The sequence below is a fragment of the Pararobbsia silviterrae genome, assembly GCF_003628125.1.
Taxonomy (GTDB): Bacteria; Pseudomonadota; Gammaproteobacteria; order Burkholderiales; family Burkholderiaceae; genus Pararobbsia; species Pararobbsia silviterrae.
The window spans coordinates 58,034-115,704 of sequence record NZ_RBZU01000007.1 but is presented as its reverse complement, the minus strand read 5'-3'; the positions used below and the strand labels follow the sequence as shown (position 1 = coordinate 115,704).

Genomic DNA, 57,671 nt, shown 5'->3' with positions numbered 1-57,671 from the left:
GTCCTGCACGCCCGTGTTCGAGAGATAGCTCAGACCCAGCGAGGCGAGCTTGGTCGTCAACACATAGTCGCCGTGGGCGCGCACCTGGCGCACATAGCCCGCATCGCAGAGTTCGGTCAGCAGCCGATGCGCCGCGCTACGCGGCATGCCGAGCTCGTCGGCGATCGCAATCAGCGGGAGGCCTTCGAAGTGCGTCGCGAGATGCTCGAGCACGTTCAAGGTTCGGGTCGTAGGGCCTGCCATGTATCGGACCGTTGTTTGTGTAAGTGAATGAAGCCGTTCGATCAGCGTGGATGGTACTTGGCGCACTGCATCCAGTCTATGGAAATAATTTCCAAAAAGCAAAAGACTGGAATATGATTCCAAAAAACACGGCAATCGACCGACGATGCGAACCCGACCGGAGACGGGGTCATGCGCATCGCGAGCGGGGGACAGGCTCCGCGGCCACGGACGCACGGCACGCAGAAGGCCGTGCGCACGCTCAGCGGTTCGGATTCGAGCAAGACATGGCGCGGCGGGATTTCTCGCCGCCCGGATATCAACAACGGAGACAGAGCATGCGTATTTCGACGAGCCCGACCGCACTTGCGGCCCCCTCGCGCTGGACGACCACGACGAGGTCGGCCGCGGCGATCACGAGTCTGATGCTGGCCGCGGCGCTGCCCGCGACAGCGCGCGCCGACGACACCGTCAAGATCGGCATGGTGCTCGCGAAGCAGGGCGCTGTCGCGATCCACTCCGAATACCTCATGCAGGGCGCAAACCTCGCGCTCGAAGAGCAGGGCGGCAAGGTCCTCGGCCGGCCCGTTCAATTGATCTGGCTCGACGAGCCGAGCCCGCAGGGCGCTCAGCAGAATATGCAGAAGCTCATCGACGAGGAGAAGGTCGTCGCCGTCGTCGGCGGCGGCACGAGCGCGAATGCGCTCGCGGAGAGCGCCCTCGCGAATCGCGCGAAGATCCCGTTCATCGCGCCGAACGCGGCCGCCGACGAACTCACGGGCAAGTCCTGCAATCGCTATACGTTCCGGGCGCATCTGCCGGTGAAGCCGCAGGTCCGCGCGATGTCGCAGCAACTGCTGACGCTCGGCAAGCACTGGTATTTCCTGACCGCGTCGTATGCATTCGGGCAGGACGTCAGCGATCAATTCCAGAAGCAATTGATCGCCTCGGGCGGCACGGTCGCGGGCGCGGACGCCTCGCCGCTGAACACGCCCGACTACACCTCGTACATCCTCAAGATTCGCCAGGCCAAGCCCGACGTCGTCGTGAGCGGCTTGTCGGGCAGCGACGTCTCGACGTTCCTCAAGCAATGGAACGAGATGGGCATGAAGGGGCAGATTCCGATCGCGCAGATCGGCTCGGCCGACAGCGACATCTGGGGCGTCGGACCAGAGGCCGCAACGGGCTACTACTCGAAGGACTGGTACTTCAACAATCCCGCGAACGCGGCGGAAGACAAGGCGTTCGCGGCCGAGTACGCGAAGAAATTCAAGCGGCCCGCGCCGGATCGCGCATGGCTCGGCTGGTTCGTCATGCGTTCGCTGCTGCAGTCGATCGACGCGGCCAAATCCGTCGATTCCGCCGCGATCGTCAAGTCGCTCGAAGGCTGGCGCGATGCGAACCGTCCGATGCCGGCCTACTACCGCGCGTGGGATCACCAGATGCTCGTGCCGATCCTCGTCGCGAAGGTCAAGCCGAAGATTCCGGATGCTTACGACTTCCTCGATATCGAGAAGACGATTCCCGACAACGCGTCCGGTCTCGATGCGCTCTATGGCAGCGAAGCCGACGTCGGCTGCCATATAGGTCCGCTTTGATGCGCGTCTCTTTCTGCGTCCAAGGAGCTCGGCATGTTTGAACTCTTGCTGTCTCAAGTCGCGAACGGCCTCGTGCTCGGCTTTCTGTACGTGCTGATCGCGATCGGTCTGTCGGTCATCTTCGGCATGCTCGGGATCGTGAACTTCGCCCACGGCGCGTTCTTCGCGCTCGGCGCGTATTTCGCGGTCACGCTGCAGCAGCAATACGGCTGGCCGGCCGTCGTGTTCGCGCCGGTCCTCGCGGGGCTCGTCGGCATGATCGTCGAGCTCACGCTGATCCGCCGGCTCTACGGCAAGGAGCCGCTGATCGGACTCATCGTGACCTTCGGGCTCGCGCTGTTCATCGAAGCCGTGATCCGGCAGTTCTGGGGCGCGGGCGGTCAACCGTTCAACGCGCCGCCGTTCCTGTCGGGCTTCGTCGTGCTCGGTCCCGTGCTGTTGACGACGTATCGGCTCGCCGTGCTCGGTGCGACGGTCGTATTGCTCGTGCTGCTCTGGGCCGGCCTGATCTACACGCCGTTCGGCCGCATCCTTCGCGCCGGGAGCCGCGACCCCGAGATGGTCGGCATGCTCGGCATCAATCTGCCGCGCGTGTTGACCGGCGTGTTCGGCCTCGGTTGCTGCATCGCCGGCATCGCGGGATTGCTCGCGGCGCCGCTCTGGTCGGTCACGCCCTCGATGGCGTCCGACGCGATCATGCCGGCCTTCGTGATCGTGACGATCGGCGGGCTCGGTTCGTATGCGGGCGCGGTCGTCGCGGGCTTGCTCGTGGGCATCGTCACATCGCTGACCGTCCAGTTCAAACCCGAGGCATCGGGCGCCGCGATGTACGTGCTGATGGCGGTCATTTTGCTCGTGCGGCCGCGCGGCCTGTTCGGTGAACGTTGGGAGCGTTTCGAATGAATTCCAATCCTTGCTCATCCGTGCTGCGTCATCCGCTGCTCTGGGTCGCGCTCGTTTTCGCGGCGCTGTCGTTCGGCGCGGTCCAGTTCGGCATTCCGCTGAGCCGCATCACCGAGATCGCGATCTATACGCTCTACGGCGCGGGCGTGAGCCTGCTCGTCGGATACACGGGCCTCGTGCCGTTCGGCGCATCGGTGTTCTTCGGCTGCGCGAGCTATGCGGTCGGCATCGGCATGCGCAGCATCTTCACGAACGAAATCGAGGCGCTCGTCTTCGCTATCGTGTTCTCGCTCGCGCTCGGCGGCATCGTCGGGCTCGTGATCCTGCGCCGCCGCGGCCTGTATTTCTCGCTGCTGACGCTCGCGTGTTCGCAGATCGCCTATGAGGTCGCGTTCAAATGGACCGACTTCACGGGCGGCGAGAACGGCATGCAGGATGTCGCGCGTCCGTGGCTCACGTCGATGACGGCATTTCACGCGTTCAGCATCGTGACGATCGTACTTGCGATGGGCTTTCTCTGGCGGCTCGCGCATTCGCCGTTCGGGCGCGTGCTGCAGGCGCTGCGCGACAACGAGCAGCGCGTGTCGAGCCTCGGCTACAACACGTATCGCGTCAAACTCGTCGCGTTCGCGATTTCGGCGGCCGTCGTCGGGTATGCGGGCGGTTTGCTCGCGCTGCTCGTGCAGGGCGTCTATGCGAACAATCTGAGCTGGCAGCATGCGGGCGACGCGTTGCTGATGGTCGTGCTCGGCGGCGTCCATCAATTTCTCGGCCCGCTCTGGGGCGCGATCAGCTTCGTGCTGCTGCAGGACAAGCTCAGCGCGATCACCGAAAACTGGTGGCTGATCTTCGCGCCGATCATCGTGATCGTCGCGCTGCTGTCGCCCGAAGGCATCCAGGGCTTTTTCCAGCGCCTGCGCCGCCGTACGCGCTGGACGCTCGTGCGCGACGAGATCCCGCCGCGCCCCGCGGTCATCGAACCGTTCGAAAGCACGAAGATCGTGCGCGACCCGAACAAGCCGATCCTGTCGGTGCGCAATCTCGGCAAACGCTTCGGCTCGATCGTGACGGCCAACGGCATCGATCTCGATGTGATGCCGTATCAGTTGCACAGCTTTATCGGTCCGAACGGCGCGGGCAAGACGACGTTCTTCAATATGCTCAGCGGCTTGCTGCGGCCCGATACGGGCGAGATCGTGTTCGAGGGCCGCAACGTCAATCGGCTGCTCATGTTTGAACGCGTGCGTCTGGGCCTTGCGCGCTCGTTCCAGATTCTGAGCGTGTTCAAGGAACTGACCGCGTTCGAGAACGTGCGCGTCGCCGTTCAGGCGCGCAGTCCGCAGCGTCATGCGATCTGGCGCGACGCGTACCGGATCGACGCGATCAACGCACGGACCTGGACCTTGCTGCAGGCCGTCGGCCTCGATCACCGCGCCGCCGAAAAATGCGCGAATCTCTCGCACGGCGAACAGCGTCTGCTCGAAATCGCGGTGTCGCTCGCGACCGATGCGAAGCTCCTGTTGCTCGACGAGCCGCTTGCCGGCCTTGCCGAAGCCGATCGCGAGATCGTCGGCAAGCTGATCCGGCGTCTGGCTTCGACGCATGCCGTGCTGCTGATCGAACACGATATCGACCGCGTGATCGCGTTGTCGGATCGACTGACCGTCCTGCATCAGGGACGGCTGATCGCCGACGGCAAGCCGCGCGACGTCGCGAATCATCCGGACGTGATCAGCGCCTATCTCGGCAAATCGAAGGACGAAGCGCCCGCATCGGCCTCCGTCATCGCGATGCCGACGGCCGCGCATCACGCGCGCAGCGGCGAGGTCATCGTCAAGATCGAGCAACTGTGCGCCGGCTATCAGGGCAGCCAGGTGCTCGACCGGCTCGACATGGAGATCCGCGCGGGCGAAGTCGTCGCGCTGCTTGGCCGCAATGGCGTCGGCAAGAGTACGACGCTGCGCGCGATGATGGGTGTCGCGCAAATCGGCGCGGGGCGCATCGTATTCGACGGCAAGGAGATCACGCATGCGAAGCCGCACGAGATCAACCGGCTCGGTCTGTCGATGGTGCCCGAAGGGCGGCGCCTGTTCCCGAACCTGACCGTGCTCGAAAACCTCGTGCTCGCGCAGCGCGAGGGCGGCGCGAGTCTCGATGAGATCTACGGCCTGTTCCCGAAACTCAAGATCCTGCAGAAGTCGAAGGCCGACGCGCTCTCGGGCGGCGAACGCCAGATGGTCGCGATCGCGCGCGCCTTGATGGTGCCGAGCCGCGTGATCCTGCTCGACGAACCGTTCGAAGGTCTCGCGCCCGCGGTCGTCAAGGACATCATGGAAGCCGTCGTCCAGTTGCGCAGCCGCGCGAGCCTCGTGATCGTCGAGCACCACGCCGAGAGCGTGCTGCCGATGGCCGATCGCGCGTACGTGATGGTCAACGGACAAATGGCGTTCGCGGGATCCGCCCAGACCCTCGCCGGCGATGCCGCCTTGCAGGCGCGCCTGCTCGGCGTGACCGGCGAACAGGAACGCACGCAGTACGTCGCGTAGATCGATTCGATCGCGCGCGCCTTTCCCTATCTTTTACGGAACACATCATGAGCTATGCCACCTTGAGCGGCGCAACACGGGTCATCGCCATCATCGGCGACCCGATCGCCCAAGTGAAATCTCCGGCCAACGTCACGCGCATGCTCAACGAGCGCGGTCACGACACCGTCGTGATTCCGATCCAGGTCACGACGCAGGACGTCGATGCGTTCATCGGCGGGCTTTCGCTCGCGAAGAACTGCGACAGCATCATCGTCACGATTCCGCACAAGTTCGCGACCTACGCGCACTGCAAGACCGCGACCGATCGCGCCGAGTTTCTCGGCTCGGTCAATATCCTGCGCCGCAATGAAGACGGCAGCTGGCACGGCGAGATGTTCGACGGCATGGGCATGCTCGGCGGCATCGCCTCGCAGGGCGGCGATCCGAAGGGCAAGCGCACGCTGCTCGTCGGCGCGGGTGGGGCAGGCACCGCGATCGCGCTCGCGCTGCTCGAAGCCGGCGCGACCGAACTCGCGATTCACGATGCCGACACGACGCGCCGCGATGCGTTGATCGCGCGACTCAAGGATCGCTTCGGCGCGCGCGTCAAAGCGGGCAGCGCCGATCCGACGGGGTTCGAGATGGTCGTCAACGCGACGCCTATGGGCATGCGTCCCGAGGATCCGTATCCCGTCGAAGTCGACAAGCTCTCGCCCGATGCATTCGCGGCGTGCGTGATTACGTCGCCGCTCGTGTCGCCGTGGATCGAGGCCGCGCGCGCGAAGGGATGCCGTGCGAGCGTCGGCGTCGACATGTTCGGCGCGGAACTGCGTCTGATGGTCGATTTCCTCATCGGGGAGGCCTGATCATGTCCGGCCGAGCGGGACCGGTTCAAGCCGCCCGAACGTGCGATCTGCTCGTGGTCGGAGCGGGCGCGGGCGGGCTCTCGGCGGCCGTGACGGCCGCCTCGCTCGGGCTCGATGTCATCGTTGTCGAGAAAGAAGCGGTGTTCGGCGGCACGGCCGCGTGGTCGGGCGGCTGGATGTGGATTCCGCGCAATCCGCTTGCGGTGGCCGCCGGCATCCGTGAAGACGACGACGGTCCGCGTACGTACCTGCATCACGAACTCGGGGCGTTCTACGACGATGCGCGCATCGACGCGTTTCTCGAACACGGCCCGGAGATGGTCGAGTTCTATCGCACGCACACAGCGCTGCAGTTCATCGACGGCAACGGGATTCCCGATTTTCATGGCCGCTCGCCGGGCGCCGTGCTCGGCGGCCGCTCGGTCTGCGCCGCGCCGTTCGACGGACGCGAGCTCGGCGCGCAGATCCACAAGCTGCGGCCACCGCTCGATCTCGTGTCGCTTTGGGGCATGGGCATCGCATCGGGTGCCGATTTGCGCCACTTCCTCAAGGCGACGCGTTCGTGGGCATCGTTCCGGCACGTCGTGCGACGCGTCACGACGCATCTCAAAGATCTGCTGCTCTATCGCCGCGGCATGCATCTCGTGAACGGCAACGCATTGGTCGCGCGTCTCGCGAAATCGGCGTTCGATCGAAATGTGACGATCGAGGTTTCACACTCGGTCAAGCGCTTGATCGAGCGTGACGGCGCGATATGCGGCGCGCGTGTCGCGACGCCGTCGGGCGAGATCGAGATTCACGCGCGACGCGGCGTGGTGCTCGCATGCGGAGGCTTTCCGCACGATATCGCGCGCAAGCGCCAGTTGTTCGCGCATGCCCCGACGGGGCGCGAACACTGGTCGGCCGCGCCGCCGAGCAATACGGGCGACGGCATCCGGCTTGGCGAAGCGGCCGGCGGCGCCGTCGAATCGCCGATCGCGGCGGCCGGCGCGTGGGCGCCCGTGTCGCTCGTCGAGCGCAGCGACGGCAGCACGGGCGTCTATCCGCATTTGATCGAGCGCGGCAAGCCCGGCGTGATCGCCGTCACGCGCGAAGGCAAGCGCTTCGTCGACGAAGCCGATTCGTATTACGACTTCATGCAGGCGCTGTTCGATGCGGTGCCCGCCGGCGAGCCCGTCTTCGCATGGCTCGTCTGCGACCATCGCTTCATTCGCCGATACGGCCTCGGCGCGGTCAAGCCGACGCCGGTTCCGTTCGGCCGCTGGCTACGCTCGGGTTATCTCAAGCGCGGCAAGTCGATTGCCGATCTCGCCGCGCAATGCGGGCTCGATGCCGCGGCGCTCGATCGGACCGTGACGTCGTATAACGCGTTCGCGCGCGACGGAAAGGATCCCGAGTTCGGCCGCGGCGGCACGCCTTACAACCGCGTGCAGGGCGATGCCGAGCATCCGTTGAATCCGTGTGTTGCGCCGATCGAGCACGGTCCGTTCTATGCCGTCAAGGTCGTGCCGGGCAGCCTCGGCACGTTCGCCGGTCTGCGCACCGATGCGAATGCGCGCGTGCTCGACGCGACGGGTGCGCCCGTGCGCGGTCTCTATGCGTGCGGCAACGATATGTCGAGCGTGATGGGCGGACGCTATCCGAGCGGCGGCATCACGCTCGGCCCCGCGATGACTTTCGGTTATATCGCCGCGCATGACGCGGCGGGCCGATCCCTTGTTCACGAGACGTCCGGTGCGGACGTCCAAACGGTTGTGCAATAACAGGAGAGAACGATGTTTTATGAGCTTGCCGTGCTGACGATTCGCTTCGGGACCGCGCAGAAGGCGTCGGCCGCGGTCGATGCGTTCGCGCGCGACGCCGCCGCGCGCGGCACCCTCCACGGTGTCTGGTTCTCGGACATCGGGGATCTGAATCAGCTCGCCGTGCTGCGCGGCTTCGAAACCGCCGACGACATGTTGGCCGAACGCAAGCGCACCTTGCTTGCCGCCGATCCGTTCGGGTGCGGCGAATACCTCGTCGATCTCGAGATGCACAGCTACGAAGGCTTTGCGTGGCTGCCCGCGCCTGTTGCCGGCGAATACGGCGGTGTCTACGAGATCCGGACCTACAAGTTCAAGACCGGCGGACTCGGGCCGACCCTCCAGGCATGGGAACGCGATCTGCCCGCGCGCGACAAGGTCTCGCGTTGCGTGGCCGCGATGTTCGCCTACGACGGCACGCCGCGCTTCACGCAGATCTGGCCGTACGCGGATCTCAACGAACGCGCGGCGGCGCGTGCGGACTCGGTCAAGCAGGGCATCTGGCCGCCGAAGGGCGGACCCGACTGGCTCACGACGACGATGCATTCGCAGGTGTTCGTGCCGATGGCGGTCTCGCCGCTCAAGTAACGCGGCGCGTATTGCTGTGTATCGCTGTGTATCGCTGTGTATCGCCGTTCGACAGGCGCGCCTGCCAGGCGTGCCGCGTACCTAACCGGAGACTGTTCCATGACGCAAGCCGTATCGAGGCCGGCCTTTTCCCTCGCTCACTTGACGGCGCTCTCGCAAACGCCGCCCGAACTGGTCTCGGTCGCCGCCCAGGCCGGATACGACGACGTCAGCTTTCGCTTGTTGCCGGCCGCGCCGGGCGGCATCGCGTATTCGCTGATGACCGACGCCGCGATGCTCGACGACACGCTGGCGCGCCTGCGCGACACGGGCGTACGTGTCTTTGACCTCGAAATCGTGCGGATCAACGATACATTTGATCCTCGCGCGTATCTGAGTTTCTTCGAGGTGGGCGCGAAGCTCGGCGCGCGCGCGGTGCTCGTCGGATGCGACGACCGCGATCCCGTGCGACGCGCCGACGCCTACGCGACGCTATGCGAGCTCGCGAAGCCGTTCGGGCTGAGCGCCGATATCGAGTTCATGCCGTGGACCGCGGTCAAGAATTTGCGCAGCGCCGTGCAGCTCGTCGAACTCGCGGGCAAGCCGTCGAACGCGGGCGTGCTGGTCGATGCGCTGCATTTCGGACGATCCGATACGACGCTCGACGAAGTCCGCGCCTTGCCGCGCGAATGGCTGCACTACGCGCAGATCTGCGACGCGCCCGCGGGAATCCCCGCGACCGATGCGGAGCTGATTCACACGGCGCGTTGCGAACGCCTGCTGCCGGGCGAGGGCGGGATCGATCTCGAAGGACTCTGGAGCGCGTTGCCCGCGGATCTGCCCGTGAGCATCGAGATTCCGAACGATGTGCGCGCGCCCGCCTTGGGGCCGCTCGCGTGGGCCAAGCAGGCGCTGGCCGCCGCGCGCGATGTGATCGGCGTCAAGGCCTAACCGCTTTAGCGCGCTTGCGCGCGGTAGAACGCGACGGTCTGCGACAGACCGTCGTCGAGCGACGTATGCGGCAGATTCGGCAGCAGCGTCGAGAGACGATCGTCGTGCGGGAACGCGGTCGCGATCGGCAGCGGTGCGCCCGCGGCATCGAGACGCGCATCGGGCACGATCGACACGATGCGATCGATGACGGTCTGCACGGACATGATCTCGCCGGCCAGTGTGAACGCATGCGCGCCTTCGAACGCGTGCAGCAACGCAGCCTCATAAGTTGCGGCGACGTCGTCGACATAGATGAGACCCGTCGATCCCGTAAAGGGGATCGTATAGGCCTCGCCATGCGCGGCCGCTTTGCAGGCAACGCTCGGGCCCGCGCTTGCGCCGCTTTCGCGTCCCGCGCCATAGATCACGAGCGGGCGTAAGCCGAAGCTCGCGATGCCGTGATCGTTCCAGTACGCGCGCGCCGAGCCCTCGCAGGCGAGCTTGAACGTACCGTAGTGCGTTTCGGGCGACGGCGTCGCGCCGCTGCCGGGGCCGAAGATGCCGGCGCTGCCCGCGTAGAGGACCGAACGCAGGCCCTCGGCGCGCGCCGCTTCGAAGATGTTCAATGTCCCGATCAGATTGATCTGCGCGCCGAGTATCGGGTTCTGCATGCACGTCTGCGTGAGCACGCCCGCAAGATGGATGACGGCTTCGCAGCCGCGCATCGCGTCGCGCACCGTCGCGGTATCGGCGATGTCGCCCGTGCGCCAATCGACGCGATCCGCATGCGCGGGCACGACCGCGCGCATCAGGCGATCGTCGTTGCGCACGTCGAACGCGCGCACGTCCATGCCGCGTTCGAGCAGTCGCTTCGCGACCCATGTTCCTAGAAACCCGCTCCCTCCCGTGACCAGCACTCGCATTGCCGCCGTCTCCTGTCGTTGCGATCCGTGTGTGCCGGATCATTCAGTGTTCTGGAATAGTATTCCATTTTTGCATCATCTTCCACTGATTGAGCGAGGCGTATGCGCATCGCGCATGCCGGCTTCGACGTAGCGCAGGACCTCGGTCGCCGCATGCGACAACTGACGGCGCGGCGCGACGCAGAGATGGAGCCGCAACGGTTCGACGTGGGCATCCTTGAGCTTGCGAAAGCCGAGCTTGCCGCTGGCGACGTCCGACGCCACGTCGAGCCAGCACAAGACGGCCACGCCCACGTCGTGATCGACGAGCGAACGCATCATGTGCGTGTTATTGCAGGCCATGAAGCGCTGGATATCGATTTCGCTGCGGCGAAACAGCGCCGCGACATGCTCGTGGATCACGAGCGGCGCGGCAGGGACGATGAGGCGCTCGTCGAGCGACTGGCTCAGGCGCACCTCCTTGCGCGCCTCGAACGCGTGCCCCGGGCGAAACGCGATGCCGAGCGGCGCGTCGATCGAGCGCCGCACTTCGAGGTCTTTCATCGAGCGCGGGTTGAGCATGAGCCCGAAGTCGACATCGCCCGACGCCGTGCTCTGCGCAACCGCCTCGTTATCGAGCACGCGCACGCCGACGGTCAGGCCGGGCCGTTCCTTCGCGAGTGTCGCGATGACCGGCGCGACGAAACTCTGTGTCAGCGCATCGATGATCGCGATGTCGACATGACCGCGCCTGAGCCCCTGGAGTTCATCGATCTGCGTGAGCGCGCGACGATAGTCGCGCTGCCATTCGCGTACGAGCGCAACGAACACTTCGCCGGCCGCCGTCGGACGCAGGCCCCCCGACATGCGTTCGAACAAGGGCGCGCCAAGCGCCTCTTCGGCCTGAAGGATCTGCCGGTCGATCGCCGACGCCGAGACGTGCAGCGCGTCGGCGGCCTTGCGGATGCTGCCGTGTTCGATGATCGCGTTGAAATAACCGGTAAAGCGCGAGAAGGCAATCATGGATTTTGACTTTTTTGCAACGGGTGAATGAGAAATCGATTGTTTATTGGAACGGTCCGATCTGAAAAAATCAAGCCGTACATAAAACATCCGTCGCTCCGACGCCCCGCAACGCTTCACGACGCACGCGAGTCCCTGATGAACACACACCTGTTGCCGCCGCCGAATTGCACATTCAGCCAGGAAGACTGGCAGCGTCTCGCGACGCATTGGTATCCGGTCGCCGAGAGCAGCAAGGTGACGGATGCGCCGGTCTCGGCGACGCTGCTCGATGAACCGCTCGTCATTTATCGCGCCGACGGCGAACTCGTTGTCGCGCGCGATATCTGTCCGCATCGCGGCGTACCCTTGAGCATCGGCACGCATGACGGACAAGGCGTCGTGTGCCGGTATCACGGTCTGCGTTTCGGTGCGCAAGGCCGGTGCAATCGGATCCCGGCGAGCCCGGATTCGGCGATTCCCGCGAAGCTGCATCTCCGGACGTATCCGTCGATCGAGCGATATGGCCTGATCTGGACGTGTATCGGCGTGCCGCAAGGCGAATCGAGCGAACCCGTGATCCCGAAGATGCCGCACTGGGACGACGCGGGATTCCAGCAAATCGTGGTGCCGCAGTTCGACATCGGCGGCTTCGCGGGACGCCAGATCGAGGGGTTCCTCGACGTCGCGCATTTCGGCTGGGTGCATACCGAGACCTTCGGCGATCCCGCGAATACGGAAGTCCCGGCCTATACGACGGTCGAGACGGCCGAGGGCTTCCATGCCGATTACCGGAGCGACGTCGGCAACTATCCGATCGGGGCGACGCAGCGCGGCCAGCCGGGATTCGAATGGCTGCGGCATTTCGAAGTGCATCTGCCGTTCACGGCGACGCTGACCGTGCATTTCCCCGACGACGGCCGCCTCGTCATCATGAATGCGGCGTCGCCGGTGTCGTCGCGCAAAACGCGGCTGTTTGCGCCGATCGCGAAGAACTTCGATACCGATCTGCCCGTCGAGGCCGTGCACGATTTCAATCTGCGCGTGTTTGAAGAGGATCGTCTGCTCGTCGAAACGCAACGGCCCGAGTATTTGCCGCTCGATCCGGCACTCGAAGCGCACATTCCGGCCGATCGGAGCTCGATTGCGTATCGCAAGGGGTTGCGCAAGATGGGATTCGGCGCGTTGCTCGCCGCTTGAGAAGGAGATCGCGATGGGAACGATCGAAGTCACGGTATCGGAGATTGGCGCGGCCGGCGCGCGCGACGCGCGCATTCGGCTCGTGGCCGCCGACGGTGCGCCGTTACCCGCGTTCGACGCGGGCGCGCATATCGACGTCGTGTTGCCGCACGGCCTGATGCGTCAGTATTCCTTGGTCAACGGCCCGTCGGACCGGGATGCCTATGAGATCTGCGTGCGGCGCGCGGCCGATTCGCGCGGCGCGTCGACGTGGATTCACGACACGCTGCGCGTCGGGCAGGCGCTCGGGATCTCGGCGCCGCGTTGCGCGTTCGCGCTCGACGAGGCCGCGCGTTACGTGCTGATCGCGGGCGGTATCGGCGTCACGCCGCTGATCTCGATGGCGCGCGCATTGTCCGCACAAGGTAAGCCGTTCGATTTTCACTTCTACGGCCGTAGCGAAGACGATGTGCCGTATCTCGACGTGCTTCGCGAAGGCTTCGCGTCAGGGCGCGTGTTCATTCATCTCGGCGCGCAGGGTCAACGTCTGCGCGATGCGTTGCCCGACGCGCTTGCCGTGCCCGACGCGGACGCGCTCGTCTATGTCTGCGGACCGGGCGGGTTCATGGACCACCTCAAAGCGCAATCGATCGCCGCGGGCTGGCAGCCTTCGCAGATCCGCAGCGAGGCGTTCGCCGCGAGCGCGCATACGGGGCCGACGGATGCCGACGGCACGTTCGAGGTCGAGCTCAAGTCGAGCGGGAAAATATTCATCGTGCCCGCGGACCGGACCATCGCCGCCGTGCTCGGCGACGCGCAGATCGAGATGTCCTTGTCATGCGAGCAGGGCATTTGCGGGTCATGCCTGACCGGTGTCGTATCGGGACGCGTCGACCATCGCGACGAAGTGCAGTCCGTCGAGGAGAAGGACGCGCATTCGCATATCGCGATCTGCTGTTCGCGCGCGTTGTCGCCGCGGATCGTGCTCGATCTTTAAGGCGTGGTGTGATTATTTAGGCAATTTTTAAGCGATTTTCCAAGGCAAAAATCACGAGGCTTACAACATTCGTCAAGCCGAAGGGAACGCTTTTTTTCGAATAAACAGGGCTTAGGCGCGGCTCAGGCGGACGGCATCGTCGCACGCTTATGAGCACCTTAAGTTCGGCTTCGCCGGCGAAAAATATAGCGCTCAAGGCCTTGTCGACCGCGTCGATAAAGTCAATGCCGAATCCCGGCATGATTTTCAATCGATGGAGGTTCATGATGGCCGTACAGGCACTCAGCAATCAATCTGCGAATGCGGGCCTCGCCGCGAACGCAGCGTCGGCGTCGCAGACGCAATCGAGCGCAAGCGCGAACGCCCCGAAACAATCGAGTACATCGTCGTCCTCGTCATCCGCGTCGGCGAGTGCGCCGGCCGCTTCGACGAACGTGTCGATCAGCAGCGCGGCGCGGGCCGCGCTCGCCGAAGCCACGGAGACCCCGGCGCAGACCGCCAAAGAAGCCGCGAGCGGCGATCCGCAAGCGAAACGCTTGCTCGCAAAAGAAGAGCAGGCCGCAAAGGCGAACGGCTGAGGATCTCGGTCGACGAGGCCCGATGCATGATGATTCATGCGTCGGCGCCTGAGTTCGAACGTGTGTCGACGTGCAGGAAAGAGGCCGGACTCGCGGGTCCGGCCTCGTATTCCTATCGGACGGCCCGCCAGATCGCTTCGAGATCGAGGCTTGCCGCGACCGCATCGGCAAGCATATCGATCGAGGCCAGACGTCGCGCCTCATGATCGACGCGCATCGCATCGTCGAGGCCTGCCCACTTGAGCAGGGCCGCACACGCATCGGGGGAGTCGAAAAGACCGTGCAGGTAGGTCGCGAGGATCTGTCCGTCCTCCGAGATCGCTCCGTCATGACGGAGCCCATCTTCGCCGTGCAGACTCAACAGGGGACGCGCAAGCGCAGGACCCTCCGTCACACCCATATGGATTTCGTAGCCGCGCACCGCGGCACGTGCACCCGTCGTCATGCACCCGGTCGTATTGACGAGTTGCTTGTGCGGCGCCAGACGGGTCACGTAGTCGAGCAGGCCGAATCCGGGCGTACACGCGACCGGGCTCTCGATGCCGAGCGGGTCATGTAATTCGCGCCCGAGCATCTGCAGGCCGCCGCAGATGCCGATGAGTTTGCCGCCGTATCGCAGATGACGCTTGAGATGCGTCTCCCATCCTTGCTCGCGCAGCCACGCGAGATCGCGTTGAACGCTCTTGCTGCCCGGCAGGATCACGAGATCCGCGGCGGGAAGCGGCTCACCCGCGCGCACGAAATGAAAATCGACCTGCGGATGCGCACGCAAAGGATCAAAGTCCGTGTGATTGCTGATCCGCGGTAGCGCGGGCACGACGACCTTGAGCACGTGCGCATCGCCTTGCGTTCGTTCGACGTGCGCCGGATGCGGCAGCATGTCTTCGGCATCGAGCCAGAGGCCCGGTATCATCGGCACGACACCGAACACGGGTTTGCCTGTCTGCGCCTCGATCCAGTCGATTCCCGGCCGCAAGAGTCCGACGTCGCCGCGAAACTTGTTGATGACGATCCCCTTGACGAGGGCGCGCTCGTCGTCGGGCAAACACGCGAGCGTGCCGAGGATCTGCGCGAAAACGCCGCCTCGATCGATATCCGCGACGAGGATGACGGGGCATTGAACGGCGGTCGCGAATCCCATGTTCGCGATATCGCCTTCGCGCAAATTGATTTCGGCGGGGCTGCCCGCGCCTTCGACGACCACGAGATCGCACTTCGCGCGCAGACGTTCATACGATTCGAGCACCGCCTGCATGACGACGGGTTTGTAGTGGTGATATGCGCGCGCCTCGAAATTGCCGCGCGAATGACCGTGGACGATGACCTGCGCGCCGAGGTCGCTGTTCGGTTTGAGCAGCACGGGGTTCATATCGACTTCGGTCGCGATGCCGGCGGCGAGCGCCTGCCAGGCTTGCGCGCGACCGATCTCGCCGCCGTCGGCGGTGACCGCGCTGTTGAGCGACATGTTTTGCGGCTTGAACGGCGCGACGCGCTTGCCGTCACGCGCGGCGAGCCGGCACAGCGCGCCCACGAGCGTGCTTTTTCCGGCGTCCGAGCTCGTGCCCTGGATCATCAATGTGCTGGCGGCCATGCGCGTGTCCTGAAGGGCGAGATGGCGAGACCGAATCGATGTCTCGCGCGGCGGGCCGTATTATGTCACCCGCGATCGCGCCGAAGCGTCGATCGTCGGAAAGGACCAGGACTGTGCACGGAACGATGGAAAACAAATGGCGCGAGCGCCCGCGTGAGATAGGTACGGGGGCGACAAGGACGGCGATACGCCGGTGTTTCGAATGTTGAGCGGGCTCTCGATGGCGCTGATGGGGGCGTTATGCGTTGCAGGCGTGCTTGTCGACGCTGTGCTCGGCGAACCGTCGCGCGCGCATCCGCTCGTGATGTTCGGACAATGGGCCGCGTGGATCGAACGACGCGTGAATCCGGCGCACGGCGCCCATCGCGATGTCGCCGCGCGTGTGCCGGGCAATATGCATTCGTCTGTGATACGGATCGCGGGTGCGACGAGTTGGCTCGGTGCCGTCGTGCCTCCGGTGGCCGCACTGATCGCGCTGATCGATCACGTTCCTTTTGCGCTCGCGTGCGCGCTGCATGTCGCGGCGCTTTGGTTTGCGCTCGGTGCGCGCAGCCTCGTCGATCACATCGCCCCGATCGAGCACGCCTTGCATGCGAACGATCTGTCGCACGCGCGCGCGCTGACGTCGCGCGTCGTGACGCGCGATCTGTCGCAGGCGGATGCATCGGCGGTCGCGGGCGCCGCGATCGAATCGGCGCTCGAAAACGGCAACGACGCGATATTCGGCGCGCTGTTCTGGTTTGCCGTCGCGGGCGGACCGGGTGCGCTCGCATTCCGTCTCGTCAACACGCTCGATGCGATGTGGGGATATCGGACCCCTCGGTTTCAGTATTTCGGCTGGGCGGCCGCGCGTCTCGACGATCTCGCGAACTATGCGCCGGCGAGATTGACCGCGTTGTCGTACGCGCTATGCGGAAATCTGCGCGCGGCGCTCGCATGCTGGCGTACGCAGGCGCATGCGTGGGACAGCCCGAACGCGGGGCCCGTCATGGCGAGCGGCGCGGGCAGCCTCGGCGTCTCCTGCGGCGGACCCGCCCTTTACCATGGCGCGCTCGAAGCGCGGCCGACGCTCGGTTGCGGGCCGGCGCCGCGCGCGGCAGACGTCGGACGCGCGCTTGCGCTCGTCAAGCGCGCGATGACGCTCTGGCTTGCGGCGTTGTCGTTGATCGCCGTGGCTGCCATTCTTTTCGGACGTTGAACACCCATGGTCGATCCTGATCGCACGACGCCGATTCCGCACGGCGGCAATCTGACCGAAGCCGCGGCCCGCTATGGGATTCCGCGCGCGACGTGGCTCGATCTCTCGACCGGCATCAATCCCGTCGGTTATCCCGTTCCATCGATCGACGCGCAGGCCTGGCTGCGCTTGCCCGACGACGATGACGATCTCGAAGCGGTCGCCGCACACCACTATGGCGCACCGCGCGCGCTGGCGGTCGCGGGCACGCAGGCCGCGATCCGCATGCTGCCGTCCGTGTTGCCGCGCGGACGCGTCGGGATCGCCTTGCTGACCTACGGCGAATACGCGCCGGCATTCGGATACGCGGGTTATCCGGTGTCGCGCTTCGTGACCCCGCAATTCGGCGATCTCGCGCATGAGGCGGCGTTCGTGCTGAACCCTGGGCAACCACTTCCCGACGATCTCCTGCATCTGGTGCTCGTGAACCCGAACAACCCGGGAGCCGAGCGATGGTCGACGCAGATCATCATGGATTGGGCCGCGCAATTAGCCGCACGCGGCGGCACGCTGATCGTCGACGAGGCTTTTGTCGAGGCGATGCCGACGCTGAGTGTCGCGCAGTATGTTGGAAATGATGCACTGATCGTGTTGCGTTCGGTCGGCAAATTCTACGGACTCGCGGGCGCGCGTGTCGGCTTCGTGCTCGCCGGCGCGCGCGTCGATCGTGCGCTGCGCACGATGCGCGGACCGTGGAGCGTGTCGGGGCCGTCGCGCATCGTTACGCGTGCGGCGCTGTGCGATGCGGCATGGCAATGCGATGCGCGTGCGCGTCTCGAACATGAGGGTGCGCGTTTAGCGGCGCTGCTCGGCACGTCCTTCATGTCGGTATCGCACACGCCGCTTTTTGCTTGGGTTCGAGAAGACACCGCGCGTGATTGGCAACACGGGCTTGCGCGCCGGGGCATCTGGATTCGCCGATTCGAGCAGGTCGACGGATTGCGCTTCGGTCTGCCGCGCGACGAAGCGCAATGGATGCGATTGGAGGGCGCGCTTAGCGCGGTCCGTCAAGAGATTGAGGCAGGGCGGGGCGCATCGAGCGCGTCGTGACGGCACGTCCCGCGTGAATCGATCTGCGAACGCAAAGGCAATGAATTTGCAAGCTGCTTTAAAAGCGGATTGAACCTCGTTTTAAGAATATCTCGTAAGACATTCGCTGCGCCGCGCCCTAAAGAAATTAAAGAAATGCGCATGACGCGTCGATAAAACCAAATGTGTCGATCCATCGGTCATTTTGTTTTGCGCGCTCTGCAAAAATCCCTTAAGCGTCGCTTCGGCTTGCCTTGCATACGCAAGCAAGACGTGATGTAGGGGGATATTAAATAGGCACGGCGAACGTGAAGGGGCCTATCGCATGCGATGTCGATCGAATGCCGTACTCAATGTGACCTCATGATGAATAACAAACATAAAATCGCTATTCCCGCGCGCTCCGCATGCTCATTGGCGCTGACCGCCGCGATTGCGATGTTGCTGCATCCCGCCAAATCCGCTTACGCGGATACGACGATCACCGGCACGCAGTCGGCGACGCAGACCTGGTCGTCGGGCGACTTCACGGTCAACTCGGGCGCATCGGTGAATCCGACTTCCGGTACTGGCGTGACGACCAGCGTCGGGGCGACGCTCGGCACCTTCACGAACAGCGGAACGACGACGGGTCAGACGATCGCCGTCCAAATCGCGGGCACGTCATCGAGCCAGACGACCGCGACCGCGCTCGTCAACACGGCCGGCGCGACGATTCGTTCGTTCGGGCAGACGGGGATCAGCGTCTATGAAGCGTCGCTCGGATCGTTGACGAACTCGGGGACGATTTCGGCGCTTCGTCGAGCGATCGACAATGAAACGACGATCACGGAACTCGTCAACAACGCCGGCGGCGTGATCTACGCAAGCAGCGATCGCGGGCAGGCCATCGCGAACAACGGCACGATCGATACGCTCAAGAACGCGGGGTCGCTGATCGTCGACAGCACGACGTCGAATATCGACGGCCCAGGGGGCTCCGCGGCATCCGCGAATGCGATTGGGATCGTGAACTATCAGTCGATCGGTACGCTCGTGAACAGCGGATCGATTACCGTGACCGGGGGGAGGTCCGCGACGGGCATCTACAACTCGGGGACCATCGGCTCGCTGACCAATTCCGGACATATCTTCGTGAGCGGAGCCGGGTCTGCCGGCATCGACAATGCGGGCGGGTTGATCGCGACGCTCGTCAACACCGGCACGATTGCCGCATCGGGGGCGTCAACGAACGGGATATTCAATCTTGGCTCGATCGCGTCGTTGACGAATAACGGCACGGTCAGCGCGAGCGGATCGGGATCGCGCGGCCTCTATGTCGGTGCGACGGGCACGATCACCGATCTCGAGAACACCGGAACGATTTCCGGCGGCGCGCAAGGCATTCTGACGAAGGGCTTGATTGAGTTGCTCGGCAACTCAGGGACGATCTCGGGCGGTACGACCGGCATCGACAATCGCGGCACGCTGACCACGCTGTCGAATAGCGGCGCGATCGTGAGTTCGGGCAATGCGATCAACAATGAAACCGGCGCGTCGCTCGAGTTGATCGCGAACTCGGGTGTGATCGCGGGGAATATCTTGAACGCGTCGTCGAACGATCTGACGATCCTCGGCGGCTCGGGCGCGACGTTCGGTATCTTGACCGGCTACAACGGCGCCATCGGCACGATCACGGACAGCGATGCGGGCGCGAATGTGACCTTCGGATCGGGAAATATCCTGCTTAACGACGGCATCGTGCTGGCCGGCGCGGAAAGCGCCGTCGAGAACACGGGGGCAGTGCTGAGGCTCGCCCAGCCGATCACGATCACGGGCAACTATAGTCAGACGGGCGGGGCGTTGCAGGTCGAGGCCGGAGGCGCGTCGCAAGGCAGCGAGTTGATCGTCACGGGCAATACGACGATGACCGCGGGCAATGTCGCGATCGTTCCCGAATCGTACGCACTCGCCGCGGGTCAGCGTTTCATCGTCGTGGATACCGCCGGGACAGCGGAATACGGCTCGGGCTTGACGTATTCGGCCGGCACGATCGCGGCGACGGGCAGTAGCGTGATGATCGGCGGACATGACGATCTCGTCGTCACGTTGGGTACGCCAGGTCAGACGCTGACGACCAGCGCGACGACAGCGAATGCCATCGCGGCATTGTCGGCGCTCTCGCGTTATACGGGCCTCACGAATCCCACGCTGTTGAATCTGTATAACGCCGCGCTCGGCGCCGATGCGCAGGGCGCGGCCGCCGCGAATCGCGCGGGCGCGCAGCTCAATCCGATCACACAGGGCGCGACCAGTCGCGCGGCGCTCGCGCCGACGACGGACGTGCTCAATATCATTTCGGATCACGCCGATACCCTGCGTGTCGCGCAGCGCGACGGCGAGAGCGGCGTATCGGCCGGCGAAGGCAGTCCCGACACGGGGGTTTGGGGTCAAGCGTTCGGCGGACATGCGAGCCAAGGCGATCGTGACGGCGTGGACGGGTATAGCGCGAACTTCGGCGGCTTGCTGTTCGGCGTTGACCGATCGATCGGCGATGCATGGCGCGCAGGCGGTGTGTTCAGCTACAGCAACTCGGCGATCAACAATACCGGAGACACGGCCGGCGACACGACGCGTGTCAACGCATACGGTCTCATGGGCTATGCGAGCTATATCGGGCAGCCTTGGTATGTGGATCTGACCGCCGGTATCGTGCAGCAGCGCTTCGATGCGCAACGTATCGTCGATTTCCCGGGTGTATCGGGCGAGTCGGGCAGCAGTTTCAGCGGCACGCAATATTTGGCGCGCGCCGAGGCGGGGTATCCGCTCGCGGTCGGACCGGCCACGCTGACGCCGCTTGCGCGTTTGACCTATAGCTATATGCATCAGAGCGCGTACGTCGAATCGGATGGCGACGGCACGGGATTGTCGGTGGGCGCGGCGCACACGACATCCGTCACGACCGACATCGGAGCGAAACTTTCGCGTGCTTTGCCGACGGCCTATGGCGTGGTGGTCCCTGAACTGCAACTCGCATGGCGGCATGAATACGACAACACGCGTGGCACGACGCAAGCGAGTTTCATCGCGGATCCGACGGGCGCGCTGAGTTTCACGTCGTCGAGCGCGAGTCCCGTCGAGAATGAGGTCATCGCGACCGTGGGCGTGACGCTGCTGCGCGCGAACAACCTGAGCGTGACCGCGCGTTACGAGCTCGACGCAGGGTCGGGCTATGTCGCGCAAGCGGGTATGCTGCGTCTTCGCCAGCTTTTCTGAGCGTTGTGAGCCCAAGGAGGACTTGAAACCCGATGCGTGAAGATGGAACGATTGGCGTGCATGGGGCAGGGTCCTCTTCTTCGTTGTCGAACGGTCGCGGGAGCGACTGTCGTGGGCACGCGCGGCGACGCGCGAAGGCACACGACGACATCGAGGTCCAAACGCGACCGAGAACGCGCATCGCGTGGCTCGGAATCGTGTCGTTGATGGTGTGCTTCGCAGCGGGCTGCAGCACGATGGATCCGGTCGAGCATGCCGATACGTTGGCGCAGGCGGGGGGACTGCAGCGTGAACGCATCGTCACGCCGACGTTCGTGCTCACGGCGTATTCAAAAATATCGTCGCCGCGCGAGCCGATTCATCTTTATATCGAAGGGGACGGGCTCGCGTGGATCTCGCGGACGCAGCCCTCGCTCGATCCGACACCGCATCAAGCGACGGGACTTCAGCTTGCCGCAATCGATCCGGCGCCGAACGTCGTCTATCTCGCGCGCCCCTGCCAATTCACACCGATGGCGGTGAATCCGACCTGTGGTATTCCCTATTGGACGGGCAAACGCTACGCGCCCGAGGTTGTGGCCTCGATGAACGATGCGATCAGCCAGATTGCCGCGCGCGCGCAGGGGCAACAGATCGAACTCATCGGATATTCGGGCGGCGGAGCGTTGGCGGTGCTGGTGGCGGCCGGGCGGACCGATATCGGATCGATCCGAACTGTCGCGGGTAATCTCGACGATGCGTATGTGAATCAGTTACACAATGTGTCCGAGATGCCCGAGTCCGAGAACCCAATCGACTTCGCGAAGCGAGTGGCGTCAATTCCGCAGATTCACTTCAGCGGTGCGGACGACCATGTCGTCCCGTCGGCTGTCGCAGAACGCTTTGTCGACGAAACGGGTCCGCGATGCGCGCAGACGCGCGTGGTGCCCGGTATGACGCATGACGGAGACTGGCGCGCGGTGTGGCCCGACTTGTTGCGCGTTGCGCCCGCGTGCGGACGCTGACGTCGAATGTATGGCTTCGCTTCGGGATGTTTCGCCGGGGCCTTTCGGATGTTTAAGGCGCTGAATCGAGGCGGATGTACGCAAGACATTGGAGCGGTCCCGTCTCGCGTGTACGTGGCTGAGCGTGCCGCATCCCGCCACGCGTGCAGCCATTGCGTCGGCTAGTGGGACGCACTTTGAGCCGGACGGAATCCGAGATACTGAAAGGCGGGGCCTTCTTGCGGATCATGCGGATCACTTGCCGTCGCCTTCGCTTTTATCGAGCGAAGCGCTTCGACGGTCTCTTGCTGGTTGGAAACGAAAGTCCAGTCATGAATCGCTTCGATCGACATGGGGGACGAAGCGGCCGCGATCGCGGTTTCGAGCGCATCAAGCGCAGCCGCCGGATCGGGGGTGTAGATGACAAATCCCTCGTTTGAAAATGCAGCGGCGGTGAATCCGAGCAAAGCCATGACACGTTGCTTGACGTCCGCGTCTTGCGCGGTCGTTTCGCGCGATTGCCGAATGATTTCGGCGGTTTCCGCGTCGAAGATGCGGCCGTTCTGTTCGAACGGCGGGTGCGTCGCGGACCATGCCTCGGGCGGGCACAGTTTGTTCGCGGGCACGAATTTCAAATAGGGGACGACCTCTGCGGGGTAAATGCGGCACACGCGTGGACGCTCATCGTAGATGTCGCATCGCATGTCGTCGCGCAAGTTGGGGCACGGGCCGTCGAATGCCGCGACGAGGGTCACGATCACGCGAATCGGCTGACTGCCGCTTGCCGCGGCGAACGAGACTCGACGTTTGTGCTGCGCAGGGACATCGTCGGCCGCCGGCTCGACGGGCCAGGGCACGGCATCGCAAAACACTTCGAGGGTGCCGCCGCGCCGAATCCACGACACGCTTTCCGCGACACTGAGGGGTAGCCTCAAGTCTTGACAGCATTTGCCGCACATCGTGCATGCGAAGTGCGTCATTGCCGGAGGGGCAGACGCTACGTGGGGAGGTGAGGTATTCATGGGTCAATCAAATCGATCGAATCGCGTGCGTGCATCAGCCGGACCGCAGGCGTGGGATTCGCGCAGCGGGCCATCGCCGGGACGATGACCTGCCGTGCAAAGCAAAGCAATGCGAAGCAGGGCCGTGTCGCGGTCAAGCGCCGGAAGCGCGTCGGAACGATGGATCTCGAATTCGGTTTTGAGCGGCAGAGGCGTCATGTCATGCATGCCGCGCCGTGGCGCTCTGTTCAGTTGCAAGGGACCGGTTGCCGGTGCGAAGGCGCCTATTCTCCAATACCGTTCTTACATCGCGCTTTCTCAGTAATAGTCCGACACAGAGTCGGCCTGGCTGAAGCTGGCTGCTCACGCGCGAGCGTCGGGCGACGCCTTCATCAAAATTAGGGTGTGTGATCGATTGACGCGCCGTGGCGGCCGGACGGCTGATCCGCGCGCGCATGCAAATCGAAAGGAATTCGTAACCAATGTGTCGGGTCACACGGTAGACGGGTACATCAGTTCGGATCCCTACTTAAATGAACAGATGCATATAAACCGATATGTGGAGTGGTTGTCGGCCTGTTTGACACATCGGGGACCCGATTGCCGTTACTGACGTGTGTTGCTGTGTTGCTGTGGTGGTTTTGAAGCGCTCTTGGGCGGTCGAGGCCGACCTTCGGTACGTACTGAATCGAGTTAGACCGCAGACTGCGACGGCCCAGATTCGCGGGTCCAGACACGTCGCTCGAAAAAGCATGACTTCGATCGATTCGCCACGAGTGTATGGCCTGCCGTTTCTTTACTTTACATAAGATCAATTGTGAATAATTTTGGTGTAGGGGCTCGTTTGGAATGTCCGATTCTGGCTCATTAGAAATGTCCGATTTCCGGGCTGCGAGGTGCACGCTGTGAGGCAGCGACGTCGCGGAGCCCATCATGAGCAAGCACGGATTGATCACGGTCAGCATGCGCGAACTGGAACGAGTCAAGATCATCACAGCGGTCACCGAGCGTCGATTTAAGGTCTGGCAAGCCGCTGAGCGGCTGGATCTGAGCGTGCGGCAGATTGCTCGGCTGTGTCGCCTGTATAGCGAACATGGCCCGAGCGGATTGGTGTCGCATCAGCGTGGCCATCCAAGCAATCGAGAGTTGCCGATCGATGTTCGAGCGCGTGTTGTGGCGTTGGTCCGCGAGCGATACCTCGACTTCGGTCCGACGCTGGCACGCGAGAAGCTTTATGAATGCCACGGCATCACAATCGGCAAGGAAACATTGCGCCGATGGATGTGCGACGCCGGCCTATGGATTCCGCGCAAACAACGTTTGCCCAAGATCTATCAGCCACGCGCACGTCGTGCGTGTTTCGGCGAGCTGATCCAGATCGACGGTTGTGAGCACGCGTGGTTCGAGGATCGGGCGCCGATCTGTACGCTGCTCGTCTTCGTCGACGACGCGACGAGCCGGCTGATGATGTTGCACCTCACGGCGACCGAATCGACCTTCAGCTATTTCGAAGCGACGCGCGCGTATCTGGAGCGCTATGGCAAGCCCGTGGCGTTTTACAGCGACAAGGCCTCGGTGTTTCATCTCCGCCATCCACCGGCGACCGCCGGACGGATGGGCATTACCCAATACGGGCGGGCCTTGTACGAGCTCAACATCGAGACCTGGTGTGCCAACAGCAGCGCGGCCAAGGGCCGTGTCGAACGTGCGCATTTGACCTTGCAGGACCGTCTGGTCAAGGAACTCCGGCTGCGCGGCATCGATACGAAGGAGGCGGCCAATGCGTATGCGCCCGCCTTTATGGCCGACTACAACGCACGCTTCGCCAAGGCGCCGAGGAGCGCCTTCGATGCACATCGGCCGTTGCGCGACGATGAAGATCTCGATCGGATCCTGACCTGGCGCGTGTTGCGCAAGGTCACCCACGTGCTGACCGTGCAGTATGACCGGGTGATTTATCTGCTCGAAGACACGCCGGCGAATCAGGCATTGATCCACCAATACATCGATGTGGTCGAGTATCCGGACGGCCGCATTGAAATCTGGGCCGATGGCGTGTCGTTGCCGTATGTGCCGTATGACCGGCTCGCCGAGCTCGATCCGGGTGCCGTCGTCGATCACAAACGCCTGGGACAAGCCTTGCAGGTGGCCCAGGCGATGCAGGCGCAGCGTGACGATCGACGTGCGCAAGCGCCCTCACGTACGAACCGCGGCGAAGCGGTGCGCGAGCACTTGAATCGCGAGGGTCGCAAGACCTCGCGCGCGATGACTGACGAGGACTTCAAACAGGCCCTGGAACGCTCGAGCCCACGCTGGAATACGCAGATCGGTAAGCCACACTAGCACTCCACCACCCTGCTCCGCTTCCCCCCACTACGACATTTCTATTTAGCGGCAACCCCGACATCTCTATCCAGCCTCGACATAGATGTAAGAGCAATATCCTAATGTCGTGTTTGAGCAAGATAGAAATGTCGTGTTTTGAAGGCTGGTGGCAAGCTGGTCGCGTCCCGCCTTAACGAATCGCCGCGCGCCGAAGCCTCGCGCTCTGGACGTGCGAGATTGTTGTTTTGGCAGTCCTGCCGTCTAGGAGACTCAAATGGAACCCACGACCATTGCCATTGATCTGGCTACGCGCGTTTTCCAGATTCACTACATCGAGCCTCAGACCGGTGTGACCCGCAGCAAGGCTTCGCTAACCGGCCTGCGAGTCGAATTGTCATGGAAGCCTACGGCAGTGCCCATCACTGGGCTCGTGTTCTGGCACGGCTTGGTCACGACGTTCAGCTCATCGCCGCGCAATTCGTGCGACCGTTTGTAAAGTCCAACAAGAACGACGCCGCGGACGCCGAGGCGATCTGGGAGGCCGCTCAGCGTCCCGGGATCCGATTCGTGGCCGTCAAGACGGAATCAGCAAGCCATGCTTGCGATGCATCATGTACGCCAGCAGCTGGTCCGAACTCGCGTCATGCAAATCAACCAGCTTCGTGGACTACTGTACGAAACTGCCGCAAGGCCGTCGCGCGTCGATCGAGGCCGCTCAAGCAGCGCTGGCGTCGCTGGTCAACGAGTTGTCAGCCATGCTGATAGGCACCCTGCAGGACCAGCTTTCACGACTTCACACGCTTGACGAGCAAATCGCGCGAATCGAACAGCGCATTCTCGAGTGGCGGCGCAACGACGACGCATGCTGCCGGATCTCAGAGATTCCCGGTGTGAGTGTGCTCACGGCAACTGCTGATTACGGCCTTTGCGGCGAAATCCATCGGGGCCGGCGGGTACAAACCGCGATCGAGTCCGGATATAAGTCCGCCCCCTCCTCGCCGCACTCAAAATCTCCTTGCAAATGGGAGGCGACCACATAAGTCATGTCGTACCCAGGTAGTTTCCGGCGCTCCCGGAACTAAATTTGGCACAATATTACGCCCTGAATAGCGAGGGGCCGCCTCTTTGTGAGCGAGGGATGCTTGAGGATGATTGCCTGACTCTCGCCGAATGACTTGCTTGGAGCATTATTTGCGTTGCGAAGCGACTTGTCTAAGCTCTCGTCGAACGTGTTAATGGCAGCAACTGGCCTTGTATCACGAAGCCTTGTTTTTTGACTTGTAGAAGCCGTGATTACAATCTAAAAACACGATATAAAACGTGTTGCAGTCAAACAGTACGTTGGTTTTTTGATGATACGCTTTTGATAAGTCTGGGGGAACAACGAAACCCACTAGACGCACCTCCTTCGAAAGACGAAAACGTCCCCAATGAACGTCGTGCGGCACATGTTTGGGGTGCGTAAAATCACTCATTGTCGGAAATTTCTCATAAATCGCCAACGTAGTACTAATACCATGCTTTTGTTTTTGCCAATGCATCAAAGGCGCTCGACAAAAATCCAAAAGTTTCTGGAATAAATCTTCCATTTCCTCCTTGGAAAGATCGGAAAACGCCTTTCCGTGATTTCCTTGCGTGCAAAAATAAGAAAAATTGAATTTGCATCGCAACGTCAAAGTATCACCGTCCGACATCAAACCCGTTATTGGTATATTGGAAAAATGAGAGGCCTTCTGTTTATTCTCAAAACCTCGTTTCTTCATAGACGAGGAACTCCGCCGATCTTTCCGTCGTCGTAGACGTTCGCAATCGATCTATCATTCCGCAGCATGTCACCAGGGACCTCGTCTAAACGAAAGACGAAACTTTCATTATCCTTTTTTGCCACCACGCACGAACGATATTTTCCCAATGCATCCATTATTTTCACGTTATGGGATGTAAAAATAAGTTGTGCGTGCCTCGGATTCATCGCCGGATCCGTAAATAACGCCAGTAGATTTGGCAGAATGTGTGGATGTAGATGAATATCTAATTCATCTACTACCAGCACACCACCTGTCATTAGTGCCAAGGCGTAGTCAGGAAGAGTTTGAAACAAGCGCTTTGTTCCACTTGACTCTCCTAAAGCGCTTACGGCGTAGTCTTCATTGTCAATTTGATGCAAAAAAACGGGGAAAAATATTTTTTCATTATTACCCCCTTCTCGATGTTTAATGACTATTTTCGAAACTCCGGTGTCGCAGTTACGGATGAAGTTCTCCACAAATGCCAAGGCATAGGGGGCTTCGTTGAGGAGTTTGGCAGTAGCGTTAATATCCATTAAAGGATCGTGCAAACCACTGTACGCGACGTTGGTTTGAATTTGATTCAATACATCAAAAACATCTTCAAGAAGTGGAAGTTGGTATTGGTTGACCGTTGCGATCAACGAAACGTTACTCCGCAATGTAAGCGACGAGATAGCCTCAAGCTCTTTTACGGACTTAACAACGGTGTTCTTTTTTCGTTCAAATAAGAGCGTTTTTTTTGATTTCGTGCGAAACAACGCTTCACGCACAACTTCATGCTCTGTCACTTCAAATTCGTACCGATAAATCAAGTCGCCGGCAATGAATTCGATATAAAATTCGCTTGCGTCCTTTCCATTTCCAAATGGCTCAAGTGGAAGTAACGCATTGGGTTTCCAAGCAAACGAACGTGCGGCGAAAAAATTGACAAAATTAAGCCCTTTGAGGAGCTGCGTTTTACCTGCCGCGTTGGCGCCATTAATACCCATTACCGTTGCGTATGGTTGTCCACGAGAAATGTTCTCGGGCGTATTTCCGTCAAAACGAAACGATAATACCGCGCCCTCTTTGAAGGAGAAAAAATTTCTCAACCCAAATTCGATGATCAACGTGCCTCTCCAGCCGAATGGGAAATCTATCGACAAATTTGTCGGAAGTCGATAGTTTAACTTGAGAATTGCGTAGTGGGTAGCTCTCATTCTGACGATTTCGTCGCACACCGCGCCTCACAAAGTCCAGAGCGTCGGCGTTTCGCGTGGAGGTGCCGCACACATACCTTCCCTCGCGAGCAGGCGTTGTCACGCACTCCGTAGGCGGACCGTGATCGAGGGTCGCTCAAGATCTTGCCGTTGCTAGTCTCAGACCAATTGACGTCGCCACTTGCGAAGCAGCGCGCGACAGATGAGAGTGCGACGCCGCGATGTCCCCTCAATCACCCGCTGAAGACCCCCTTCAATTGCTGGGAGCGTCTCACATCGTCGCTATGGAGGTAAATCGACGTGGTCGAAACCGAAGCGTGTCGAAGATTGTCGCGCACCGTGGTCAACTCGGTACCGCGCGTGAGCGCGTGTGATGCATGGGTATGCCTTATCCAATGCGGACTGGCATGAAGCTGGATTAGCCCCCCTAACTTCGACCCGGACAGAACGTTCAACATCCCTGGCTGATCGTCAACGATCCGGCATTTCCGACGTCCCCCGGGCGCGCAGATATCCACGGATCATGTGGAAAAGCTCCTGCTTCAATGCCGCGGAGGCGAGATTGCCTTGCCGAGAGGCGGCATGCACCACGCCTTCGACCGCCGCCGCGAGCACGCGCCCCGCCACCTCGATGTCGCTCGTGTCTCGACGATCCAGACTGGAAGCGACCACCAAGCGATATCGTCGCTGATACTCACTCTCGAACGCCTCGAAATTTTCTCGCGAAACAAGCGGAACCTCGTCAAGCAGGATCCGATGCAGCGCTGGATCAATCGAGTGCGCCGCAATCACGCCATCGACCAGAAGTCCCACACGTTGGTCGAGCGTGACAGGTTCGCGCGAGTCACTCGCATCGGATAGTGCGGCGAGCACGGTTTGAAGGTGACGCTGCCGGATAGCTTCCGCAAGCGCGAGTTTGTTTGGGAAATACTGATAAAGCGATCCGACGCTGACACCGGCCGCGTACGCGACCTCGTTCGTCGTGAAGGCTGCCCAACCTTGACGACCAAGAATGCGAGTCGCGGCTTCAATGATGGCGTCGACCATCGCGCGTGAACGTTGTTGGCGCGGCACTTTGCGCATGGGTTCCGGTCGCGACCGAACACGAGTATTCAAAACGGACGCCCCACATCAAAATACGAATATAAGCTCGCATTCTACAGCGGACCACAGGCCGACACGCTGCACACCTTGTGGCCGGATTCGGTAGTGCGGGCGGATCGCCCATTGCCATCACCAACGAGTCTGGGAAACGAATCTAGTCATGACAGCCATTCCGCAAACCTCACGTGAAGTCACCTTGATCGCCAATACGGAAGGCGACTTGAAGGCCGATTATTTCAAGCTCGTCGAGCGATCGGTGCCGGAACCGGGGCCGAACCAGATACTGGTGCGCAATCGCTGGTTCCGTATTTCCATCTCGACGCGCCTGATGGCCAACAAGGAGGCGCAGCACATCAAAGGCATTCCGTTTCCGCCGCTCAAGCCCGGCGACACGTTGGCCGACGGAGCAATCGGCGAGGTCGTGAAGGTCGGCCCGGGTGTTTCGCTGCGCGTTGGCAGCCGGGTCATGCATCCGCTTGGCTGGCGCGAGTACGCGTTGGTCTCAGCGACGCAATGTACGACCGTGGACGATGACGATGTGGAACCGGCCGCGTGGCTCGGCCATGGCTGGACGGCATACGCGGCGCTGACGAGAGCCGTTGGCGTGCGCGATGGCGACACCGTTTTTGTGACGAGCGGTGCCGGCGCCATCGGATCGATGGCCGCGCAAATCGCGCGGTTGCTGGGTGCCGGCCGTGTCATCGGGAGCACCGGTAGCACCGAGAAAGTCGACTGGATGCGTACAGAGCTCGGCTACGACGCCGTGATTACCCGCGATGGCGGTGACGTTCGGGAACAACTGGCCAAGGCGGCGCCCGACGGCATCGATGTGATCGTCGACATGATGGGCGGCGAACAACTGGCCGCCGCGATCGAACAAACACGCGAAGGCGCGCGTGGCGTGCTACTGGGTGCCTTGACCGCGGAACTGAACCCGCACAACGCGACGCTGAAGGCCCCGGTCGAGATCGACACGTTTCAACTCATTCTGAAAGGGGTGACCTTACGCGGATTCAGCGCGGACGAGCATGCGTCGGAAGTGTTTCCGGCATGGCTGCGGCAGGTCGGCGACTGGTTGCGTCGCGGTGCGATCCGTTTGCCGCAGACACGCGTCGCAGGCATCGAGCGGGCGACGCTTGCGCTCGAAGCAGCCTGCGCAGGCCGCCTCAAAGGCGTCGTGCTCGTGGAGGTCTAGCCAAAGCAGACAGCGAGGCGGACTCCAACCGCGAAGCCTGAGCCTCTTGCAAGTCCCAGCCCAAGGAGCGACCTGCCCCCCGACCGTTCCCGGGGCAGGCGCCCTCTCTCCCGCTTGCACCTGACGTGACGTCAGGTTCAGAACGCATACCCCATGCGAACGCTACCCTGCTCGGCCGATACATGTGTTGTATTGATCAACGCATCGCCGTTCAGCGAGATCGTCAGGTTTCGCTTGAGCTCCGTGCCGACGCTGAAACCCGTCGTCAGATAGCCGCGCGGCAAGCTTGTACCCGGCGCCGTGAACAACGTTCCGTCCTGCGATGCCACGCTCAAGGCACGATTGGCGTCGAGTAGTTCACGCGCATAGCCCACGCGCCATTCGACATTGACGGGCTTGAGCGCATCACCGAAAGCCTTGTCGAGCGTGAGATCGACATACGGTTGCAAACTGTGCGCGTTGTCGGTACCGACGCTCAGATCTTCGCCGCCCGCTCCGCTCTCTCCAAACCCGTTCGCGTGGAAATACGCATAGCGCAGCCCGACGCGCGGCGTGACCGTCACGCTACCGAGCGCCATCGGCATGCTCGCTTGCGCGCCGGCGTTGATCTCCTGCCCAATGTGATCGCCCTCAGCCGTGCCTTGTGAGGCGAATCCACGCTGCTGCGAGAGGAAATCAAGTCCGACGCCCAACGTCGCGGCGACATTCACCGGGCCGAACGCGCGCGCACCGTAGAGCGCGGCACGCAGCGTGTCGGTCGTGCCGGAATCCCCCGAGTCTTGTTCATCGATCGCCGTATGGTCATAACCGGCCGCGACGCCCACCGTGTAGTCGCCCACCTTCTGATCAAGCCCGGCCAGAAAGCCATACCGGTCCGCTTGGAAACCCGGTGCGCCATTCGTGCCGCCGACGGTCGTCTGGCTTCCGGTCGCCGTGATCCATCCTGCAGCGGCGCCCGGCGTCGCGGTCGATGCGCCGCCCAGGCGATCAAGCACGGCCGCGTTTTGCGATTGCGCGCCGAGCAGCGCCGACGTGCCGAGCGCAGCAAAGATGCTCGTATCGACCGGCGCGACGACGACCGACGATGACACGCCGGACAGCGTCAAGGCGACACCGTTCAGCGAATAGGAGACCGCCGATGTGAGCCCTGCGAGGTTGGCCGTGCCCGTGCTCGTCACCTGGCTGAACACACCGCTCAGGCTACCGGCCGAGACCAGCGTGTATGACTTCGCTGTGTAGGTGCCCGGATCGTAGACGATCGCGAGTACACCATTCAGCGCAGCACTGCCAACGACGTTCAGTTGTGAGGCGGCCGTCGGACTGACTTCGATAGACAGCGTCGCGGCGCTCGCCTGCGTGTAGTTACCACCAATCGTCAATGTGCCGATCGTGCCACCCGGAGCCACTGTGCCGTTGTCCGCCACATCGCCTTGCACCGTGCCATGCCCGCGCAAGGTGCCGGCCGCATCGACCGTGACATTACCGCCGAGTACAGCGCCGGGCGTATTGATGTCACCGACTTCGAGCAAGCCCGCGCTGACTTCAGTCGTGCCCGCGAACGATGCGTTATTGCCGTCCAAGATCGTTGTGCCAGTGCCTTGCTTGAGCAGCGTGCCCGTGCCACTGAGTGCCCCTGCAAAGACGGTCGAGTTGGCACCCACGGTCAGTGTGGTGCCCCCGAGGTTCACCATGCTGCCACTCACGCCGCTTAGGCCTCCGATCGTTTGATTGCCCGCTGCCGAGACGTCGAAGATCGTGCCGGATGCGGCCAGATTCACCGTTCCCGTGGCCGCGAGGCTGCCGCCCGCGCCTAGCGCGAAGGTGCCGCCCTGGATGACGACACCCCCCGTAAAGGTGTTCGCGCTGGTCAGCGTCTCGGTGCCGGTGCCTTCCTTGACGATGCCGCCCCCGCCGGAAATCGCGCCCGCAAACGTCGCGTCGTTGGCGCTGCCGAGCGTCAGGCCGGCCGCGCCCAGCGACACTGAGCTGCCCGCCACGCCGCTCAGCGCGCCGATGCTCGCCATGGACGTCGTGCCGCTGACGTCGAGCGCCGTACCCGCGTTGGCGAGCATCACGTCACTCGACGCCGACAGCGAGCCGCTGCCCGACAGCGCAAGCGTGCCGGCGTTGATGAGCGTGGTGCCGGTGAAGGTGCTCACGCCCGTGAGCGTTTCGGTGCCGCTGCCTTGCTTGATCAGACCGCCCGTGCCGCTGATCGTACTGCCCAGCACCTCGCTGCCTGCATCGCCGAAGCTCAGCGAGTTCGCGCCCAGCGTGACCTTGCTGCCCGCAACGCCGCTCAGACCACCGATGGTCTGCAGCGTCGCCGCCGCGCTGATGTCGAAGCCGCTTCCGGCGCTTTCCAGATCGACCGCTCCGGTCGCCGCCAGCGAACCGCTCGCGCCGATCGCGATCGTCCCGGCACTGATAAAGGTGCCGCCCGTGTAAGTGTTCGCGCCGGCCATCGTTTCGGTGCCTGTGCCCACCTTGAGGATGCCACCCGTGCCACCCATCACGCCGGTATAGGTCGCATCCAGCGTGGAGCCGAGCGTCAACAGGTTCGAGCCCAGATCGACGGTGCCACCGCCTTCGAGCGTGCCGAACACCTGCTGGCCTCCGCCGGCCGATAGATCGAAGGTCGCGCCGGTCGCCACATACACGATGCCGGTCGCTGCCAGACTCGCGTTCGCACCGAGCGCCAGCGTGCCGGCATCGATGGTCGTGCCCCCGGTATAGGTGTTCGTGCCGTTCAGCGTCAGCGTGGCCGCACCGTCCTTGGTCAGACTGCCTGCCCCCGTCAGCACGCCGTTGAGCGTGAGGGCGTTGGAGCCAAGAACGGTCACGCTACCGTTGAGGGTGAAGTTATTGGTCAACGTCACAGCCGCGGCGCTGTCGAGCGTCACCGTGTTGTTGACGGTCACGGCACCGGTGCCGAGCGCCGATCCGTTATTGATGACGATGCCGCCCGCGTTAAGCGTCGTGCCGCCGCTGTACGTATTCGTGCTAGTCAGCGTTTCGATGCCGGTGCCGTCCTTGACGAGCGCGCCAGTGCCGCTGATCATGCTGGCCAGCGTCTGGTTGGCGGTGCCGCCGAAAGTCAACGTGTTCGCGCCCAGTGCCACCGCGCTGCCCGCCACGCCGCTCAAGGCGCCAATGGTCTGCGCGGCGCTCGCGGCGCTGATGTCGAAGCTCGCGCCCGAAGCGGCCAGATTTACCGCGCCGGTCGCCGCCAGTGAACCGCCTGCGCCGATCGCCAGCTTGCCCGCATTGATCGTCGTGCCACCGGTGTACGTATTCGCGCCGGTCAGCGTCTCGACACCCGCACCGTCCTTGTCGATGCCGCCGGTGCCGCTGATCGTGCTAGCCAGCGTCTGGTTGGTCGCATCGCCGAAGCTCAGCGTGTTCGCGCCCAGCGCCACTGTGGTGCCCGCCACGCCGCTCAAGGCGCCAATGGTCTGCGTGGCGCCCGCGGCGCTGATGTCGAAGGTCGCGCCCGAATCGGCCAGATTCACCGCGCCGGTCGCCGCCAGTGAACCGCCTGCGCCGATCGCCAACTTGCCCGCATCGATCGACGTGCCGCCGGTGTACGTATTCGCCCCGGTCAGCGTCTCGACGCCGGTGCCGTCCTTGACGAGCGCGCCGGTGCCGCTGATCGTGCTGCCCAGCGTTTGATTGGTGGCGTCGCCGAACGTCAATGTGTTCGCGCCCAGATTGATCGCAGCGCCGCCCACGCCGGACAGCGCGCCGATGGTCTGCGGCGTGGTCGCCGCGCTGATGTCGAAGATCGCGCCCGAATCGGCCAGACTCACCGCGCCGGTGGCCGCCAGCGAGCCGCCCGCGCCGATCGCCAGCGTGCCCTCCTCGATGGTCGTGCCACCCGTATAGGTGTCGACACCGCTAAGCGTCACGGTCGGGCCGAACACGAAAATACTGCCGACGCCGATGATCGCGCCGGACAGCGTCAGGTCGTTGGCGCCCGACACGGCTAGGCCACCTACGCCAAGCGAAAACAGATTGGCCACCGAAAGGCCCGCGGTGAGCGACTGCAGCGTACCGCCCGTGGATGTGACGGTGCCCATGCCCAGACCGGTTGCACTGTCGATGAGGGCTGTCGCGCCGCTCGAGATGGTGGCGGCGAGTGCGCCTGAAGGGCCGTTGATGGTCCATGTACCGCTGGTGATGCTGACGGTCTGGAAGTCGATGTAGTTGGCGATGCTGATCTGGCCCGTGGCCGGGCCGCCTGAGGCCTGCGCCAGATACAGCGTGTTGTTGCCGCCTGCGCCGCCGTCGACGATGCCCGCTTGCGCAAAGCTCAGGCTTAGGCCCGTGACGCCGAGCACGCCCTCGGACGCTCCGGTGCCGGCCGATACGGACGAACCGGTCAGCGCATAGAACTTGTTGGTGCTGGAGGCGCCCATCGACACGCTGCCAACGATGCTGCCCGCGTTGGTAAAGGTGTTACCGGTGCTCGACGCCTGCAGCCCGATGCGACCGTTGATGGTGCCGTTGTTGGTGAAATTGACCGTACCCCCACCATATACGGCCACCGAGACGCGGTCGGCAGTCGCAACCGTCGCGCCGGCAATCGCGGTGGAAGACATTGTGCCGTTGTTGACGATGGTGCTCACGCCGCCCGCGCCGTTCTGCACGGCCAGCGCGAGGCCGGTCAGGCTCGGCAGGTTGGCTGACTCCGACTGTGCGGTGCCGTTCATCGTGCCGCTGTTGGTCACGTTGATGGTGCTGGCACTGCTGTTGCCGATCACCGTGCCGTTCGCCAGCATGCTCAATGTCCCGAGAAGATCCGGATCAATAACGCCGCTGTTGTTTAGGGTGACATTGCTGCCGGTCAGCGATATTGCCGTCCCGCCGACGGCGAGCTGTACGCCGAACGACGTGGTCGAATCGGTGTTGACCGTGATGCCGCTGGTCGCGTTCGTATAGCTTGGCGAGAGCGGATTGTCGGCGCCGGTACAGTTGACGACCGTGCCCGTCGTCGTACAAGTCGTCGCACGCGCGTCATCCGCAGCGAGTCCGGCGCTCACTCCAAACGCAATGTAGATCGCCGCGGTGATCGCATCACTGCGAATCCGTTTGCCTGATTTGACAAAGCCCATGAACTCTTTCACGCCCACCTCGTTCGGAAAAGACAATCGGCATCAAAATCGGAGATTGAAATTGCACTCGCGCTCCGGCCAGCAATAACGCTTCGTCGGTTTCTGAATCCACGGGCGCATGACAAGCTTCGAGCGATTGCAAACGCCCGCTTTTATGCAGCGCATTCGCGCTGATCGATATCGCTCAGGGATCAGGACGTCGGGACGATCAGGAGGGGATGTTCGGTTTCAAAGCTTGTGTCTCGGGTCTATTTTCGGTTTTAGGATGTTTTGAGCGCATAGTAAATACTCAAGCTTTCGATATTCTTTCAATTCGATTTATGGATCACGCATTTCCGCGGTATTCCGCGGAGGCTAATTTCTGCCGAATAACGGAGAACTGAGACGGGTTTTCAGCAAAGGGCGTAGAGCGTTGAACCTACAAGTCGCAAAGCCATAGCGCTCGTCATGACTTGCGTATCGCTTAGGAACCGCACCGAGTGACGGTAGAGGCGCCGTGAACGTCCCGAGCGCCGGCAACGGCGAGTGAAGCGGACATTCGAACATGTCGTTGCGGCGCAGGTGGAACAGCTGCAATGGGCCGGCCTCGGTCCGACGCGACCCCCACGCAACAACCGAACCTCAAGAACCCCGGCATCTTCATCGTGAAGCCCTACCGCTCGGAGCGCAATGTGGCTCGACTGACACGAATCTTACGAAAGGGTTGCCAGATGTTTTATAAATGGTAATCATTCTCATTTTTCGAATCCAGCGCGCTCCGCTCTCCGAGCCGTTCTATGACGACTGCAGAATATCCAGGGCAAACCCATCTGCACGCCCTTTATGGATCTCATCACGGTTGGCTCAAAGGCTGGCTGCAACGACGCCTCGGCAATGCGGCCGACGCGAGCGACATTGCCCATGACGTGTTTCTTCGTCTGCTTGTCAAACCGGCTGCACGCGGTTTTGCGACACCGGCAGAAGCGCGCGCCTATTTGCGGCTGATGGCCAAGGGTATCTGCACCGATCACTGGCGTCGCCGCGAAATCGAGCAAGCGTGGCTCGACACCCTTGCCGCGCAGCCTGAGTCAGTCGAGCCGTCGCCGGAATTCCGTGCAGCGATCATCGAAACGATTTTGGAAGTCGGCACGCTGCTCGGCAAACTGTCGGCCAAGGCACAACAGGTCTTCGTGCTGGCACAGATCTATGGCTTTTCCACGCCCGAGATCGCGGCGGAGCTTGCCATCTCGGGACGCATGGTCCAGAAGCACCTCGCCAACGCGGTGCTTCAACTCGCCCTCTTCGACGCGGGACTGATGCGTCCTTAACGGCACGAGCACACAGCCATGCGGGACAACAATGACGAGGTGCGCGCCGACTACGCGAGCCTGGAACAGGCGGCGCAGTGGTATGCGTCGCTCCATGCAGGCGCGGCGACGGATACGCAACTCGGCGCGTGGAAGGTCTGGCTCGAGTCTCGTCCCGAGCATCGCCGTGCCTGGCAGCATATCGAAGCGGTCAGCCGTCGCTTCGATCCGATGCGTGTAGAGGAACACCGCGATGCCGCAGCCGCCGCAGTACAAGCGGCGATGCGCGGCGGCACCGGGCGCCGACGCGCGCTGGCCGCCGTCGCGGCGCTCAGCGGGAGCGGACTGCTCACTTGGCTGGGTTGGCGCCATACGCCACTGGGGGACGTCGTCACGGCATGGCGCTCCGATTACCACACGGGCACCGGAGAGCAGCGCGAGATCTTTTTGGCTGACGGCACGCGTCTTTGGCTGAACACCGATAGCGCAGTCGACTCCGTATACGACCGGAACCAACGCTCAGTCTCGTTGAAGCTTGGCGAGATGCTGATCGAGACAGCCCCGGATCCGCAACACCGAGCGTTCTACGCAGAAACACGCTTCGGCCGCATGCAGGCGCTCGGTACTCGATTTGCCGTGCGGCTTCGACCGGAGTCGACCTTGCTTGCCGTCTACGAAGGACGCGTGCGGATTCGTACCATCACCGGAACGGAACGCGTCATCGCGCAGGGCGAACAATGCCATTTCACATCCAGCACGATCTCCGAATCGCAAGCCGTCGACCCAGCACGCGAGGCCTGGACACGTGGCGTTGTTCTGGCGGAAGACATCCCGCTCGCTCAACTCGTGGAAGAACTTGCTCGCTATCGGCATGGTCATCTTGCGGTCGCGCCGGAGATCGCCAATCTTAAGGTGGTGGGCCGGTATCCGGCCACGGACACCGATTACGCCCTTGCCATGCTGGAGCGCGATCTGCCGCTGCGCGTCCAACACACATTGCCCTGGTGGACCACGCTCGTGCCGCGCTGAGCGCCGCTGCGAAATTATTTTCCACAATCGGTTCGCATTTTCCGGTCTCGTTCGATTCCGTATGTGAAAGAGGGCCATTCGGAACCGCGCGACATGGGCGTGCACGTCAGTGACTGGGCAAGACGCGACGGGTGATGGACCTCTCCTTGTCCAATTGACCCTGAAGGAACGCTCCGCCATGCGCCGCCTGTTTTCGCGCTCTTCCAACCCTGCCGGGATTTCTCCGGCGCTGCCAACGAATATGCATCGCGCCGTCACACATCCGATCCGCCGTCCCATCGCGATCGCGGCGCATTGCGCGTTATGGGGTGTGTTATCGATCGGGGCCGCCGTGGGAACGACCGCGCATGCGCAGTCGCCCGCTTCACATGCCGCGGCCGATCCGATCAAGCATTTCGATGTGCCGAGTGGCCCCCTGGCGACGGCCCTGAGCCAGTTGGCCGACCAGGCCGACGTGTTGTTGAGCGTGCCGGGCTCGATCACCGCGGGCAAGTCGAGTCCTGGCGTGCATGGCGACTATACGGTGCCTCGTGCCTTCGACTCGCTGCTTAGCGGCACCGGCCTGCAGGCGCTTCGCCAGGACGATGGCAGCTATTCGCTTGCCCCGATGTCGACGGATGCGGGCAGTCTTCCGACCGTGACGGTCGTCGGTCGCTCGGACGGCGCGGCGTCGCAGGCTGAAATGCTCAATCCGCCGAGCACGGTCGGCTCGAAGATTCCTGTCGCGCAGCGAGAGATTCCGCAATCGGTCAGCGTGATCACTCAACAGCAGATCGAGCAGCAGAACGCCTCTACGCTCGCAGACGTGATGCGCTATACGCCAGGTATCGAAGCGCTGCCCGTGAGCTCGGTGACGACCTCGTATATTGCCCGCGGATTTCCCATTACGACGTTCCAGCTGGACGGCGTTCCCACCGCGCTCACTTCGAGCAGCGTCGGCGCGCCTGACGAAGACGTTTCGATGTACGACCGCATCGAAGTCCTACGAGGGGCCTCTGGCCTGTTCAATGGCTTCGGTGGCGATGGCGGCACCATCAATCTCGTGCGCAAGCGCGCGCCGTCGACGTTCGAGGCGTCGGCCGATGTCGGCATCGGCAACTATGCCGATCATCGGGAGCAACTGGATATCGGCGGCCCGCTGAATCAGTCGGGCTCCCTGCGCGCTCGCGTCGTCGCGATGCAGCACGATCAGCATTTGATGCAGGACGGAACCTGGCAGCGCGACCAGCAGGTATTCGGCACCTTGGAAGCCGATCTGACGTCGACCATGACTGCGCGTGTCGGAGCGAGTTATACGAAGCAGTTCGGTCACGAGATGTATGGGCTACCGGTGTCCACCGATCACACTCCGATCTCGGTGCCTCGCAGCCTGTATCTCGGTGCAAGTTGGAATTACACACAGTTGGAAAAGTCGAGCGAATTCGTCAAGGTCGAGCAAAAGTTGGCCGATGACTGGAAGGCCAAAGTGGCCTACAACCACGTGCAATACAGTAGTTTTGCCGCCTACGGTATCCCGAATTCGTATGTGGACCCCACGACGATGATCGGGAATCCGTACAGTCTGAGCTATGCGGACAAGAACACGCAGGATTCGCTCGATGCGTTTGTCAGCGGTCCCTTCGAGCTTCTGGGCCGAAAACATCAGTTGACGCTCGGCTCGAGTTATCTGCATCAGCGTGATCGCTCGTATGAATACCTGATCAACCCTGATACCGGACTCGATATTTTCGGCGACTACACCGCCAGCATTCTGAACAATTCGATTTACTCGGACGCATTTGCGGGCGGCCCGCAGAGCAACTACACGACCGTATCGAATCAGTACGCGCTGTACGCCAACGCGCGCATCAGCATTCTGGATCCGCTGACGCTCGTCCTGGGAGCCCAGGCGACCTGGTGGAATTCGACGGTGACGCCGGATTCAAATCCCTACTACAACGCGTTTGGCACCACGTATTCGCACGATTCCTCGGGTCCGAAATTCACGCCGCTGGTGGGTCTCGTCTACGACATCAACGACACTTACACGGCCTACGCAAGCTATACGTCGATCTATAAACCGCAGACTTCCTATACGTCATTCGACGGAGGGATTCTGAAGCCGGTTGTCGGCAGTCAGTTCGAAGTCGGTATCAAAGGCGAGTACTTCGGCGGCAGACTCAACACAGGAATCGCCCTGTTCCAGATCGACGAAAGCAACCGTGCGTTCGAAGATCCGGCGCACCCGAATTTTTATCTTGCATCGGGCAAGGCGCGCAGCCAGGGTTTCGAGCTGACGGCAAGCGGCGAAGTATTGCCGGGCTTGACTGTTCAGACCGGCTACACGTACGTCGACGCACGCGCCCTCGACGACAGTCTCACGACGGGCGGGAATTTTTCGTGGCAACCCAAGCATCAATTCAAGGCGTGGACCAACTATCAGTTGCCTGGGCCGTGGCACAAATGGAATATCGGGGGCGGTGCGATCGTCCAGAGCGGCATGTATTCGCTCGATAGCGGTTACCACGATACGGCGGGCGGCTACGCCATTTTCAATGCGCTCGTGGGTTACGAGATTTCGAAGAACCTGTCCGTCACGCTGAGCGGGACGAACATCTTCAATCGCAAGTACTGGTCGGCTGTCGAAATTGGTAACGGCAACTACTATGGCAATCCAGCCCAGGTCATGATGACCTTGCGCGCTCGGATCTGACCCGCGCATCGTCACCCCACCGAGCTGGGTTCGACTCAATCGGCCTGAAGAAATCGTGCAACGCGCTCATGACCGACGCGTCGTCGGTCACGAGTCGCCCTATCGGTTCTGGTCAGATTGAACGCGACAATAGTTCGCCCAGCACCGTATCCAGCTCGACGCGGCCGTGCACGATATCGTCAGGATGGCTTTCGAAATCGAGCCAGCCTTCGTTGAATCCATCCAGCATGCGCATGCGGAACAAAGGGTGCTTCATGCCGTGCGCGCGGAACAGCGCTTCCCAGGTCTGCCTTTCGACAACTTCCGCGCGCACCGGATGGCCTAGTGCGCGCGCGAAAGCCGATGCAAGATCGTTGGGCGTCACCCGGCGCGGACCTTCAAGCTCGACGACGCGCACACCCTGCCATGCTTGCCGAAGCAGTCCGGCCGCAACGCGCCCTACGTCCGCGGTGGCGACCATCGGCACAGGCTTGTCGAGCGGTTGCAGATAACTCGCGATCACGCCGTCGTCGCGTGCGGACACGACATCCCATGCGGCGTTCTCCATGAACCAGCCCGGCCGCAGGAACGTCACCGGCATCGGCATCTCGTGCAGCGCCTGCTCCATCAGCGTACGCTGCGTCAGCAGATTCACCTCGCTTGCCTGTGCGCCGATCGTCGACAGGCAAACGACTTTTTCAGGACGAGCCTTCAACAGCGCCGCGGACACCGCTTCGATCACCTGTCGCGCTTCGGGAAACCCTGGCTCAGGGTCGAACTCCGAAGGAGGCAGGATGAAAACGCCCGTCGCGCCCTCGAACGCGGCGGCAAGCGACGAAACATCTTCCATCGAGGCCGTCGCGATCTCGCAGCCGCGCTCCGCCCATGAACCTGCCCGCGTCGCGTCGCGCGCGACCGCGCGCACCGGCTGACCGGACCTCAGCAGCTCGCGGGCCACCGCACCGCCAACCTTGCCGGTCATTCCTGTTATTGCATACATTGCTCGTTCTCCATGTTTGGATCTGAGACCCATTCTGGATAAACGCCAAAAGAAACGAAATGACATGGATGGCATCACATTAGTGACATCCAATCACGAATTCGTCATGATCGATGCAGATGTCCGACACGGCCGCGCGCTGCAGCAGTGCCGCATTGACCTTCTGTTGATCGGCCCCCTTCCGTCACCCGCACGAGCTTGAGCAACCATGAGATCGAGTAGCGAGAAGCTGTCCGGCAGCATCAGCGTGTTCGCCGCCGTGGTGGATGCGGGGACCTTTGCTGCCGCTTCAGAGATCATGGGCATGACGCCGCCGGGCATCAGTCGGGCGATTGCCCGACTGGAAAAAAGACTGAACATACGGCTGTTCAATCGTACGACGCGCTCCGTCGCACTGACCGAAGAGGGTCGCCGCTTTTACGAGCAGGTCATGCCCCATCTCGCCGGATTGGAGGAAGCCGCCGCTGCCGCGGCAACCGGCGCGTCAACAGTGCGAGGAAAGCTGAGAATCAATCTGGATCCCGTCTTCTACCGAACGATCCTCGGGCCACATCTCGATGCATTCATGGACGCGTACCCCGAACTCGAAATCGAGTTCATCGCGCGAGACAGTCTTGGCGATCTCGTCATGGACGGTTTCGACCTCGCCGTGCGATTCGGCGAACCCAAGGCGTCTAGCGTCATCGCGAGAAAGCTTCTCGATACCGGCGTTGTGACCGTTGCGGCGCCCTCTTACATCGCTCGTCGGGGACGGCCGGCAAAACCGCAGGACCTTGAAAGCCGAAGCCACAGATGCCTTGAGTTTCGTAACCCGGAGACGGGTAAGCCATTCCCGTGGGAATTCCACCGCAAGCGAAAACGCATCGTGGTCGACACCCGCGGACGTCTCACGGTCAACGATCCGGGGGCCTTGCTCAACGCCTGCCTCGCCGGCTCCGGAATTGCGCAGATGCTCCTGCTCGGCGCCGAGCCTCAAATTGCCGACGGCCGATTGATCAATCTCTTTCCTGAATGGGCCGACGAGCGGTATCCCTTGTACGTCTACTACCCATCCCGACACCACGTTCCAGCAAAGACCCGGGCTTTTCTCGACTTCATCGTCAAACTGACGGGCAGCCACTAGCGCAACCACACGTCGTGCGAATCGCCGTTTTCGCACGTACGAGGAAGAGAACATTCTCTACGTAGCCCGATCGACTCGGCATTGCAATTGCCTGCGCTCACGCAACCGATCGGATTCGAGCCCCGAATAGCGCTCCTTCCAGCGGTAAAAGATTGGCATCCGAGATGCCGACCTGACGGGCGACCTCCGCGATCGGCATGCTCAACTCCGCCAGCTTGAGCACCGCGACGATCTGCTCGACCGAGAACCGTTAGCGCTTCAGGACGGCCGCCCTTCCCGAAAGGTTTGCGTCGTCAGACCAGCCGTTCTTGCGGGCCGGATTTCGCGGGACACATCAATGAGCCGATGAACCCGTCATGTTCATCGCTTTCATCGCACTTCCAAGCGCACCTATTTTTGCACTCTTAAGGACATTTTGATTCACGATCGCGCATCTTTATCGAATGTAAAGAACAAATAACGCATATCCGGGTCAACCATACGTTGACACGACAATCTCTCATCGACTCAAATGTAAGCGCTATGCAAATGCCATTTGGCGAGCTGAACAGGTTTAAAACGTCTGATCGATCGTGCCCGGAACCTCGCGGGCGCGGCGAACGCAGACCCACCCTCGAACGACGATGCAGCCGACCCCGAATTCCCCCACGCTTCAACGCGCCTTGCAGCGCACGCGACGCCGCCTGATTCCCTTGCTGATTCTGATGTATCTGTTGGGCTATCTCGACCGGGCCAATATCGCCTACGCAAAACAAGCGTTCCAGCAAACGACGGGTGTGACGGAAGCAGCGTTCGCGTTTTCGGCGGGGCTGTTTTTCGTGGGGTATGCGCTCTTTGAATTGCCGAGCAATCTTCTGTTGCAGAAGGTCGGCGCGCGCATCTGGCTCTCGCGCATCATGGTGACGTGGGGCATCCTCGCGGCCGGCATCGCTTTCGCGACGAGCAATACGTCGTTCTCGACCGTGCGCGTGCTGCTCGGCATCGCCGAGGCCGGATTTTTTCCCGGCGTATTGGTGTACCTCGGCCAGTGGTTTCCGGCGCGCGAACGCGCGCGGATCATCGGCTTGTTTTATCTGAGTCAGCCGATCTGTTTCATCGTCGGCGGCCCGCTGTCGGGCGGACTGCTCGAACTCGACGGGCTGTTCGGCTTGCATGGCTGGCAACTGATGTTTCTCTGCGAAGGCCTGGCCGCGTCGCTGGTCGGCCTGTTCGCATTCTTCTATCTGACGGACAAGCCCGCGAGCGCAAGCTGGTTGCCCGCGGATGAGAAGGCGGCGCTTGTCGCAACGCTCGCGCAGGAGGAAGCCACCAAGATCGCGGCAGGTCATATGCGACTCGGCAAGGCCTTGCGCGATCCGATGCTGCTGCAATTCGGGCTGATCTATTTCAGCATCGCGATCTGCGGTTACGGCGTGGCCTTCTATCTGCCGTCGATCGTCGGCTCGCTGCTCGGCCAGCATATCGGCTTCAAGGTGAGTCTGGTCACGGCGATTCCATGGCTCTGCGCGCTTGCCGCATGTACTTTCTGGCCGGGCCTCGCGGCAAAAACCGGCCGTCGCCGCACCTTCACGGTCATCTCGCTGCTGTGCGCCGGCTTCGGCATGGTCGCATCAGGCTATCTGCCGCCGATCCTGGCCTTGGGGGCCTTGTGTGTCTCGGTGGCTGGGGTGATCAGCGCACAGCCGATTTTCTGGACCTTTCCGTCGAGTTATTACGGCGGCTACGCGGCAGCGGGCGGGATCGCGATCGTCAACGCGATCGGCAATCTGGGAGGCTTTGCGGCCCCCACGTTCAAGGTGACCGCCGAAGCGCATGCGGGTACGCCGCTCGCGGGACTCTGGGTGATGGGCGCGGGCGCCGTGCTCGCGGCCGTGATTGTGGCGCTGATTCCGCGCCGCGCCGACGCGCTGACGTCGCGCGATACGCCGTCCGCGCGCGATCACGAGGCAGCCGGCTTCCCAGTGGTCTAAGCGGCCATCCATCGCGTGCGGGGCCGGTCGTTCGTATCGGGAATCAAGGGAAGCCCGTCACTTCGCTTTTCGTTCGGCGTGACTTAGCGTCACCGTCTGCGACAACGCTTCTCGAATATCAGACGGACACGATGCCGCTCTGGATACCGCCCTGATCGAAGGCGCCGCGCGAATGCCGCGGCGACCTTCAACCGCATACATTCAACACGCGACATGCCGGTCTCGACCCGCGAAATGCTACCATCTCCCATGGCAGCCGAACGGAGGCTGCCTCCCCCATTCTTCTCGATGCGTGCGCACCTCGCGCCGCTGTTTGCCGATGAGCCGCACTCTATCTATCGAACGTCCCCGCTCGCTTGCCGGCGTCATTACCGAGCGCTTGCGCGATGCCATCACGAACGGCGAATTCGCACCGGGCGAAGCGCTGTCGGAAGACACGCTCGCCGCTTCGCTCGGCACGAGCCGAACACCGGTGCGCGAAGCATTGAACTCGCTTCAGTACGAAGGGCTCGTGACCATCGTGCCTCAGAAAGGGACGTTCGTTTTCGCGGCGAGCGCGGACGACGTCGGCGAACTCTGCGATTTCCGGGCAACGCTTGAAGTCAAGGCCGCGCGCCTTTCGATGCAGCATCACCGCGATGCCACGCTCGCGAGCCTCAAGAAAGCCTATTCGGAGATGACGCGCGCCCGCAAACAGCATGACGAACTGGCGTATGCGCGGGCCGATCACGACTTTCATGCGTCGTTTCTCGCGCATTGCGACAACCACTACCTTCGTTCGGCTTACTTGCTCGCGTCGGGCCGAGTCGGCGCGCTGCGCGCGTACCTTGCCGCCCATGTGCGCGGCGAACCCAACCGGTCGTTGCATGAACATGAGGCGTTGATCGAGTTGTGGACGCAAGGCGATCTCGCGGGTATCGAAGCCTTGCTTGCCCAGCACATCATGCGAACCCAGGACAGTTATTTGAGCGCGTTCGAGACCGGACAAATCTCGGCGAACGCGACGGCCTTGGGCGAGCGCCCCACGAAGCGCCGCCGCAAAACACCCGCTCCGGACGCGCGCTGACTCAGCTCATCGAAAGTCCGCCGTCCATGTTGACCGACTGCCCTGTCATATAGTCGGAGTCCTTCGACACGAGGTAAGCCGCAAGGCCCGCGACGTCCTCGGACGTTTGCGGGCGGCCGAGCGGCACCGCGCTGACGCGGCTTTTCCACGCATCGCCGCTCTTCCAGTTCGCGATCTCGGTCCACTGCTGGTCGATCTGCTTCCACATATCCGTTTCGACCAGACCCGGACAGATCGCGTTGACCGTCACATCAGGCGCCAGCGCATACGCGCACGTCTGCGTGATGCTGATCACCGCGGCCTTGCTCGCGCGGTAATGGGGCGTCAAAGGCGCCATGGGCCCGGCGCCATAGCGCCCCGCGATCGACGACAGGTTGATGATCTTTCCCTTCGGCCGATTCGGCGCGATCGGCGTCTGGCTGCGCATCTGTCGCGCGGCGGCTTGCACTGTCAAGAAGACCCCCTTCGCGTTCACGCCGAGAACCGTGTCCCAATCCTTCTCGTCGATCTCGAGAAACGGCTTGACCTGCACGACGCCCGCATTGCAAATCATCACATCGAGCCGGCCGAACCGGGCGACGATGTCGGCGACCATCCGCTCGCACGCGCTACGTTGCGTCACGTCGACCTGCAAAGCCATGGCTTCGCCGCCGGCTGCGCGCAATTGCGCGCTCGCTTGCTCGGCCTTCTCAAGGTTGATATCCGCGATCGCCAGCGTTGCGCCATGCGACGCCAAACGCTGCGCGATCGCCAACCCGATCCCTTGCGCTCCGCCCGTCACGGCAATCACCTGCCCTGCAAACGACTCGTTCGTATTCACTGCCCGTTCTCCATGTATTCGTCCGTGTTCGGACCTCGATGTTGTCGTGCGCCGCGCGGCCGCGCTCCGAGTTGAACAGCCACGGCTTTCGTGCAACGCATAACTGGGATACTAGTTTCTAAGATACAATTCACGCAACCGATTTTCTCGAATCGGTCCCTTCGTCCATATTTCTTGCGGGAGCGTATGAAAGTCCTGGTCGCAGTCAAAAGAGTCGTCGACTACAACATCAAGGTCCGGGTCAAATCGGATGGCTCGGACGTCGACGCGTCGAACGTGAAGATGTCGATGAATCCGTTTGATGAAATCGCCGTCGAGGAAGCCGTACGGCTCAAGGAAGCCGGCATCGTGAGCGAGATCGTCGCCGTATCGGCCGGTGTTGCGCAGGCGCAGGAGACCCTGCGTACGGCGCTCGCGATCGGGGCCGATCGCGCGATCCTCGTCGAGACAAATGCAGTGCTCCAGCCGCTGGCCGTCGCAAAGCTGCTCAAGGCGCTCGTCGACAAGGAGCAACCGTCCCTCGTCATTCTCGGCAAGCAAGCCATCGACGACGATTCGAATCAAACCGGCCAGATGCTCGCGGCGCTCGCGAACTTCGCACAGGGCACATTCGCCTCCAAGGTCACGGTGGCGGACGGCAAGGTCGCCGTGTCGCGTGAGATCGACGGCGGCGCCGAAACCCTCTCGCTGACGCTGCCCGCAGTGATCACCACGGACCTGCGCCTCAACGAGCCGCGCTACGTCACGCTGCCCAGCATCATGAAAGCGAAAAAGAAGCCGCTCGAGACGCTGACGCCCGACGCGCTCGGTGTCGACGTGACGCCGCGCCTGCAAACGCTCAACGTCGCCGAGCCCGCAGGACGCGCACCGGGCATCAAGGTGCCCGACATCGCGACACTCATCGACAAACTGAAAACGGACGCCAAGGCGCTCTGATACGGAGACAAACAAGATGACGATCCTGGTCATTGCGGAACACGACAATCAATCCCTCAAACCTTCAACGCTTCACGCGATCGCCGCCGCAAAGCAACTGGGCGAATCGCTCGACGTTCTCGTCGCCGGCCATCGCGCCGATACCGTCGCACAAGCCGTTGCACGTCTTCCCGGTGTCACGCGCGTGCGCCATGCGGATGCGCCGCAGCTCGAAGCCGGCCTCGCCGAAAACGTCGAAGCGACCGCATCGGCCATCGCCGCCGAGTACACGCACATCGTCTTGCCCGCGACCGCCTACGGCAAAAACATCGCGCCGCGCGTCGCCGCGCGTCTCGACGTCGCGCAAATCAGCGACGTCGTCGCGATTCGCGCGCCCGACACGTTCGACCGTCCGACCTATGCGGGCAACGCGATCGCTACCGTCCGCTCGATCGATCCCATCAAAGTCGTGACGGTGCGCACGACACACTTCGATCCCGTCGCCTCCGAAGGCGGCAACGCGTCGATCTCTTCCGTGGAAGCCGCGCCCGATACCGGCCTCTCGACTTTCGTCAGCCGCGAAGTCACGAAGCTCGACCGCCCTGAACTGACATCGGCCGCGACGATCGTGTCCGGCGGTCGAGGACTCGGAAGCGGCGAAAACTACACGGCCTTGCTCGCACCGCTCGCGGACACGCTCGACGCCGCGCTCGGCGCGTCGCGCGCGGCCGTGGACGCGGGTTATGCGCCCAACGACGCTCAGGTCGGACAGACAGGCAAGATCGTTGCGCCTCAGCTCTATATCGCAGTCGGAATTTCCGGCGCGATTCAGCATCTGGCCGGCATGAAGGATTCGAAAACGATCGTCGCCATCAATAAGGATCCCGAAGCCCCGATCTTTGCGGTCGCGGACTACGGCATCGTCGGAGACTTGTTCGAACTGGTGCCTGAATTGACCCGCGCGTTGTCGTAGCGCGTAAAAGCGGCCGCCGCGTGCGGCCGCTTTTATTCACACAGTCGACGACGGATCGCGCGCAGACCCGCGTTTGCCGGCGTATTCATGCGATACGGCTGCCGGTCATTCGCATCAGACTCGATAGCACCGCTCGGCATTGCGGCCGAACACATTGCGACGCGCGTCGTCGTCGAGATCCCGCGTCAGCGTATCGAACGCCTCGTACAGCACGTCGAAACTGCCATAGAGTTTGTCGACCGGAAAATTGCTGGCGAACATCGCGCGATCGGTACCAAAGTACCCGAGCGCATCGAGCACGAAAGGCCGGATCGAATCGACCGTCCACTGCGGATCCACCATGCCGAGTCCCGATATCTTGAGCGCCACGTTCGGACATCCGGCAAGCGCGCGCATGCCGTCGTGCCATTGCGCGAGCCCCGTGCGATCGCGTTCGAGCGGCATGCCGCAATGATTGACGACGATCAGCGTATCGGGAAAACGCTGCGCAAGCGCGGCGGCCCGTCGCATCTGTGACGGATAGAGTTGCAGATCGAAGGACAATCCGTACGATGACAGTCGCGCAAAGCCCGCGTTCCAGGCCGGATCGTCGAGCAAATCGGGCTCGTCGACAAAGGTGCGCGCGGGATCGGGATGCCAGTTCACGATATGACGCACGCCGCGCATATTGGCAAACGTGCAATGCGCGGCAAGCTGGGCGTCGAGATCGGGCGAGCGCAAGTCCGCATACGCGACAAATCCGTGCGGATGTCCGTAGACGTCGGCGACCGATTGCAAATAGCGCGATTCGCCGACCGGATCCGTTGGATCGTAACCGCCGTTCACATGGACGCTTTTGACGATGTTCCACTTTGCGCAATCGGCGAGAAAGTGGTCGATCCGGTATGACTGCGCGATCGGAGACAGGTCCGGGAACAGATGGATCGGTCGCTTCGCATCGGGCGCAAGCCACGGATAGGCATAGCGATCCACGTCCCACAGGTGATAGTGGCAATCGACACGCGGCAACGGCTCGGACATAAACGAAGATTCCAATGACATAGGGGTTCGACGCGCGGCTCAGCTCGCGGCGCGTTGAGGCTTGGCGACCGCGAGCACCCCGATGATCACGAGGCCGGTCACGACGAAGCGCATGCTCGGCCCGACCTGCATGACGTTGAGCATGGTGACGGCGAGCACGAGCAGCAAGCCGCCGCCCCATACGCCGACGGTGGTCGCGAAGCCGCCGCTGACGGCCGTGCCGCCGAGGACCACGCATGCGATCGACATCAACAAATAGTCCTGCCCGATATCGAGCGTCGCGCCGCCGACGAAGCTCGCGAGCAGCAAACCCGCCGCCGCGGAGAAGATCCCGCACATCACGTAGCTCGTCGCGACGGCACGCTTGACCTTGAGGCCGGCGAGGACCGCCGCGCGCTGATTCTGTCCGGTCGCCAGCACGGTGCGGCCGAGAATGGTTCGGCGCAGCGCTTGCGCAATCACGAAGCTCAACACCATCGTCGCCACGCTGATGGCCGGTATGCCCGCCCATTTCGTCGCAACGAGTCCGCGCAGCCAGATCGACGGCGCGGGACTCGCGCCGTGCGAATACGCGATGCTGAACGACTGAAGCACGAAGCCCGCCGCGAGCGTCGCGATCATCGGCGGCACGCGCAGCCGCTGAATCAGCAACGCATTCGCGAGGCCCGCGAGCGCACCGATCACCAGCGCGACGACGATGCCCGCCATCGCGCCCGCGGGACCGCCGATCTGCGCCGACACGCTCAGCCCGACAAACGCGGCAAGCGTCATGCTGCCCGATACCGATAGATCGATATTGCCGCTGCCGCAACTGATCACGAGCATCTGGCCGAGACCGACGAGCACATAAAACGTGCCGAATTGAATGGCCGTCGCGAGCAAGCCCACGCTGCCGTTGCCATGCGTGACCGCGACCGTGGTCAACCAGACCAGCGCGAGACCGACGAACGACCAGACCCACGGCCGCGGCCCGATCCATTTGTTGAACGCTTCAGAGTTCATGATTCTTCTCCCCGTACAACGAACGGAGTGTGAGCACGAGGATGAGCAAGCCGCCTTGAAGGCTCAATTGCCAGTCCGTCGAGACATTGAGAAACGACAGAATCGAGCCCGACAACAACATCGTGATCGCACCGGCCACGGCGCCCGCCGGCGACACGATGCCGCCCGAGAACGAGGAGCCGCCGACGATCGCGCTCGCGATCGAGAGCAGCGTGTACTGGTTGCCCGACCACGGATCGCCGGTCGTGTTGAGCCCGGTCAGCGACATCCCGGCCAGCACGCCGCACACGCCCGCACACGCATAGAGCGCGACGCGCGCCCGGAACACCGACCAACCGGCTTGACGCAGCGCACGCGGATTGCCACCCACGCCGCGCAGAATCGAGCCGTACGCCGTATGCATGAGCAGCCGGTTCGCGACAAACGCGCTGACGACGGCGATCACGATCGGCATCGGTACGAAAGGTGTCTGAAACTGAAACACTTGCGCGAGCCACGCGGGCGCGGCGCCGCCGGGACTCGGCAAGACCCAGAGTGCGAGCCCGAGCCAGACAAACGACGCACCCAACGTCACGACGATCGACGGCAGCGCGCGCCATTGAACGAGCGCGCCCATTGCCGCGTACCCGCAGACGCTGACGGCAAGCGCGACGACGCCAAGCATCGGATCGCTTGCCAGCCACGTCGCGCAGATGCAATTGATCAAGGAGACGAACGGCCCGATCCCCAGATCGACGTCACCGGCCGCGAGAATGCACATCTGCGCCAGTGCCGCGAGGATCAACGGCGTCGAGAACTGCAGCAACAGCGTCGCGCCGAAATAGCTGAGCACGCGCGGCTGCACGAACGCGATGCAGCACAGCAGCAAGGGTAAGCCGATAAACGGAATCACCAGACGCAATTCGACGGCCTTGCGGCGTTTCGAAGCCGCTGCCGGCGCTCGCGCGGTATGAAGCTCAGTGGACATCGATTGTTTCATCGCTAAAGGAAGACTGAATCAGGCGTTGCTCCGACAGCGCTTCGCGCGGAATCTCGTCGGTCACGCGCCCTTGATTGAACACATAGACGCGATCGCAGATCGACAGTTCGGCATTTTCGGTCGTGTACCAGACGAATGCACACCCTGCCGCCGCGCGTCGTCTGACGTCTTCATAGAGCTCGTTTTTCGTGTGAATGTCGACGCCGCGCAGCGGATCGTCGAGCAGCACGATATCCGGATTGTCGGCCAGCGCACGCGCGACCAGGACCTTCTGTTGATTGCCGCCGCTCAGCGCGGTGATCGGCGTGTCGAGATCCGGCGTGCGTATCTTGAGCTGCGCGCTCCAGTCGTTTGCGAGCGCGCGCTCTTTATCGAGCGCGATGAGACCGCGCGAAACGAACTGGCCGAGCCCGCCGATCGTCAGGTTTTGCCCGACGGACCAGAACGGAAACAACCCTTCCGATTGACGATCGCCCGCGACGAACGTCGCGCGGCCGGCGACCTCGACATGCGCGCCGCGGCGCGCCCGCCCCTGCGACGCAGCGAGCACGGCGAGCAGCATCTCACGTTGACCATGACCGGCCAGCCCTGCGAGACCCACGATTTCTCCGGCGTTCACGTAGAACGGCGGCGCCGCTTGGCTCGTCGCCGTTCGCGATGGCGTCTGCGTCACGCGTCGCAAGACCGGCACCGAAGACGAGGCCGATAGGGCCGGCGCGGCCGATGCCGGTTCGGCATGCGTGTGCCCCATCAACGCGACGAGCTGCGGCTCGCTCAAGCCGGCCGACGGCTGGCTCGGACCGACCTGGCCGTCGCGCATCACCACGACGTCGTCGCTATACCGCGTGACCTCGCGCATCTTGTGCGAGATCAGCACGAGCGCGAGCCCCTGCGCACGCGCCTTGACCGTGTATTCAAGCAGTTGTTCCGCGACATGCGGATCGAGCGACGAGGTCGGCTCGTCGAGAATCACGAGCCGAACCGGATGATCGTGCACGCTGAACGCGCGCGCGATCTCGACCATCTGCCGTTGACCCAGCGAAAGATTGCCCACGACCTCGTCGACCGCAATGCCGTGCCCCGGAAAGACGTCATCGAGCGACGCTTCGATCAACTGTCTCGCCCGATTGCGCCACCCCCATCCGCGTAACGCGTGATGCAGCACACGCGCATTCTCGTAGACGGTCAGATTCGGGCACAGCGATCCTTCCTGAAACACGCAACGAATGCCCAGGCGATGCGCGTGACGCGCATCGAAGACGTCCGTGACGTCGTTGCCGTCGAACTCGATCGAGCCCGACGTCGGCACTTGCGTGCCGGTGAGGATCCGGATCAGCGTCGACTTGCCTGCGCCATTGTGGCCAAGCAAGCTCAGCATCCGGCCCGCGACGATCTGAACGCACGCGTCCGACAACGCCTGCACCGCGCCGAAACGCATCGACACACCGGCCGTGCGGATCAGAGGGTGCGGCGCGCCTGTCGCAGAGGTCTGCACGACGGTCATTGATGTTGTCCGCTCGACGTGGCGATCAGCTTCTCGACGTAGTCCTTCGTGTAGTCCGGCGACGCGACCATGCCTTCGGGCGTTGCGGCGAGCCACTTGTCGAGGTCAGGCTGGCTGATCTGCATGAACGGGACCGTGATTTCCTTGGGCACCTTGCGGCCCGCGAGGACCTGCTGCGCGACCCAGAACGCGATCGACGAAATGCCGGGCACCGCCGCGGCCGACGTCGTTTCGTAGCCGGGCTCGTCCTTGGTCAGTTGTTTCCACATGGCGAGCTCTTCGTGGCGGCCGCCGACCGTGATCAGCGGCACCTTGCGCCCCGCGTCCTTGAACGCCTGATAGACGCCGAAACCGTCGCCGCCCTGCGCGAGCACCGCGTCGACCGGCGGCAACGACGGCAGAATACCCGCGACTTCCTTCTGCGCCGTGCTCTCCGTCCACGAGCCGACGACCGAGCCCACGATCTTGATGCCCGGGTTCTTGTCGAGCACGCTCTTCGCGCCGCGCTGAACGTCCGCGTCGATCGACGTGCCGGGCAGACCCGTGACCATCAGCACATTGCCTTTGCCGTTCAGCTTCTTGACAACGAACTCGCCGAACTGGCGGCCGAGCTCGCTGTAATCATAGGAGACCTTATAAGCACACGGCGCCGTCGCGAGGCCGTCGAACGTCACCACCACGATGCCTTGCGTGCACGCCTGCTGAATCACGCCGTTGAGCGCGGTCGGCGACGCCGCATCGATCACGATCGACTTCCACCCTTCGAGAATCAGGTTCTGGATCTGGCTCGCTTGTTCGGGCGCCGAGTTGTTGGCGTTGACGACCTTCGTCTTGGCGATGACGCCGTGCGCGATGGCGTCCTTCGTCGTGGTTTGCCAGCTTCCGATCATCTGCTGACGCCAGGTGTTGCCCGCGTATGAGTTGCTCAACGCGATGCCGGCGGTCGCGGTGCTTTGCGCGGCCTCGGCATGCGCCTGCCCGGCGATCAGGGATGCAACCAGGAATGCGCCGGTCAGCGCGCCGTTCACCTTGCTCATGGAACTGTCTCCTCTCTATAGGAATGGTTTGCGTGATGGGTCGAAGGCCGTCGCGCGTTCAATTTGCCAAACGCACAACATTTTTCTGAATTGAAACCTAGGATACTAGTGCTTCAGAAGTGTCCGTATCATGGTTTACGAGTAGCGGCCCCGCGATGTACGTTTTCGACCGGATAAATCGCAATAAATAGATGATTTTACACGATATTATTTTTTACAAAATCCAAACGATCCGCATTGTGTCGCGGCACCTTCGGATCCGGACGTCTCGCCTTCGTTGACATTTCCGTGCAGAATCGCATCAAATGTAAGCGCTAAGCAAATCCATGTTTTGGAAGTGCGAGAGAGCACGTGTCGGCATGCGCGGACAGGCTCCGTTCGCGTTCGGACGTGGAAGCGACGACCGATGACGGCTCGCCGTCATCGATAGCCCGGACTTCGCGGCGATTCCGCAACGACGCAGCCGTGCGTCTCGGGCCGCCGGATATCGACACGGCGCTCGCCCATTCGATCGAGCGCCGCATCAAGGAACCATCATGAATCACGCCCTTCAGCTCAAACGCCTGCTCGATTCGGGAACGATCGTCTCCGCACCGGGCGCGCCGGATTCCATCACGGCGCGGCTCGTTCAGAAGGCCGGCTTCCCCGCGATCTATATGACGGGGTTCGGCGCGACCGCGAGTCGGCTCGGCACACCGGATATCGGCCTGCTGAGTCAGACCGAAATGACGACCCACGCACGCGATATGGTCCGCACGGTCGATATCCCGGTGATCGCGGACGCCGATACCGGTTACGGCGGCCCGTCGAACATCCACAGGACCGTGCGCGAATACATCCAGGCCGGTGTGGCCGCGATTCACCTCGAAGATCAAGTCGCCCCGAAGCGCTGCGGACAAATGGCCGGCATCCGGCTCATGGATGCAAGCGAAAGCGTGCGTCGCCTGAAATGCGCGATCTCGGCGCGAGGCGACGACGATCTGCTGATCATCGGCCGCACCGACGCGCTCCCTGCTCAGGGCATCGACGAGGCGATCCGGCGTGCGCATCTCTACCAGGATGCGGGCGTCGATCTCGTGTTCGTCGACGGCATCAAGAAGATCGCGGAAGTGGAAGCCGTCGCGAAGGCCGTTCAGGGTCCGAAGGTCGTCTCGATCGTCGACGGCAACGAGACGACGGCGCTGACGGCGGCCGATCTTCAAGCCATGGGATTCAACGTCGTGTTCTATGCCATGACGGCGCTGTTTACCGCTGTCAAAGCGGTCTCTGACGCGCTCGACGTGTTGCGCAAGACCGGCACGCCGCGCGACGCCGCGCACGGCATGGTCAGCTACGCCGAGTTCTGCGACCTCGTCGATCTCGACTTCCACAAGCAGCTCGACGACCAATTCGGCGCGTGACGGACTCGTCGCACGGCCATCACGCCCTCTCATTTCCGTACCCATTCGACATGAATACGACCACCCCCGCCCAACAGGCGATGCAGACACTCCTCGAACAGCTCGGCCCGATCGCCGTATTGATCGGCGACGACGTGCCGGCGCGCAACCGCAACGACTACAGCGGCTTTGAAGCCACGCGTCCGCTCGCCGTGATCCGACCGGCCGATGCCGCGGGTGTCGCGACGGCGATGCGCATCTGCCACGAATACGGCGTGGCGGTCGTCCCTCAGGGCGGGCTGACGGGTCTATGCGGCGGCGCGCGCGCCGACGGCGAACAAGTCGCGCTGTCGCTCGAACGCCTCGTCGGGATCGAGGAGATCGACGAGGCGTCCGCCACCATGACGGTCTGGGCCGGCACGCCGCTCGAAACCGTGCAGAAGGCCGCGGACGAAGCCGGATTCTTTTGTCCGCTCGATCTCGGTGCGCGCGGCTCGTGCGCCATCGGCGGCAATCTGTCGACGAATGCCGGCGGCAATCGCGTGATCCGATACGGCATGGCGCGCGAGATGGTGCTCGGCATCGAGGTCGTGCTGCCCGACGGCACGCTCGTGACGAGTCTCAACAAGATGATCAAGAACAACGCGGGCTACGATATCAAGCATCTGTTCATCGGCAGCGAAGGCACGCTCGGCATCATCACGCGCGTGGTGCTCAAGATGTTTCCGAAGCCCGCGTCGACGATGGTCGCGCTCTGCGCGATCGAGAACTATGCGGGCGCCGTCAAGCTGCTCGGCGCCGCGCGTCGCGATCTCGGGCCGCTGTTGTCCGCGTTCGAAGCCATGTGGCCCGACTACTGGCAATTCATCACGACGAACGTGCACGGCGTGCGCAATCCGTTCGCGGGCGACGACACGCAATACGGCGCCTATGTGCTGATCGAAGCGACCGGCACCGACCCCGAGATCGACAGCGCGCGCTTCAATGCGTGGCTCGAACGACTGCTCGAAGACGGTACAGTTTCGAACGCGGTCATTTCGCAATCGGTCGCCGACCAGCATGCGCTGTGGAACGTGCGCGATTCGGTCGGCGAGCTTCATCAACTGTGGCCTGGACATCTCGCCTACGATATCGGCCTGCCCGTCGCATCGATGAACGAATACGCGCAGCGCTGCAAGGCGCAGCTCGAAGCCGAATTGCCCGGATGCCAAAGCGTGTTCTATGGGCACATCGGCGACGGCAACGTGCATATCGTCATCTATCTGCCCGGCGCCGCCAAGCAGCCCAAGGACGCCGTGGACGAAATCGTCTACGGACTCGTGCAGCAATACTCGGGAACAGTGTCGGCCGAGCACGGCATCGGCACGCTCAAGCAGCGCTGGCTGCCGCAAGCGCGTTCGCCCGAGTATCTCGGACTCATGAAGACGCTCAAGGCGGCCCTCGATCCGAAGAACGTGCTGAATCCGGGCAAGGTCATTTGAGAACCGGTCCCTTCGCGCGCCACGCCGGCGGGACGGGACGCGACGGCACCGATCAGAGGGCTTGAGGGGCGGGTCCTGTCGACCCGCGCTTGATCAATAACACGTCGAGCATCGCGGGGGGCGTCGGACTGCGCCCCGCGATCCGCTCGAGCAGATACTCGGCCGCGAGCGCGCCGATTTCCAGATCGGGCACACGAATCGTCGTCAATGCGGGCGACAACTCGGCGGCGATCTCGTTGTCGTCGAAGCCCGTGATCGACAACTGCCCCGGCACGTCGATGCCCGCGGCTTTGGCCTCGAGCAGCGCGCCCAACGCAAGCACGTCGTTGCCGCACATGATCGCCGTCGGTGCCGGCCGCTCGGCGAGCATGGCCCGTACCGCGGCGCGGGCGAACGGAATGCGGCCGACGAGATCGCGCGTCGTCATGGTCTGCATGTGCTGCGGTCGGACGGCCAGTCCCTCTCGCGCCAAGGTATCGAACACCCCCTTCAAGCGCGCCTGAGTCCGTGCATTGT

The 57,671-nt window shown here is 62.6% G+C and carries 48 protein-coding genes and 2 pseudogenes (2 of these 50 running past the window's edge); 29 read left to right on the top strand and 21 right to left on the bottom strand.

Annotated features, from left to right (window positions below; all coding sequences use genetic code 11):
* On the bottom strand, positions 1–243 hold the start of the coding sequence (locus tag D7S86_RS16495; protein WP_121087953.1) for an IclR family transcriptional regulator. 576 nt of this gene lie to the left of the window's left edge; only the first 243 of its 819 coding nucleotides appear in the window; its start codon is at positions 241–243; its stop codon lies off the left edge, out of view.
* Positions 244–560: 317 nt separating this feature from the next.
* On the opposite strand from D7S86_RS16495, the gene D7S86_RS16490 reads away from it, so the two are divergent.
* From D7S86_RS16490 to D7S86_RS16460, 7 genes are all read left to right on the top strand, one after another.
* Positions 561–1,820: an ABC transporter substrate-binding protein gene (locus tag D7S86_RS16490; RefSeq protein WP_121088117.1), complete on the top strand. Its 1,260-nt coding sequence runs from the start codon at positions 561–563 to the stop codon at positions 1,818–1,820.
* Between the two features lie 33 nt (positions 1,821–1,853).
* Complete coding sequence (locus D7S86_RS16485; RefSeq protein ID WP_121087952.1) at positions 1,854–2,723, top strand: branched-chain amino acid ABC transporter permease; 870 nt, start codon at positions 1,854–1,856, stop codon at positions 2,721–2,723.
* Positions 2,720–5,269 (top strand): branched-chain amino acid ABC transporter ATP-binding protein/permease, encoded by a 2,550-nt coding sequence (locus D7S86_RS16480; protein WP_121087951.1) that lies wholly within the window; start codon positions 2,720–2,722, stop codon positions 5,267–5,269. Before D7S86_RS16485 ends, D7S86_RS16480 begins: the two co-directional genes overlap by 4 nt.
* Before the next feature lie 47 nt (positions 5,270–5,316).
* A complete protein-coding gene (locus D7S86_RS16475) occupies positions 5,317–6,117 on the top strand; it encodes a shikimate dehydrogenase family protein (RefSeq protein ID WP_121087950.1) in 801 nt (266 codons plus the stop codon).
* A 2-nt stretch (positions 6,118–6,119) separates the two neighbouring features.
* Positions 6,120–7,880: an FAD-dependent oxidoreductase gene (locus D7S86_RS16470; RefSeq protein WP_121087949.1), complete on the top strand. Its 1,761-nt coding sequence runs from the start codon at positions 6,120–6,122 to the stop codon at positions 7,878–7,880.
* Positions 7,881–7,892: 12 nt separating this feature from the next.
* Positions 7,893–8,507 carry an NIPSNAP family protein gene (locus D7S86_RS16465; RefSeq protein ID WP_121087948.1) on the top strand — a complete coding sequence of 205 codons (615 nt, stop codon included), beginning with the start codon at positions 7,893–7,895 and terminating at the stop codon, positions 8,505–8,507.
* Positions 8,508–8,606: 99 nt separating this feature from the next.
* Entirely contained in the window at positions 8,607–9,437 is an 831-nt protein-coding gene (locus D7S86_RS16460; protein WP_121087947.1) for a sugar phosphate isomerase/epimerase family protein, read from the top strand.
* 5 nt (positions 9,438–9,442) lie between these two features.
* Here the strand turns inward: D7S86_RS16460 and D7S86_RS16455 are convergent, their stop codons facing one another.
* Together D7S86_RS16455 and D7S86_RS16450 are read right to left on the bottom strand one after the other, a co-directional pair.
* Entirely contained in the window at positions 9,443–10,342 is a 900-nt protein-coding gene (locus D7S86_RS16455) for an NAD-dependent epimerase/dehydratase family protein (protein ID WP_121087946.1), read from the bottom strand.
* Positions 10,343–10,417: 75 nt separating this feature from the next.
* Positions 10,418–11,344 carry a LysR family transcriptional regulator gene (locus tag D7S86_RS16450; RefSeq protein ID WP_121087945.1) on the bottom strand — a complete coding sequence of 309 codons (927 nt, stop codon included), beginning with the start codon at positions 11,342–11,344 and terminating at the stop codon, positions 10,418–10,420.
* A 138-nt stretch (positions 11,345–11,482) separates the two neighbouring features.
* Between D7S86_RS16450 and D7S86_RS16445 the strand changes: the two genes are divergently transcribed.
* Together D7S86_RS16445 and D7S86_RS16440 are read left to right on the top strand one after the other, a co-directional pair.
* Complete coding sequence (locus D7S86_RS16445) at positions 11,483–12,523, top strand: aromatic ring-hydroxylating dioxygenase subunit alpha (RefSeq protein ID WP_121087944.1); 1,041 nt, start codon at positions 11,483–11,485, stop codon at positions 12,521–12,523.
* A gap of 13 nt (positions 12,524–12,536) precedes the next feature.
* Positions 12,537–13,499, top strand: coding sequence for a PDR/VanB family oxidoreductase (locus tag D7S86_RS16440; RefSeq protein ID WP_121087943.1), 963 nt, complete (start codon positions 12,537–12,539; stop codon positions 13,497–13,499).
* A 16-nt stretch (positions 13,500–13,515) separates the two neighbouring features.
* Here the strand turns inward: D7S86_RS16440 and D7S86_RS16435 are convergent, their stop codons facing one another.
* Positions 13,516–13,764, bottom strand: a complete 249-nt coding sequence (locus D7S86_RS16435) for a hypothetical protein (protein ID WP_147432365.1) — start codon at positions 13,762–13,764, stop codon at positions 13,516–13,518.
* On the opposite strand from D7S86_RS16435, the gene D7S86_RS29180 reads away from it, so the two are divergent.
* Complete coding sequence (locus tag D7S86_RS29180) at positions 13,763–14,077, top strand: hypothetical protein (RefSeq protein ID WP_147432364.1); 315 nt, start codon at positions 13,763–13,765, stop codon at positions 14,075–14,077. The genes D7S86_RS16435 and D7S86_RS29180 overlap by 2 nt on opposite strands.
* Positions 14,078–14,189: 112 nt before the next feature.
* On the opposite strand, the gene D7S86_RS16425 is transcribed toward D7S86_RS29180, so the two are convergent.
* The gene (locus D7S86_RS16425) at positions 14,190–15,668 is read right to left on the bottom strand and encodes a cobyric acid synthase (RefSeq protein ID WP_121087940.1); all 1,479 of its coding nucleotides are present in this window, start codon (positions 15,666–15,668) and stop codon (positions 14,190–14,192) included.
* 202 nt (positions 15,669–15,870) lie between these two features.
* Between D7S86_RS16425 and D7S86_RS16420 the strand changes: the two genes are divergently transcribed.
* From D7S86_RS16420 to D7S86_RS16405, 4 genes are all read left to right on the top strand, one after another.
* Positions 15,871–16,866, top strand: coding sequence for a CobD/CbiB family cobalamin biosynthesis protein (locus D7S86_RS16420; protein WP_420813251.1), 996 nt, complete (start codon positions 15,871–15,873; stop codon positions 16,864–16,866).
* 6 nt (positions 16,867–16,872) lie between these two features.
* Complete coding sequence (gene cobD, locus D7S86_RS16415; protein WP_121087938.1) at positions 16,873–17,955, top strand: threonine-phosphate decarboxylase CobD; 1,083 nt, start codon at positions 16,873–16,875, stop codon at positions 17,953–17,955.
* A gap of 345 nt (positions 17,956–18,300) precedes the next feature.
* Positions 18,301–21,189 carry an autotransporter outer membrane beta-barrel domain-containing protein gene (locus tag D7S86_RS16410; RefSeq protein WP_121088116.1) on the top strand — a complete coding sequence of 963 codons (2,889 nt, stop codon included), beginning with the start codon at positions 18,301–18,303 and terminating at the stop codon, positions 21,187–21,189.
* A 236-nt stretch (positions 21,190–21,425) separates the two neighbouring features.
* Positions 21,426–22,193, top strand: coding sequence for an alpha/beta fold hydrolase (locus D7S86_RS16405; RefSeq protein ID WP_240648241.1), 768 nt, complete (start codon positions 21,426–21,428; stop codon positions 22,191–22,193).
* 161 nt (positions 22,194–22,354) lie between these two features.
* Here the strand turns inward: D7S86_RS16405 and D7S86_RS16400 are convergent, their stop codons facing one another.
* Together D7S86_RS16400 and D7S86_RS16395 are read right to left on the bottom strand one after the other, a co-directional pair.
* A complete protein-coding gene (locus tag D7S86_RS16400; protein WP_240648240.1) occupies positions 22,355–23,131 on the bottom strand; it encodes a YkgJ family cysteine cluster protein in 777 nt (258 codons plus the stop codon).
* Between the two features lie 66 nt (positions 23,132–23,197).
* Positions 23,198–23,401: a hypothetical protein gene (locus D7S86_RS16395; protein ID WP_121087936.1), complete on the bottom strand. Its 204-nt coding sequence runs from the start codon at positions 23,399–23,401 to the stop codon at positions 23,198–23,200.
* A 705-nt stretch (positions 23,402–24,106) separates the two neighbouring features.
* On the opposite strand from D7S86_RS16395, the gene D7S86_RS16390 reads away from it, so the two are divergent.
* The 3 genes from D7S86_RS16390 to D7S86_RS30235 all read left to right on the top strand — a co-directional run bounded on the left by D7S86_RS16390 (position 24,107) and on the right by D7S86_RS30235 (position 26,538).
* A complete protein-coding gene (locus D7S86_RS16390; RefSeq protein ID WP_121087935.1) occupies positions 24,107–25,516 on the top strand; it encodes an ISNCY family transposase in 1,410 nt (469 codons plus the stop codon).
* A gap of 256 nt (positions 25,517–25,772) precedes the next feature.
* On the top strand, positions 25,773–25,994 hold the full coding sequence (locus D7S86_RS30240; protein WP_240648223.1) for a hypothetical protein: 222 nt from the start codon (positions 25,773–25,775) through the stop codon (positions 25,992–25,994).
* Between the two features lie 115 nt (positions 25,995–26,109).
* The gene (locus D7S86_RS30235; protein WP_240648222.1) at positions 26,110–26,538 is read left to right on the top strand and encodes a hypothetical protein; all 429 of its coding nucleotides are present in this window, start codon (positions 26,110–26,112) and stop codon (positions 26,536–26,538) included.
* 216 nt (positions 26,539–26,754) lie between these two features.
* Here D7S86_RS30235 and D7S86_RS29175 read toward each other — a convergent pair whose 3' ends face one another.
* The 4 genes and pseudogenes from D7S86_RS29175 to D7S86_RS16370 all read right to left on the bottom strand — a co-directional run bounded on the left by D7S86_RS29175 (position 26,755) and on the right by D7S86_RS16370 (position 29,570).
* Complete coding sequence (locus D7S86_RS29175) at positions 26,755–27,261, bottom strand: hypothetical protein (RefSeq protein WP_147432363.1); 507 nt, start codon at positions 27,259–27,261, stop codon at positions 26,755–26,757.
* A complete protein-coding gene (locus tag D7S86_RS16380; RefSeq protein WP_158601997.1) occupies positions 27,258–28,397 on the bottom strand; it encodes an AAA family ATPase in 1,140 nt (379 codons plus the stop codon). The genes D7S86_RS29175 and D7S86_RS16380 overlap by 4 nt, the downstream gene beginning before the upstream one ends.
* 323 nt (positions 28,398–28,720) lie before the next feature.
* Positions 28,721–28,894, bottom strand: a pseudogene (locus D7S86_RS16375) (tyrosine-type recombinase/integrase); the annotation flags it as partial.
* Between the two features lie 64 nt (positions 28,895–28,958).
* Positions 28,959–29,570, bottom strand: coding sequence for a TetR/AcrR family transcriptional regulator (locus D7S86_RS16370; protein ID WP_121087933.1), 612 nt, complete (start codon positions 29,568–29,570; stop codon positions 28,959–28,961).
* Positions 29,571–29,751: 181 nt separating this feature from the next.
* Here D7S86_RS16370 and D7S86_RS16365 point away from each other — a divergent pair, with 181 nt between their 5' ends.
* On the top strand, positions 29,752–30,786 hold the full coding sequence (locus tag D7S86_RS16365; protein WP_121087932.1) for an MDR family NADP-dependent oxidoreductase: 1,035 nt from the start codon (positions 29,752–29,754) through the stop codon (positions 30,784–30,786).
* Positions 30,787–30,923: 137 nt separating this feature from the next.
* Here the strand turns inward: D7S86_RS16365 and D7S86_RS16360 are convergent, their stop codons facing one another.
* Positions 30,924–35,912, bottom strand: a complete 4,989-nt coding sequence (locus D7S86_RS16360) for a beta strand repeat-containing protein (RefSeq protein WP_147432362.1) — start codon at positions 35,910–35,912, stop codon at positions 30,924–30,926.
* Between the two features lie 764 nt (positions 35,913–36,676).
* Here D7S86_RS16360 and D7S86_RS16355 point away from each other — a divergent pair.
* The 3 genes from D7S86_RS16355 to D7S86_RS16345 all read left to right on the top strand — a co-directional run bounded on the left by D7S86_RS16355 (position 36,677) and on the right by D7S86_RS16345 (position 40,907).
* Positions 36,677–37,207 carry a sigma-70 family RNA polymerase sigma factor gene (locus D7S86_RS16355; RefSeq protein WP_121087930.1) on the top strand — a complete coding sequence of 177 codons (531 nt, stop codon included), beginning with the start codon at positions 36,677–36,679 and terminating at the stop codon, positions 37,205–37,207.
* Positions 37,208–37,225: 18 nt separating this feature from the next.
* Positions 37,226–38,215, top strand: coding sequence for a FecR domain-containing protein (locus D7S86_RS16350; RefSeq protein ID WP_121087929.1), 990 nt, complete (start codon positions 37,226–37,228; stop codon positions 38,213–38,215).
* 331 nt (positions 38,216–38,546) lie between these two features.
* Entirely contained in the window at positions 38,547–40,907 is a 2,361-nt protein-coding gene (locus D7S86_RS16345) for a TonB-dependent siderophore receptor (protein WP_158601996.1), read from the top strand.
* Positions 40,908–41,019: 112 nt separating this feature from the next.
* Here the strand turns inward: D7S86_RS16345 and D7S86_RS16340 are convergent, their stop codons facing one another.
* Positions 41,020–41,886 carry an NmrA family NAD(P)-binding protein gene (locus D7S86_RS16340; protein ID WP_121087927.1) on the bottom strand — a complete coding sequence of 289 codons (867 nt, stop codon included), beginning with the start codon at positions 41,884–41,886 and terminating at the stop codon, positions 41,020–41,022.
* A 208-nt stretch (positions 41,887–42,094) separates the two neighbouring features.
* Here D7S86_RS16340 and D7S86_RS16335 point away from each other — a divergent pair, with 208 nt between their 5' ends.
* Complete coding sequence (locus D7S86_RS16335) at positions 42,095–43,009, top strand: LysR family transcriptional regulator (protein ID WP_121087926.1); 915 nt, start codon at positions 42,095–42,097, stop codon at positions 43,007–43,009.
* A gap of 81 nt (positions 43,010–43,090) precedes the next feature.
* Here D7S86_RS16335 and D7S86_RS30230 read toward each other — a convergent pair.
* Positions 43,091–43,241 (bottom strand): annotated as a pseudogene (locus D7S86_RS30230) (transposase); the annotation flags it as partial.
* 391 nt (positions 43,242–43,632) lie between these two features.
* Here D7S86_RS30230 and D7S86_RS16330 point away from each other — a divergent pair.
* Together D7S86_RS16330 and D7S86_RS16325 are read left to right on the top strand one after the other, a co-directional pair.
* Positions 43,633–44,979 carry an MFS transporter gene (locus tag D7S86_RS16330; RefSeq protein WP_121087925.1) on the top strand — a complete coding sequence of 449 codons (1,347 nt, stop codon included), beginning with the start codon at positions 43,633–43,635 and terminating at the stop codon, positions 44,977–44,979.
* A 319-nt stretch (positions 44,980–45,298) separates the two neighbouring features.
* On the top strand, positions 45,299–46,045 hold the full coding sequence (locus tag D7S86_RS16325; protein ID WP_158601995.1) for a GntR family transcriptional regulator: 747 nt from the start codon (positions 45,299–45,301) through the stop codon (positions 46,043–46,045).
* A 1-nt stretch (position 46,046) separates the two neighbouring features.
* Here the strand turns inward: D7S86_RS16325 and D7S86_RS16320 are convergent, their stop codons facing one another.
* Complete coding sequence (locus D7S86_RS16320; protein WP_158601994.1) at positions 46,047–46,865, bottom strand: SDR family NAD(P)-dependent oxidoreductase; 819 nt, start codon at positions 46,863–46,865, stop codon at positions 46,047–46,049.
* Positions 46,866–47,051: 186 nt separating this feature from the next.
* Between D7S86_RS16320 and D7S86_RS16315 the strand changes: the two genes are divergently transcribed.
* Positions 47,052–47,801, top strand: a complete 750-nt coding sequence (locus tag D7S86_RS16315; protein ID WP_121087922.1) for an electron transfer flavoprotein subunit beta/FixA family protein — start codon at positions 47,052–47,054, stop codon at positions 47,799–47,801.
* A gap of 16 nt (positions 47,802–47,817) precedes the next feature.
* Entirely contained in the window at positions 47,818–48,753 is a 936-nt protein-coding gene (locus D7S86_RS16310) for an electron transfer flavoprotein subunit alpha/FixB family protein (protein WP_121087921.1), read from the top strand.
* 114 nt (positions 48,754–48,867) lie between these two features.
* Here D7S86_RS16310 and D7S86_RS16305 read toward each other — a convergent pair whose 3' ends face one another.
* The 5 genes from D7S86_RS16305 to D7S86_RS16285 are packed head-to-tail and all read right to left on the bottom strand — an operon-like array spanning position 48,868 to position 54,295.
* Positions 48,868–49,773, bottom strand: a complete 906-nt coding sequence (locus tag D7S86_RS16305) for an amidohydrolase family protein (protein WP_121087920.1) — start codon at positions 49,771–49,773, stop codon at positions 48,868–48,870.
* A 39-nt stretch (positions 49,774–49,812) separates the two neighbouring features.
* Positions 49,813–50,775, bottom strand: coding sequence for an ABC transporter permease (locus tag D7S86_RS16300; RefSeq protein WP_121087919.1), 963 nt, complete (start codon positions 50,773–50,775; stop codon positions 49,813–49,815).
* Positions 50,765–51,742, bottom strand: a complete 978-nt coding sequence (locus D7S86_RS16295) for an ABC transporter permease (RefSeq protein ID WP_121087918.1) — start codon at positions 51,740–51,742, stop codon at positions 50,765–50,767. The genes D7S86_RS16300 and D7S86_RS16295 overlap by 11 nt, the downstream gene beginning before the upstream one ends.
* Positions 51,732–53,258: a sugar ABC transporter ATP-binding protein gene (locus D7S86_RS16290; protein WP_121087917.1), complete on the bottom strand. Its 1,527-nt coding sequence runs from the start codon at positions 53,256–53,258 to the stop codon at positions 51,732–51,734. Before D7S86_RS16290 ends, D7S86_RS16295 begins: the two co-directional genes overlap by 11 nt.
* Positions 53,255–54,295 (bottom strand): ABC transporter substrate-binding protein, encoded by a 1,041-nt coding sequence (locus D7S86_RS16285; RefSeq protein WP_121087916.1) that lies wholly within the window; start codon positions 54,293–54,295, stop codon positions 53,255–53,257. Before D7S86_RS16285 ends, D7S86_RS16290 begins: the two co-directional genes overlap by 4 nt.
* Before the next feature lie 390 nt (positions 54,296–54,685).
* On the opposite strand from D7S86_RS16285, the gene D7S86_RS29570 reads away from it, so the two are divergent.
* From D7S86_RS29570 to D7S86_RS16275, 3 genes are read left to right on the top strand one after another with little or no spacing between them, the layout of a single operon-like run.
* Positions 54,686–54,835 (top strand): hypothetical protein, encoded by a 150-nt coding sequence (locus D7S86_RS29570; RefSeq protein ID WP_158601993.1) that lies wholly within the window; start codon positions 54,686–54,688, stop codon positions 54,833–54,835.
* Complete coding sequence (locus D7S86_RS16280; RefSeq protein WP_121087915.1) at positions 54,832–55,695, top strand: isocitrate lyase/PEP mutase family protein; 864 nt, start codon at positions 54,832–54,834, stop codon at positions 55,693–55,695. The genes D7S86_RS29570 and D7S86_RS16280 overlap by 4 nt, the downstream gene beginning before the upstream one ends.
* Positions 55,696–55,745: 50 nt before the next feature.
* Positions 55,746–57,155 (top strand): FAD-binding oxidoreductase, encoded by a 1,410-nt coding sequence (locus D7S86_RS16275; protein ID WP_121087914.1) that lies wholly within the window; start codon positions 55,746–55,748, stop codon positions 57,153–57,155.
* Positions 57,156–57,207: 52 nt separating this feature from the next.
* Here the strand turns inward: D7S86_RS16275 and D7S86_RS16270 are convergent, their stop codons facing one another.
* Positions 57,208–57,671, bottom strand: partial view of a LacI family DNA-binding transcriptional regulator gene (locus tag D7S86_RS16270; RefSeq protein WP_121087913.1) — the end only. Its footprint extends 637 nt past the window's final position; only the last 464 of its 1,101 coding nucleotides appear in the window; its start codon lies beyond the right edge, outside the window; its stop codon occupies positions 57,208–57,210.

What these genes read in the sequence shown, in the direction of transcription:
- D7S86_RS16285 (WP_121087916.1), bottom strand. Translation starts at nt 54,295, where the DNA reads ATGAGCAAGGTGAACGGCGCGCTGACCGGCGCATTCCTGGTTGCATCC.
- D7S86_RS16340 (WP_121087927.1), bottom strand. Translation starts at nt 41,886, where the DNA reads ATGTATGCAATAACAGGAATGACCGGCAAGGTTGGCGGTGCGGTGGCC.
- D7S86_RS30240 (WP_240648223.1), top strand. Translation starts at nt 25,773, where the DNA reads ATGGAACCCACGACCATTGCCATTGATCTGGCTACGCGCGTTTTCCAG.
- D7S86_RS16310 (WP_121087921.1), top strand. Translation starts at nt 47,818, where the DNA reads ATGACGATCCTGGTCATTGCGGAACACGACAATCAATCCCTCAAACCT.
- D7S86_RS16295 (WP_121087918.1), bottom strand. Translation starts at nt 51,742, where the DNA reads ATGTCCACTGAGCTTCATACCGCGCGAGCGCCGGCAGCGGCTTCGAAA.
- D7S86_RS16435 (WP_147432365.1), bottom strand. Translation starts at nt 13,764, where the DNA reads ATGAACCTCCATCGATTGAAAATCATGCCGGGATTCGGCATTGACTTT.
- D7S86_RS16395 (WP_121087936.1), bottom strand. Translation starts at nt 23,401, where the DNA reads ATGCATGACATGACGCCTCTGCCGCTCAAAACCGAATTCGAGATCCAT.
- D7S86_RS16405 (WP_240648241.1), top strand. Translation starts at nt 21,426, where the DNA reads ATGGATCCGGTCGAGCATGCCGATACGTTGGCGCAGGCGGGGGGACTG.
- D7S86_RS16425 (WP_121087940.1), bottom strand. Translation starts at nt 15,668, where the DNA reads ATGGCCGCCAGCACATTGATGATCCAGGGCACGAGCTCGGACGCCGGA.
- D7S86_RS16335 (WP_121087926.1), top strand. Translation starts at nt 42,095, where the DNA reads ATGAGATCGAGTAGCGAGAAGCTGTCCGGCAGCATCAGCGTGTTCGCC.
- D7S86_RS16460 (WP_121087947.1), top strand. Translation starts at nt 8,607, where the DNA reads ATGACGCAAGCCGTATCGAGGCCGGCCTTTTCCCTCGCTCACTTGACG.
- D7S86_RS16350 (WP_121087929.1), top strand. Translation starts at nt 37,226, where the DNA reads ATGCGGGACAACAATGACGAGGTGCGCGCCGACTACGCGAGCCTGGAA.
- D7S86_RS16390 (WP_121087935.1), top strand. Translation starts at nt 24,107, where the DNA reads ATGAGCAAGCACGGATTGATCACGGTCAGCATGCGCGAACTGGAACGA.
- D7S86_RS16480 (WP_121087951.1), top strand. Translation starts at nt 2,720, where the DNA reads ATGAATTCCAATCCTTGCTCATCCGTGCTGCGTCATCCGCTGCTCTGG.
- D7S86_RS16470 (WP_121087949.1), top strand. Translation starts at nt 6,120, where the DNA reads ATGTCCGGCCGAGCGGGACCGGTTCAAGCCGCCCGAACGTGCGATCTG.
- D7S86_RS29175 (WP_147432363.1), bottom strand. Translation starts at nt 27,261, where the DNA reads ATGAAGAAACGAGGTTTTGAGAATAAACAGAAGGCCTCTCATTTTTCC.
- D7S86_RS30235 (WP_240648222.1), top strand. Translation starts at nt 26,110, where the DNA reads ATGTACGCCAGCAGCTGGTCCGAACTCGCGTCATGCAAATCAACCAGC.
- D7S86_RS16280 (WP_121087915.1), top strand. Translation starts at nt 54,832, where the DNA reads ATGAATCACGCCCTTCAGCTCAAACGCCTGCTCGATTCGGGAACGATC.
- D7S86_RS16410 (WP_121088116.1), top strand. Translation starts at nt 18,301, where the DNA reads ATGAATAACAAACATAAAATCGCTATTCCCGCGCGCTCCGCATGCTCA.
- D7S86_RS16455 (WP_121087946.1), bottom strand. Translation starts at nt 10,342, where the DNA reads ATGCGAGTGCTGGTCACGGGAGGGAGCGGGTTTCTAGGAACATGGGTC.
- D7S86_RS16290 (WP_121087917.1), bottom strand. Translation starts at nt 53,258, where the DNA reads ATGACCGTCGTGCAGACCTCTGCGACAGGCGCGCCGCACCCTCTGATC.
- D7S86_RS16490 (WP_121088117.1), top strand. Translation starts at nt 561, where the DNA reads ATGCGTATTTCGACGAGCCCGACCGCACTTGCGGCCCCCTCGCGCTGG.
- D7S86_RS16275 (WP_121087914.1), top strand. Translation starts at nt 55,746, where the DNA reads ATGAATACGACCACCCCCGCCCAACAGGCGATGCAGACACTCCTCGAA.
- cobD (WP_121087938.1), top strand. Translation starts at nt 16,873, where the DNA reads ATGGTCGATCCTGATCGCACGACGCCGATTCCGCACGGCGGCAATCTG.
- D7S86_RS16420 (WP_420813251.1), top strand. Translation starts at nt 15,871, where the DNA reads ATGTTGAGCGGGCTCTCGATGGCGCTGATGGGGGCGTTATGCGTTGCA.
- D7S86_RS16355 (WP_121087930.1), top strand. Translation starts at nt 36,677, where the DNA reads ATGACGACTGCAGAATATCCAGGGCAAACCCATCTGCACGCCCTTTAT.
- D7S86_RS16485 (WP_121087952.1), top strand. Translation starts at nt 1,854, where the DNA reads ATGTTTGAACTCTTGCTGTCTCAAGTCGCGAACGGCCTCGTGCTCGGC.
- D7S86_RS16365 (WP_121087932.1), top strand. Translation starts at nt 29,752, where the DNA reads ATGACAGCCATTCCGCAAACCTCACGTGAAGTCACCTTGATCGCCAAT.
- D7S86_RS16315 (WP_121087922.1), top strand. Translation starts at nt 47,052, where the DNA reads ATGAAAGTCCTGGTCGCAGTCAAAAGAGTCGTCGACTACAACATCAAG.
- D7S86_RS16325 (WP_158601995.1), top strand. Translation starts at nt 45,299, where the DNA reads ATGAGCCGCACTCTATCTATCGAACGTCCCCGCTCGCTTGCCGGCGTC.
- D7S86_RS16400 (WP_240648240.1), bottom strand. Translation starts at nt 23,131, where the DNA reads ATGTGCGGCAAATGCTGTCAAGACTTGAGGCTACCCCTCAGTGTCGCG.
- D7S86_RS16475 (WP_121087950.1), top strand. Translation starts at nt 5,317, where the DNA reads ATGAGCTATGCCACCTTGAGCGGCGCAACACGGGTCATCGCCATCATC.
- D7S86_RS29180 (WP_147432364.1), top strand. Translation starts at nt 13,763, where the DNA reads ATGATGGCCGTACAGGCACTCAGCAATCAATCTGCGAATGCGGGCCTC.
- D7S86_RS16305 (WP_121087920.1), bottom strand. Translation starts at nt 49,773, where the DNA reads ATGTCCGAGCCGTTGCCGCGTGTCGATTGCCACTATCACCTGTGGGAC.
- D7S86_RS16370 (WP_121087933.1), bottom strand. Translation starts at nt 29,570, where the DNA reads ATGCGCAAAGTGCCGCGCCAACAACGTTCACGCGCGATGGTCGACGCC.
- D7S86_RS16440 (WP_121087943.1), top strand. Translation starts at nt 12,537, where the DNA reads ATGGGAACGATCGAAGTCACGGTATCGGAGATTGGCGCGGCCGGCGCG.
- D7S86_RS16300 (WP_121087919.1), bottom strand. Translation starts at nt 50,775, where the DNA reads ATGAACTCTGAAGCGTTCAACAAATGGATCGGGCCGCGGCCGTGGGTC.
- D7S86_RS16445 (WP_121087944.1), top strand. Translation starts at nt 11,483, where the DNA reads ATGAACACACACCTGTTGCCGCCGCCGAATTGCACATTCAGCCAGGAA.
- D7S86_RS16465 (WP_121087948.1), top strand. Translation starts at nt 7,893, where the DNA reads ATGTTTTATGAGCTTGCCGTGCTGACGATTCGCTTCGGGACCGCGCAG.
- D7S86_RS16450 (WP_121087945.1), bottom strand. Translation starts at nt 11,344, where the DNA reads ATGATTGCCTTCTCGCGCTTTACCGGTTATTTCAACGCGATCATCGAA.
- D7S86_RS16330 (WP_121087925.1), top strand. Translation starts at nt 43,633, where the DNA reads ATGCAGCCGACCCCGAATTCCCCCACGCTTCAACGCGCCTTGCAGCGC.